The organism is Kitasatospora sp. NPDC002965 (assembly GCF_040611255.1).
Lineage (GTDB): Bacteria > Actinomycetota > Actinomycetes > Streptomycetales > Streptomycetaceae > Kitasatospora.
On record NZ_JBEXNT010000010.1, the window covers coordinates 1 to 57,671 of the forward strand.

Sequence of the window (57,671 nt, forward strand, 5' to 3'; positions counted from 1 at the left end):
GGCGCACGGGTTCGGGTACCGGCGCCGGTCCCGCGCCCCGCGCCCCACGCCCCCACGGGTGCGCCCACCCGTCCGAGTGGTCCGCCGCCGTGTCCCGCGCGCCCGGCGGTGGGGCACGTCGATGCTGACGGTGGCGCGGCCGGACCCGGCCCGCGCCCGAGCAGCGACGAAACGGGTGAGCGCGATGTCCCAGAACCTGTTCCACCGATCCCTCCGGGCCGCCTGCGCGGTGGTGCTCCTGACCGCCGGTCCGGTCGCGGCGGCCACCGTCTACGGCGCCGACCTCGCGGTCACTGTCGCCGATCCCGCGCCCGTCCACGGCGGCGGCTTCACGTTCCTGCACCCCGTGGTGAGGAACACCGGTGGCATCGCCACCACCGAGCCGTTCACCCTGGCCGTCCACCTGCCGCCCGGGGTCGTCGGCACCGGCACGGCCCCCGGCGGCACCTGTTCCACCGGACCGCACGGCCACACCGTGACCTGTACGTTCCCGGCCGGCCTGGACGCCGGTGCCACCGCCGGCGCCGAGGTCCGGATCTCCGTCGCCTCGGGCATGGCCCCGGAGGTCCTCCGGGGAACCGTGGAGGTCGCCCTCCCCGGCGACCCGACCCCGGCCGACAACTCCGCCACGTTCGACATCGAGGTCCTGTAGGCCCGCCCGCCCGGGGCCGCCGCACCGCGGCCCGGGACGGCGTCCGGGGCGTGCACCGCCCGGCGGGAGCCCCGCCCCCGGCGGTGCACGCCGGGGACCGCCGAAAGTAGAGACATCCCCGGGCCCGATTCACTACCGTCGTTCCGACGGGGTTCGGGCGCGCGGCCGTCGGCCCGCGGTCGACGGCCCGCAGGGCGACCTGACGGCAGGTGGCCGGACCACGGTCGGCCCGCGGCCGGCCGGTCTCGGCAGGGGGTGGGAATGGCACAGGCGAAGAGGCGTCTGTCGCGTGCGGAGGCGGTGCGGCAGCGGGCCGGGGCCCAGTTCATCGGCCGACGGGCGCAGTTGGCCCTGTTCGTGGAGAACCTCGGCAAGGATCCCGATCCGGACGCCGGGCCGGACCCGGCGGACTTCCTGTTCCACGTGCGCGGGGTGGGCGGGGTCGGCAAGTCGACACTCCTCGCGCAGTGGCGGGAGGCGGCCCACCGGGCCGGAGCACTGACCGCGCTGGTCGACGACACCGACGTCCACGGCGTCGAGACCACGCTGACCGCACTCGCCCGCCAGCTGGCCGAACAGGCGGGCCCGCTCAGGGAGTTCGACAAGGCGGTCGAGCAGTACCGGCGGGCGCTGCAGGCCTCCGCCGAGCGCGTGCCCGAGCAGTCGCCCGGCGCGGAAGCGGCGTCGCTGCCGGCACGGCTCGTGACACAGGCGGCGTTCGGCGCCGCCTCGGTGCTGCCGGGGGCGGGCGTGGTCGCGGCCATCGCGAGTCCGGAGACCGTCGCGCAGGGTGCGGACCGCCTCGTCGCGGGCGTGCGGCAGCGGCGGCGCGGCGGCGACGGGGACGAGTCGGCACTCAGCCGCGCCTTCGTGGCCGAACTCGGCCGGATCTGCGAGCGCGACCGGGCACGGCGACCGTGGATCGTGCTGTTCCTCGACACCTGGGAGGTGACCGGCCGCTACCTCGACGGTTGGCTGAGGGAGACCATCGACGACGCGTTCGGCGCCCTGCCGCTGGAGGTCGTCTTCGTCCTCGCCGGGCGGGACGAGCTCGCCGAGCGCGAGTGGGCGCCGTGGCGGCCCGTCCTGGTGGACGTGCCGCTGGAGGTGTTCACCGAGCAGGAGGCCCGCGACCTGCTCGCCGCCCGGGGCGTCACCGATCCCGGTGTGGTCGACGCGGTCCTCCGGATGTCGATGCGGCTGCCGCTGCTGGTCGCCCTCCTGGCGCACGCCGACCCCGGCGCGGTCGACGTCGTCGCCGACGTCGGCGCGGACGTGGTCGACCAGGCCGTCGTGCGGTTCCTCCAGTGGATCGCCGAACCCGAGCGCCGCGAGACGGTGGTGGCCGCGGCGCTGCCGCTGCAACTGAACCAGGACCTGTTCGCCTGCGCCGTCCCTGACGCCGAACCGGCCGCCTGGGAATGGCTGTTGGGCCAGCCCTTCGTGGCCGGGCACGGCGACTTCCGGCAGTACCACGCCGTGGTCCGCACCAGCATGCTCCGCCGTCGCCGCACGCAGTCGCCCCGGCTGTGGACGGCCGCCCACTCCCGCCTCGCCGAGTACCACGCCGCCGCCCGGACGTCGGCGGAACAGCACCTCCAGGTGTCCCGGCGGACCGCAGACCCGCGGTGGCGCCGGCACCTGCTCAACGAGACCTACCACCGGCTGTGCGCGGATCCGCTGGCCGGCCTGCCCGCGGCCCTCGAACACACCGCCCGGACCGCCGGTGAGGCCCCGGACGCCCTGGCCGTGTGGGCGGAGATGCTCCACCAGGCCGCCCAGGACAGCGCCGACGCCGACCTCACCCACTGGGCCGACCTGATCAAGTCGGCCGCCGCCGGTGAGCAGCCGGTCCTGGAGACCCTCGGCGTGCTCACCGCCCCGGTCCTGCCCGCCCGCGTCCGGGCCTGGGCCCTCACCCACCGGGGCTACCAGAACTTCATCGAGGACCGCGACGACGACGCGCTCGCCGACCTCGACCTGGCCGTCGCCACCGCGGCCGGTCTCTCCCAGACGCTCGCCTACCGCGGCCGCGTGCACAGTTGGCACGCCCGCTACGAGCAGGCCCTGGCCGATCTCGGTGCCGCGCTGGCCCTCGACCCGGGCAACGCCTGGGCGCTCGCCCGGCGCGGGGAGACCCACCAACTGGCGGGCCGTGCCGAGGAGGCGATGCTCGACTTCACCGCCGCGCTGGCCCTCGACCCCGACGACGCCTGGGCGCTCGGCTCGCGCGGCCAGGCCCACCGCCAGGCCGGCCGACCCGACGAAGCCATCACCGACCTCACCGCCGCCCTCGCCCTCGACCCCGAGTACGCCTGGGCCCGGGTCCAGCGCGGCGAGGCGTACCGGCAGACGGGCCGGTTGGAGGAGGCCGTCGCCGACCTCAGTGCCGTCCTGGCCGTCGACCCCGAGGACATCTGGGCGCTCGGCTCGCGCGGCCAGGCCCACCGCCAGGCCGGCCGACCCGACGAAGCCATCACCGACCTCACCGCCGCCGTCACCCTCAACCCCGAGTACGCCTGGGCGTTCGCCGAACGGGGCGAGGCCCACCGCCAGACCGGCCGGCTGGAGGAAGCCGTCGCCGACTTCACCGCCGCACTCACCCTCGACCCCGCCTATGCCTGGGCCCTCGCCGGGCGCGGCGAGGCGTACCGGCAGGCGGACCTCCCGGAGCAGGCGATCGCCGACCTCACCGCCGCGCTCGCTCTCAGCCCGTCGGACGTCTGGGCGCTCCGCGCCCGCGGCCAGGCCCACCGCCAGGCCGGCCGACCCGACGAAGCCGTCACCGACCTCACCGCCGCCGTCACCCTGAATCCTTCCTACGCCTGGGCGTTCGCACTTCGGGGCGAGGTGCACCGGCTCGCGGGCGACCTGGAGGAGGCGGTGGCCGACTTCGACACGGCGCTCGCGCTCGATCCGGACGACGGCTGGACGCTCGGCTCGCGCGGTCAGGCCCACCGTCAGGCGGGCCACGCGGAACAGGCCGTCGCCGACCTCACCGCAGCGCTCACCCTCAACCCCGAGTACGTCTGGGCCCACGCCGAGCGGGGCCAGGCGCACCGTCAGGCGGGCCGGCCGGCCGAGGCCGTCGCCGACCTCGCTGCCGTCCTCGCCCTCGATCCCGCCGACACCGCGGTGCGGTGCGCCCTCGTCGCGGCGTACCGGCACGACGGACAGCTCACGGCCGCACGGGAGGCCCTGCGCGAGGTGCCGCCGGCGGACGCGGCGACCGCGCCGGTCCTGGCGGAGGAGGCCATGCTGCGGTTGTTCGAGGCGGGGCGGGCGGCCTCGGCCCCCGAGTGGAGCGCCTTCCTCGAAGCCCCGTACGGCGATCCCGAGGACCCCTTCGAGGCGGCGGTGCGGCAGTTCGTCCACGGCCTCGTCCTCGGGGACACCGCTCCGGACGGCCTGGCACGCGCCTTCCTCGCCGTGGCCGGCGCGCGTGCCGTGCTCGCCGACATCCGCCTGTACGTGGCCGAGCTGACCCACGCGGAGCCGCCCGTCTCCGCCCGGGCCGAGGCAGCTCTGCGGCTCCTGGGGTAAGGCGGTAGGGCCGGCGGCGCCGGGCCGGCGGGAGCAGGGCGGGGGCCGCGGGCGGGGCGGCGGGAGCAGGGCGGGGCGGCGGGAGCAGGGCGGGGCAGCGGGAACGGGCCGGCGAACGGGCCGGGCTATCCGACCGGGGCCGGAGCGAGGAGGGCGCCGATTGCGCGGTCCGTCTCGTCCAGCACACGCCCGCCGGCGGCGAGGGAGTCGTGCAGGAGGACCACCGAGGCGTCCGTGATGCCGCAGAACTCCGAGATGCCGGCCTTGAGCAGGCGGGTGACCGTCACGTCCCAGCCCAGCTCGGCGAACTCCGCCGCCGGGTAGCTGCTCAGCCCGAGCCAGAGCATCCGCTTGGCCGCCAGCCCCGGCCGGCTGCGCCCGTAGGCGAAGCCGTAGTTCCAGACCCGGTCGATCCAGCCCTTCAGGACGGCCGGCGGGCCGAACCACCAGAGCGGGAACACGGGGACGATGACGTCGGCGGCCTCGATCCGCCGCATGTGGGCCCGGACGTCGGCGGAGTAGGTCTTGTCCCGGTGCTGCCAGTCGGGCTCGTCCTCGGGCGTCATCCGGGGATCGAAGCCTTCGGCGTGCAGGTCGAGCAGGTCCACCCGGTAGCCGGCGGCGGCGAACCGGTCTGCGGCCCGGGCGGCCACCTGGGCGGTCAGCGAGTCGGACCGCGGATGGGCGAGGACCAGCAGGACCTGCGGTCGGCGGCCCTCCGGCAGGGCGCCCCCGGAGACCTCGCCGCCCTCGCCTGCGCGGCGGGCTGCGGAGTCGGCACGGTGGAGCGCGGGGTCGGTGACGAGGGCGAGGACGGGGTCGGCGACGGGGTGGGTCACGGCTCGGGTCACGGTGCTGCTCCTCGGGAAGTCGGGCGGCCGGGCGGGCGGCCGGGCGGAGGTCCCGCGGGGGGCCTGTCCCGGACGCTGTCGCGCGGGCGGTCGTCCGGCGGGCCCCGGTGGGCTCCGCCGTTCACGGGAATCACCCTGCCGGGCCGCGCGCACGGACCGCTCACGGCCTGCGCACGGGCGGCGCCCCGCCCGCCGTCCGCCACCGGGGCGGCCACCCGCCGTGCACGCCCCGCCCGCCGGTACCGGACCGGTACCGCCTAACGTGGCGTCATGCGCTTCGACCTGCTCGGCCCCCTGCGGATCCGCACCGACGACGGCTCGCCCGTCACCGTCCGCGAACCGAAGGTCCGGGCCCTGCTCGCCGATCTGCTCGCCCACCACGGGCGACCGCTCCCGGCCGACCGGCTGGTGGAGGACCTCTGGGAGGACCGGCCGCCGGGCAACCCGGCCAACACCCTCCAGACGAAGGTGTCGCAGCTGCGCCGCGCCCTGGAGCAGGCCGAACCCGGAGCCCGGTCCCTGGTCGCCCTGACGCCGGCCGGCTACACCCTCCAGGTGGCCGACGAGGCCGTGGACACGGGGCGGTTCGCCGTGCTGACCGCCCTGGCCGAGCAGGCGCACCGGGCGGGGGACCGGACCGGGCGGGCCCGGCTGCTCGGGGAGGCACTCGCCCTGTGGCGCGGCCCGGCACTCGCCGAGTTCCGCGACGCGACGTTCGCCCGGGCCGTGGCGGTCCGCCTGGACGAGCAGTACCTGACCGCCCTGGAGGCGTCCGCCGAGGCCCGCCTCGACCTCGGCCAGCACCGTGAGCTGGCCGACGAGTTGGCCGCCGCGGTGGCCGAACACCCGCTGCGCGAGCGGCTTCGGGGGGCCCACCTGCGCGCGCTGTACCGGGCGGGCCGGCAGAGCGAGGCGCTCGCGGGGTTCGCCGAGATCAAGACGCAGCTGGCCGAGGAACTCGGCCTGGACCCGGGGCCCGAACTCGGCGACCTGCACACCGCCCTGCTGCGGCAGGACCCGTCGCTGGGGGTACCGGCCACCACCGCGGGCAGCGCGCCCGCGCCGTTGGAGCACGGCGAGGCCCACCTGCCGGCCCCGGTCACCGCCCTGGTCGGCCGGGCGGCGGACGCGGCCCGGGTCCACCGGCTGGTGCGGGACGGCCGGCTGGTCACCCTGGTCGGGCCGGGCGGGGTCGGCAAGACCCGGCTCGCCCTGGAGGTGGCCGCCCAGGTGTCCGGCGACCACGCCGACGGCGTCCGGTTCGTCGAACTCACGCCGCTCGCCGGTGACCTGGCCGCGGCCGTCGCCGCCGCACTCGGCCTCCGGGAGGACCACGCCGCCGGATCGGCCGCCGACCGGCTGGCGCGCGCCCTGCGGGCCCGGGACCTCCTGCTCGTGCTGGACGGCTGCGAGCACCTCGTCGACCAGGCCGCCGACCTCACCGCGCACCTGCTCCGGCACGCCCCCGGCCTGCGGGTGCTGGCGACCAGTCAGGAACCTCTCGCCCTGGACGGCGAGTCCCTCCACCTGGTCCGGCCGCTCGCGGAGAGCGACGCGATCGCGCTGTTCACCGCCCGTGCGCGGGCCGCCGCACCGGACTTCGCACTCGGGCCCGCCACCGCCGACGCGGTCGCCGCGATCTGCGCCCGGCTGGACGGGATCCCACTGGCCCTCGAACTGGCCGCCGCCCGGGTGCGCGCGCTCGGCGTGCACAGCATCGCCGCGCGCCTGGACGACCGGTTCCGGCTGCTCACCGCCGGCCGCCGGGACGCCCCGGCCCGCCAGCGCACGCTCCGCGCCGTCATCGACTGGAGCTGGGAGCTGCTCGGCGACGAGGAGCGCACGCTGCTGCGCCGGCTCGCCGTGTTCGCCGGCGGTTGCACGGCCGACGCCGCGCAGGAGGTCTGTGCCACACCCGGCCCGCAGCCGGCCGACCTGCCCGCGTCCGCCGTCCTGGACACGCTCGGCCGGCTGGTCGACCGGTCGTTGGTGTCCGTGAGCGCGGGCCCGGCGGGCCCGGGTTCCGGGGGTGCGGGTTCCTCCGGCCCGGGCGGGGAGGACGGCGGCCCCCGGTACCGGCTGCTGGAGTCCATCGCCGCGTACGGGCTGGAGCGGCTGGAGGAGGCGGACGAGACCGCCGCCGTCCGGCGTCGCCACCGTACGTACTGCACCGAGCTCGCCGAGCACAGCGGCAGGCTGCTCCACGGGCCCGGCCAGCACGCCGCGCTGGACCGCCTCGACCGGGAGAACCCCGACCTGTGCGCCGCCCTCGGCGACGCCGTCGAGCAGCGCGACACCGCACTGGCGACCCGGCTGGTGAACGCGCTCACGTGGTACTGGTTCCTGCGCGGCCGTCCGGCCGAGGCGCACCACCGGCTGACCACCGTGCTGGCCCTCGCCGGGCCCGCCGACGCGGCCCGCGCCGCCGCACTGGCCCGCCGGGAGGCCTTCGCCCTGCTCACCGGTGAGGCCGAGGCCGACCGGGGCCCCGGTCAGGGCGCCGATCGGGGCCTTGCGCCTGACGAGGCTCCGGCGGACGCCGGTGCCGTCGGCACCGACCACGGCGGCGGCACCGGCCACCCGGCCGAGGCCCGGGCCCGCTGGCTGCTGGGATTCGCCCGCTGCGGCTTCGGCCGCTCCGGCACGGGAGGCACCGAGACCGTTCGTCTGCTCGCGGAGTTCCGCCGGACCGGGGACCGCTGGGGCGAGGCGGCCGCCCACGCCACCCTGACGGCGCAGGCCGGCTACCGCGGCGACCTGCCCGCCGTCCGCCACCACGCCACCGAGAGCGCAGCGCTGTTCGCGGAACTCGGCGACGGCTGGGGCCGCCTCCGGGCGACCGAGCACCTCGGTGTGCTCGCCGAGATCGCCGGTGACTACGACCGGGCGCGCCGGCTGCACGAGGAGGGTGTCCGGCTGGCGGAGGAGCTGAGGCTCTGGACCGACCTGTCCTTCCTGCTCTCCCGGGCGGGCCGGATCGCCCTGCTCACGGGGGACCTCGACGCCTCCGCGCGACTGCACGAGCGGGCCCGGACGCTCGCCGTCGAGCAGTCGCACCGGCCCGCCCAGCAGTTCGCCGACATGGGTCTCGCCCTCACCGCCCGTCGCCGGGGCGACCTCGAAGCCGCGGAGGTGCTGCTCCTCCCCTGGCTCGCCTGGAACCGCGAACAGGGCGTGGACGCCGGCACCGCTCTGATCCTGGCGCAGCTCGGCTTCGCCGCCGAGCAGCGGGGGGACGCCGGGCGCGCGACCGGTTTCCACCTGGAGGGACTGCGCACCGCCGAGCGGACCGGGGACGTCCGGGCGGTGGCCCTCGCCCTGGAGGGGCTGGCCGGCGCCCGTTCCCTCGGCGCGCCCTCGGTCGCCGGGTCCGCCACCGGGCAGGACGACCAGGCCGGGCACCGCGAGCACGCCCAGCACGCCCAGTACGCCGAACACGCAGCCGAACTCCTCGGCACCGCCGCCGAACTGCGCCGCTCGGTCGGCTCCCCGCTGCCCGCGGCCGAGCGTTTCGACACCGACCGGATCGGTGCCCGCGCCCTCGGCTCCCTCGGCGCGGAGGGCTTCGCCGCCGCCCACGCCCGGGGCGAACGGACACCGGTGGCCGACCACCCGGTCCGTTTCGCCCCGTTCGACAGCCCGGCGAGCGGCCTCCCGGCCCGGTGAATCGAAATCGGACTTTCGTGCTGTTTCTGCCCCTTCGGGCACAGGTTTTCTGAAAAATTACGAACCAAAACGATCATCTGGATAGATTCATAGTCGACTGCCGAGCCGTCATTCGGGGCACCCGTCTGCCTCCGTCCGACGGGTCGTCACGTCGGCCGTGCCCGTTTTTTTACCCGCTCCACACCCCGAGACAGGACACCCATGCCGAACGCCCGACCCGCCGTCACCCGGCGCACCCTGGTCACCGCGATAGGCGCCACGGCCGCCGCACTCGCCACCGCGAACGCCGCGAACGCCGCCACTGCGAGCACCCCTGCCACCGGTTCCCCGGCCGGCACGCCGGCCGCCCCGGCCTCGAACCCCGCCCGTACGGTCACCACCCCCGCCACCCGGGCCCGGTCCGCAGCCGGCGGGGCAGCCGCCGACGTCCGCGCGGAGTTCCCGATCCGCTACGTCGGTGTCAGCTGGGACGGCCCCCGGCGCGGCGCGGCCATCCGCCTCCACCACGACGGCACCGGGCCCGGCGCCTGGAAGCCGCTGACCGCCGGCTGCGCGGGCGGCCCGGACCCGGTCGGCCACTCGGACCTCGCGACGGCGGCCGCCGCCCCCGCCGCCACCGTGCTCGTCGCCGCCGACGGCGCGGTCGGCTACGAGCTGCGCCTGCCCGACGGCGCCGCCAACCTCCGCTCCGCGGCCGTCGACACCACCCACGGTCCGGTCCGCAGCGCGTCGATCTCCCCGAGCGCTCCCACCACCTTCTGCGGCGTGCAGTACCTGCCGCGCGCCGCGTGGGGCGCCGACGAGTCCAAGCGCTTCAAGAACGGCGCCGAGAACTCCCCCGCCAAGTACTACCCGCTGCAGACCCTGACGGTGCACCACACCGACACCCCGAACGCCGACGCCGACCCGGCGGCCACCGTGCGGGCGATCTACGAGTACCACGCCATCACCCTCGACTGGGGCGACATCGGCTACCACTTCCTGATCGACGAGGCCGGGCGGATCTACGAGGGCCGCTGGTCCGGCGAGGACGGCATCCCCGGGCACGACGCGACCGGCAACGTGGTCACGGCCTTCCACACCGCCGGGTTCAACTCCGGCAACCTCGGCATCGCCCTGCTCGGCACCCTCACCGGCCAGGAGCCCACCGCGCAGGCGCGGCGCTCGCTCACCCTGCTGCTCGCCCTCGCGGCCGGTACGCACGGTCTGAACCCGCAGGCCCACGTCACCTACGTCAACCCGGTCAACGGTGTGACCAAGCCGGTCGACATGATCAGCGGCCACCGCGACTGGCTGGCCACCGAGTGCCCCGGCGGCGTCACGTACGCCACCCTTCCCGCCCTGCGCGCCGACGTCGCCGCCCGTATCGGCTCGGGAAGCTGACCTCCGTCAGGTGACGTCCGACAGCTGATTTCCTGCTGCTGACCTCCGGCTGCCGGTGGCACCGGGTACCCCCCGGGGCCACCGGTGGCCGGGCGGCACACACGCGCGCAAGGACGCCGTTCAGGCGTGCTCGCCGCCGGCCGCACCGCCGAGGCCCAGGAGCCCGACCGCCTGTTCGCGCATCTCCACCTTGCGGACCTTCCCGGTCACGGTCATCGGGAACTCGTCGACCAGGTGCACGTAACGCGGCACCTTGTAGTGCGCGATCCGGTCGGCGCAGTACTCCCGCAGGGCCTCGGCCGTCAGCTCCGGCGCACCGGGGCGCGGCCGGACCCAGGCCATCAGCTCCTCCCCGTACCGGGCGTCGGGCACGCCGATCACCTGGACGTCCAGGATGTCGGGATGGGTGTGCAGGAACTCCTCGACCTCGCGCGGGTAGATGTTCTCGCCGCCCCGGATGACCATGTCCTTGAGCCTGCCGGTGACGGTGAGGTAGCCCTCCTCGTCCATCGCCGCGAGGTCACCGGTGTGCATCCAGCCGTCGGCGTCGATCGCCTCCGCCGTCCGGTCCGGCTCCTCCCAGTAGCCGAGCATCACCGAGTAGCCGCGGGTGCAGAGTTCGCCGGGGGTGCCGCGCAGGACGGTCGTACCGGTGTCCGGGTCGACCACCTTGACCTCCAGGTGCGGGCCCACCCGGCCGACGGTGGAGACGCGCCGCTCCAGCGGGTCCTCCGCGCGGGTCTGGGTGGAGACCGGCGAGGTCTCGGTCATGCCGTAGCAGATGGAGACGTCGCGCATGCCCATCCGGTCGACCACCTGCTTCATGACCTCGGTCGGGCAGGGCGATCCCGCCATGATCCCGGTGCGCAGGCTGGACAGGTCGTGGTCGTCGAAGCCGGGCTCGCCGAGTTCCGCGATGAACATCGTCGGCACGCCGTAGAGCGAGGTGCACCGCTCGGCGGCCACCGCGCGCAGGGTGGCGGCGGCGTCGAAGGCCGGCGCCGGGATCACGACGCAGGAACCGTGGGAGAGGGCCGCCAGGTTGGCCATGACCATCCCGAAGCAGTGGTAGAACGGGACGGGCACACAGATCCGGTCCGTCTCCGAGTAGCCGCACGCCTCCCCGACGAAGTAGCCGTTGTTGAGGATGTTGTGGTGCGAGAGCGTGGCGCCCTTGGGGAAGCCGGTGGTGCCCGAGGTGTACTGGATGTTGATCGGATCGTGCGGTCCGAGCTCCGCGCCGATCGCCGACAGCCGGGCCCGGTCCCCGCGTCCGCCGGCCGCCGACAGCTCGTCCCAGTCCGCCGAGCCGATCAGCAGCACGTCCCTCAGCTCCGGACAGCGCGGGCCCGCCTCCGCCAGCATCGCCGCATAGTCGGAGGTCTTGAAGCGCGGCGCCGCGACGACCGTCCGGATCCCCGACTGGCGCAGCACGTACTCGACCTCGTGCACCCGGTAGCCCGGGTTGACGGTCACCAGGACCGCGCCGATCCGCGCGGTGGCGTACTGCACGAACACCCACTCCGCGCAGTTCGGCGCCCAGATCCCGACCCGGTCGCCCGCCGTCACGCCCAGCCCCACCAGACCGAGCGCGACCCGGTCCACCTCCGCCGACAACTCCCGGTACGTCCACCGCCGTCCGCCCGGCACGTCGACCAGGGCCTCCCGCTCCGGGAAGGCCCGCACGGCGCGGTCGAGGGCGGCACCGATCGTGTGGTCCAGCAGCGGCGTGGAGGCGCTGCCGGCACTGATGCTGGGAGACGGCGAGGTCATGGCGAGGGCTCCTGGACTCGTCCGGGCACAGGGCGACCGAGTCTACGCAGACCGCCCCACCCCGTCACCCGTCCGGACAGCGGTCCTTCGGGCCCGGGACCGGGGCCACCGCCCGGACCCTCACAGGTCTGAGGTGCCGGGGAAGGCCCGGACGGGCCCAGGATGGTCGGCGGGCGAGGGCGGGCTCTCCGGGCGGGGCCGTCCGGCCGTCGTCGTCCGGGCGGGGACACACCTGCCGGCAGCGCACCGGAGAGTCGGGACAGTGGGGAGAGGGACCGTGGAACGAGGGACCGTGGGACGAGGGACCGTGGAGAGAACGACGGGAAGTACGTCGGGGCGAACGGCGTACCGGCGGGGCCTGCCGGGCGTGTTGCTGCCGGTGCTGCTCGCGGTGCTGGCCCTGCTGGGCGGGGCGGTCCCGGCCGGTGCCTCCCCCGCGCGGGGGCGGGCCTCGGCCGACACCAGGCCGGTGTTCCAACTGCCGTTCCCGTGCGGCACCGTGTGGCAGTTGAACACCTGGGGGCACGACCCCGCGCTGGACATGGTGGTCGAGCACAACACCGGCTCCGACGGGCTGCCGGTCCTCGCCTCGGCGGCGGGCACCGTCTCCGCCACGTACTGGAACAACGGCTCGGGCAACACCGTCCAGATCAACCACGGCAACGGCTGGTTCACGGCCTACTACCACCTCAAGGACGGCCCGGCCGCGTACGTGCAGAAGGGCGACCCGGTGACCCCGTCCACCGTGATCGGGCGGATCGGCACCACGGGCAACTCCGGCTGGTCGCACCTGCATTACGAGCAGCGCCACCTGGCCACCGGCGGTGACTTCACCGACGAGAGCCACCGGGTGCCGGCGAGGTTCGACGGCGTCGAGTACGCCGGTGCCGCGCGGGAGTGGCCGAGCGTGACCAGCCGCAACTGCTCCCCCGGCCCGTCCGACCCCTGGCAGGACTGCCCGGCGGGCTGGGTCTGCTTCTACTCCGGCACGGACGGCACCGGCACCGTCTGCCGTACCGACGTCGACGTGCCCTCCAGCACCTGCGGACTGCGCCGGTCGTTCTTCAACAACGGGAATCCGCAGCCGGGTTACGACCACGTGCAGGTGTACTTCCGGGAGGGCGGGAGCCAGTGCCTGCACTTCGGCCCGACCGACGGCCGCGGCAACCTGCCGTCCGGCGGGCGGACCGTCGACCGGATCGAGTGGCGCGGCGAGTGCTGACGACCGCACGGCGGGACCGGCTCCGGCGCGGGCGGCTACGGTCACCCGGAGGGCGGAGCGACCGGGATACTAGCTGATCGAGCGTCAAAAACGGTCGAGAAACGGCACTTTCAACGGCAGTTGGCCCTCTGCACCTACCTTCTCCCGGCTGTCCGGGAGAAGGTACTGTGTCATGCACAGTATCATCGTGGTTCCGACGGCGGCCGACCCGTCCGCCCAGATCCGGCTGGCGCCCGGCGACACGCTCCACTTCGGCCGCAGCGCCCCCGCCGACCACCGCCGGCACCTCCTGCTCCCCCACGCCGGTGTCTCCCGCTCCGCCGGGGAGATCACCTGCGTCGGCACCTTCTGGTCGCTGAGCAACTTCAGCCCCTCCGCCACCTACGTGGTCGAGAACCCCGAGGGCGCAGGTGAGCACATCAAGGTCGCCCCGGGCCGGGTCGAGGCGCCCGTCCCGTTCGAGTTCGCCCGGATCGTCCTGCCGGCCGGGGGCGACCTGCTCGGCCTCGACGTCTGGGCGCCACGCCACGAGTACGTCGAGTTCGGGGCGCCCGACGGCCCCGACGGACCGGACGACGCCGACGGCCAGGGCGACCGCGGCGGTACGCCCACCGTGGTGGCCTTCCCGCTCGACCGCACCAAACGCTACTTCCTCGTCCTCACCGCCCTGTGCGAACCCCGGCTCCGCGGACGGCCACACGCGCCGCTGCCCACCGTCGAACAGGTGGTGACACGGCTGCGGCCGATCTGGCCCGAGGTCAACCGGGCGGCGGTGCAGTGGAACATCGGCTATCTCGCCGTCAAACTCCGCCTGCGCGCCGCACCGGACACGGCCGCCGCCGACCCGGACGGCCCGGGCATCCGGCTGAACGGGAAGAAGGACGCGCTCGTGTCGCTGGCGCTCCGCTTCGACCTGGTCCGCGAGGAGCACCTCGCCGCCCTCACCGCCCCGGTGACGGGCAGGCCCCGCCGATGAGCGGGCCGGAGCAGCACCCGGTACTCGCCCGCTCGGCGTCCTCCGGGTCGCTCACCGTCCCGTCCGGCTACCGGGTCGGCCCCTGGGAGGTCGGCGAGCCGCTGGGCGCGGGCGGATTCGGCAGCGTGTACGCGGGCCGGGGAGCCGACGTCTCCTACGGGGCGGACCACACGACCGGGACGGGGACAGGAACCGGCACGGACGCGACCGGCGCGGGCGTCGCGCTCAAGTTCCTGCCCACCGGCACCCGCACCCCTCGCCAGCTCCGTCATCTGCGCGAGCTGGCCGACCGTGAGATCGCCCTGCTCAGCACCCTGCGAGCACCGCGCCTGATCCGCCTGCACGACGTCCTGACCGTCGACGACCCCGCCCACCCCGAGCTCGACGGCGCCACCGTCCTCGTCCTCGAACGGGCCGAGCGCTCCCTCGACACCCTCCTCGCCGGCGACGGCGCGCCGCCCGGACGGGCCGCCGGCGTACTCACCGACGTCCTGGAGGGGCTCCACCAACTGCACGGCGCCGGCTGGGTGCACGGCGACCTCAAGCCCGCCAACGTCCTGCTGATGGCCGACGGCACGACCCGGCTCGCCGACTTCAACCTCTCCGCGCAACTGGAGGACACGCACGCCTACTCCCCCGCGTTCACCACACCCGACTACACGCCGCCCGAGCTGCTCTGGGCCGACGTCGGGGAGCGCGGCATCCGCACCAGGCCCACCACCGACATCTGGGCCTTCGGCGTGCTGGCCCACCTCGTCCTGACCGGATCGTTGCCGCTCCCCGGCACCACCCCCGCCGCCCGCCGCGACGCCACCGCACGCTACGCCCGCGGCCGGGAGGAACTCCGCCTCTCCCCCCGCCTGCCGGCCGGCTGGCGGCAGATCGTCGCCGACTGCCTCGCACCGACCCACGAGCAGCGCGCCGCGCACGACGCACTCTCGCTGCTCCACCGGGCCCGGACGGCCGGCGACGGGCCGGAGGCGGACGGGCCCGACCCGGCCGCGGGGGGAGACCGGCCGACGGCAGCCGCCCGGCCGGAGCACCGGCCGGGCGGAGCACCGGGCCGGGAACCGGGCCAGGGGGCCCGAAGACGCCGGCGGGCCTCCCGTCGGCTGCTGGCCGGCGCGGCCGTCCTGGCGGCGGTGGGCAGCGGGGCGCTCTGGATCGGCCTGGCCCCCCGGGCCGGGGCCGAGGGCTACGAGCGATGTATCCGCAGCGCCGTCTGCCTCTTCTCGGAGCACGGCGGCCGGGGCGAGATGTGCTCGTGGATCGACGCCGACGACGACTGGCTGGACGACCAGATCGCCTGCCCCTGGATGGCACGGAAGCCGCCCCGCTCGATCTTCAACAACGGGTACGGACCGGACATGGGCGCGCTGAAGAAGGACGTCGAGTACTTCGAACGACCAGGCCTGACGGGCTTCCTGGCCTGTCTCCCCGTCCAGACCCGGACCGACCTCGACCCCTCGGTCCGGCCCCGGTCCCACCGCTGGGTCGCGCAGTGCTGATACGGCGCGCCGGCCGGAGCCGACGCGCCGCACCTCCCGGAGGGATCCGGTCTACCAGGTGTTGTTGCCGCAGGAGGTGACCCAGCGGTGCGAGGCCGCGTTGTCGTGCAGGCTCTGGTTCAGGCCCCGGTTGTCCCCGTTGCGGGTCCAGGTCAGGTAGTAGCCGTTGCCGCGCAGGTTCCAGGACGTCCCGTAGCCGATGCAGGCGTAGGCGCCGTAGCCCTCGGCGGCCGTGCCCCAGTAGATGTTCACCTTGTCCCGGCCGCCCGGCGCACCGTTGTTGCCGACCCAGTCGACCTTGTTCTTGACCGAGCTCGGCCAGTCGTCCGACGGGCCGGACCACTGCACCGTGGCTCCCGTGTCGTCCGCGTAGGCACAGAAGTTGGTCCAGTTGCACCCGCCGTCGGCGTGCGCCGCGGTGGGCACCGCGAGGACCGCCGCTCCCGCGGCGACGAGACCCACCAGGGCCGTGCTGAGCTTCCTCATCCTGCCACTCCTCTTCGTGTGTCGTCGTGCTGTGTGTTCCGTACCGGTGTTCCGCCCCGGGCGTTACGTGCCGGGTGTTACGTGCCGGGAGCCTCCGTACCGGGTGTTTCCGTCCTGCACGCGCCGTGCCTCGTCCGGGGCCGCGTCCGGCGCCGGGTGCCGTCACCGTGTCCGGTGTGTTCTTACGTGTCGCCAGGTCAGCCGCGTGCGGCTACCTCGCGAGCGGTGGGGAGCGCCCCGGTCTGCAGGCGCCACATGGTGTCGAAGACGGCCCGGTGCTCGGCCCGGACGGCGTCGGCGTACCTCCGGTCCAGTCCCGACACGGTGGTGTCCAGACCGGTGGACCGGGCGCACTCGGCCTCGGCGACCGCCACCGGGACGTCCTCCCGTTCCGCCGCCTCGCCCTCCCGCAACAGTTGACGATCCCTCAACTGCCGCGGGTCGTCGGCAGGGTGACCGCGTTCGGCGACGCAGCCGCTCCACACCGCGACCGCGTCCCGGTACGCCGGGTCCTGGGTCACCCGGCCGGCCCGGATACCGAAGAGGTTGTTCACGACCTCGCTGGAGCCGAACCAGGCGCGCGCGTCCCCGTACAGCCGCTGCCAGGCTCCCACCGCGCACCCCTGGTCGCTGTGGGTGAGACGACCGCCCACCGGGTTCGCGACCTCCAGCCCCGTGGGGGACGGGCCGTTGAGGGCGACACCCAGCGCCTGGGCCCGGTCGGGCGGCAGACTCCGGTAGTACGCGGTCCGTGGGGCGACCGCGTCCTCCTCGTCCAGGCGCCGCTCGACGGCCCGCCCGTATCCGTTGGTCCGGGCCCAGTCCACGTCGTCCACCACGTAGGGGAACTCGCGGTAGTCGGCCGACGGGCGGCGCGGCACCGGGAAGTAGGAGAAGCCCTGCTCCTTCATGCAGTCGCGGATCAGCAGCTGCTCCGCGCGCTGCAGGACGTCCAGCTCGTCCTCGGTCGGCCTGCGGACCGGACCGGCCGCCCCGCCCCCGGCCGGCGCCGGGTCGGCCGCACCCCAGAGCCAGCCGCCGACGGCCAGCAGCACCACGGCGGAGGCGAGCGCCGACAGCCGACGTGCGGCCGGGCGGTGACGCCTCGGCGCGACGCGCTCGTCCGCGCCGTCGGGCGACGCGTCCGCCGCCGTCCTCCCCCGTCCACCGAACACGCCCATCGGGCCGTCCCTCCACCGTGCGGTCACTGCTGCCAGCGGCCATACAACCCGGGGCGCGCGGCGGCGTGAACCTGTGAAGAGTGAGGTTGACGGCGGCCCGCCGGTGGGCGGGCACAGGTCTCGGCGAACGGCTCCGCGCAGGCCGCCTCCACGCAGGACGACCGGCGCGGGACGGCCGACCCGGGAGGGACGGCGCACGACGAAGGCCCCGACCCGCCGGTGGGACGGGTCGGGGCCGCGCGCCGGTCAGGCGCGCGCCGCGCCCTCCGCCGCTCCCGCCCGCTCCCCGCCGGCCGCGTCGAGGCCCGGATCGGAGGCCGCCCGTCCGCCCGCGTCGTCGCGCGACACGGGGATGGTCGCGGCCACCGCGGCGGCGCCCAGCGCGACACCGCAGCCGATCAGCAGGCCCACCCGGAAGCCGGCCTCGGACGGCAGCGTGTGCCCGCCCACGCTGGTGTTCAGCTGCGCGAGGACCACGCCCACGACGGCGGCCGAGAGCGAGGTGCCGAGCGAACGCATCAGGGTGTTGAAGCTGTTCGCCGAGGCCGTCTCCGACAGCGGCACCGCGCTCATGATCAGCGCCGGCATCGCGCCGTACGCGAGGCCCACCCCTGCGTTGCAGACCAGCGTGACCACCAGGACGCCCCAGGTGGAGCCGATCAGCACCATCGAGAGGCCGTAGCCGGTGGCGATCGCCAGGGCGCCGGCGACCAGCGTGAACTTCGGACCGCGGGCCGCCGAGAGCCGCCCGCCGAGCGGCGAGACCGCCATCATCATCAGGCCCGAGGGAGCCATCCACAGCCCCATGGCCAGCATCGACCGGCCCAGGCCGTAGCCGGTGGCCTCGGGCAGCTGGAGCAGCTGCGGGATGATCAGTGCCTGCGCGTACATGCCGAAGCCGACCAGGACCGACGCCGCGTTGGTCAGCAGCACGCGCGGGCGGGCCGTCACCCGGAGGTCGACCAGCGGCTCGGCGATGCGCAGCTCCCAGCGGCCCCAGGCGAGGAGCAGGAGGACGGCCGCACCGAACAGGCCCAGCGTGAGCCCGTCGGTCCAGCCCCAGTCACCGCCCTTGGAGACCGGCAGCAGCAGGCAGACCAGCCCGGCCCCCAGGCCGATCGCGCCGACCAGGTCGAAGCGTCCGCCCGCCGGGCGGACGACGGGGGCCGGGACGAGGAACCAGATCATCGCGGTGATCGCCACGGTGAGGGCGGCGGCTCCCCAGAACAGCACCCGCCAGCTCGCGTACTCGGCCACCGCGGCCGAGATCGGCAGCCCGAGACCGCCGCCGATGCCCATGGAGGCGCTGACCAGGGCTATCGCCGAGCCGAGCCGCTCCGGCGGCAGGACCTCGCGGAGCAGGCTGATGCCGAGCGGCACCACGCCCATCCCCACGCCCTGGAGGCCGCGTCCGACGATCATCGGCAGGACGGAGGAGGTGAGCGCGCAGATCACCGAGCCGACGAACAGGGGAACGCAGCAGGCCAGCAGCATCCGCCGCTTGCCGAGCAGGTCACCCAGCCGCCCGCTGACCGGCACGAACACGGCCGCCGACAGCAGGGTCGCCGTGATCACCCAGGTGGCGTTGGACGGGGTGGTGTTCAGCAGCTTGGGCAGCTCGCCGATCAGCGGGGTGACCAGCGTCTGCATGATCGCGGCCACGGTGCCGGTGAGGGCGAGCGTGGCGACCACACCGCCGGTCCGGGTGGTGGCCTGGGGGCCGTCCATGGGGATCTCCTCGGGAGCTCGGTGGGGCGGACACGTGGACGCACACGCCGCGACCTATGCATAGTACACATCATATGTATCGTGCACATTCACCGACCGGTGCACACCCTGCGATACTGGACCGACGCCGCAGGTCAGAGCTGCACGGAGACGGGAGGACGGCATATCATGGGCGGCCCCACGGACGACGTCGCGTTCGAGTACATGGTGCTCAGCCGACACCACTACCTGAGCCCCTCCGGCGCCCGCCCGCAGGGCAGCCGGCTGGACCGGTCCGCGTACATCCTGCTCAGCCGGATCGGCATGCAGGGTCCGATGTCGATCGGCGAGCTCAGCGACGCGTTCGGACTCGACGCCTCCACCCTCAACCGCCAGACCGCCGCGATGACACGCGCGGGGCTGGTCGAACGGATCCCCGACCCCGACGGCGGGATGGCCCGCAAGTTCCGCGTCACCGAGGAGGGCCACCGCCGGCTCGAAGAGGACCGCGCGGCCCACGCACAGGCCCTCGACCTGGTGATGGCCGACTGGTCCGCCGAGGATGTCGCCGCCTTCGCCACCTACCTGCAGCGGTTCAACACCGGCATCGAACGCCTCGACGGCCGCCCCTGGCCCCGCACCCAGGCTCCGTCCGCACGGGACCGGTGAGATCCACCGGAGGGGTGCCACCGGGGCGGAACGGAGTGAGTCCGCCCGCAGAACAGCACCCGCCGGTGATGGCCCGTGAGTGTGCGTCTCGGGTCCGGCGGGCGCTCGTTCGTAGGCTACCGGGACACGGCCGACGGGCCGGGGATTCGTGCCCGCCGCAGGACGAGCGTGTCACCTGCGGCGGGCAGCACTCAGATCTGCCGCTCCGGATCGGAGAAGGTGAGGCCTCCGGCGGCGAGCGAGCGCCGGGCCGGGGCAGGCGCGGGCACGGCCTCGCCGGGCGGCTGGCGGAAGTCCGCGCCCTGCTCGACCGGAAGCAGCCGGCGCCCACCCGGCTGGGCGGGCACGGGAGCATCGGCGGCGGGCTCGGAGAAGGCGGGCAGCCCGAGGCTGCGACGGTCAGGGTTCATGGCCCCCAGTCTCGCAGCCCGTGCGGGTGCCGCAGGCCGGAGCGCTGTCACCGGTGGTAACAGTCTGACCCTCATCGTGAGGACCACGGGGCCGTCCGCGCGTTTCGGCTCCCCCGCGCACCGCCGTCGAGCCCCTGCCACCGCCGCCCGGCCCGGGGACGTACGGCCGCGCCGCGGGTGGCGTGGGAGGCTACCGGGGCACACCGCCACGCCCGACCAGGAGCCGACACCATGGACCGCCCGCAGGCCGCCGCCTTCCGACTCGACGCCACCGCCTCCGGGCACCCGGCCGGCATCCTCGACGCCGCCGAGCAGGCCGAACGGCGGGGCATGGACCGGCTGGTCGTCTCCGAGACCGCCTACGACCCGTTCCTCCAGCTGGCCCGCGCCGCCGACCGCACCAGCACCGTCGAGCTGGCCACCGGCGTCGCCGTCGCCCTCGCCCGGACCCCGATGACGCTCGCCTACCAGGCCTGGGGCCTGCACGCGGCCTCCGGAGGACGGGCCGTCATCGGCCTCGGCTCCCAGGTCAAGCCGCACATCGAGAAGCGCTTCGGCATGCCCTGGGACCGGCCCGCCGCCCGGATGCGGGAGTACGTCCACGCCGTGCGGGCGATCTGGCAGAGCTGGCAGACCGGTGAACGGCTGCGCTTCCGCGGCGACTTCTACCGGCACACGGTGATGACCCCGGTCTTCTCCCCCGATCCGGTCCCGGCGGGGGTGCCCCGGATCCTGCTGGCCGGCGTCGGTCCGCTGATGGTCCGCACCGCCGGGGCCGTCGCCGACGGCTTCCTCAGCCACCCGTTCACCTCGGTCGACTACCTCACCGGGCAGGTGCTGCCCGCCCTCGCCGAGGAGCGCGGCCGGGCCGAGGCCGAGGGGGCGGCCTGGACCGCCCGGCCGTTCGAGGTCGTCGGCAACGTGCTCACCGCGACCGGCCGCACCGAGGAGGAGCTGCGGACCAACCTGGCCGGCGTCCGCGAGCGGCTCGCCTTCTACGCCTCCACGCCCGCCTACCGGCCGGTGCTGGCCCAGCACGGCTGGGAGGACCTCCACGAGGAACTGCACCGGCTGTCGGTGCGCGGACGCTGGCAGGAGATGGCCGGGCTGATCGACGACCGGGTCTTCGACACCTTCGCCGTCGCCGGCGAGGTCGGGCAGGTGGCACGCGAGATCCACCACCGGTACGCGGGACTGGCCACCAGGATCTCGGTCAGCCTGCCGGAGGACGCCGCGCCGGAGCTGGGCCTGGACGTGCTGGACGCCCTGCGCGACCTGGGCTGAGCCGGGCCGGGTGGCACCCGCGGACGCCGTACCGGCCTCGGCTAGGGTGGGCCGCGATCCGTACGGCAGAGCAGGAGGAACAGGCGATGGCGCAGCGGACGGACCATCAGAACGACCGGTACCGGGTCCTGTTGGCCGAGCTCTGGGCGACGTGGGCCGAGCGGGGGGCGGGCCTGGACGCCGAGCAGTGGGGGCGGGCCACCCGGCTTCCGGGCTGGTCGGTGCGCGAGCTGTACGCCCACGTGGCGCCGACACCCGGGCTGTTCACCCGGATGCGGGAGGCCGTGGTCGACCGGCCGGCGGCCGTGGCGCACGGCTCCGCCGTCCTGCGTGCGTACAACCGGCCCGACGGCGTGGCGCACACGGCGGCCGATCTCGTCGCCGAGGACGCGCGGGAGCTGGCGGCGACGGTCGGAACCGGCGCCCTGGTGGCCCGGTTCGCCACGGAGGGGCCGAAAGCACTGGCCGGGATCGCGGACCTGGCTCCGACGACCGTGATCGCCCACCCCCTCCTCGGTACGGCCACGCTGGGCGCCCTCGCCGAGGTCGCGGTGATGGAGGCGACCGTCCACCTGCTCGATCTCACGGCGGCGATCGGCGGCCCGCCGCCGCCGGACGGTGCGCTGCGGGCCACCCGCGTGCTGCTGGCGGAGATCGCCGATCCGGTGGAGTTCATCGAGGCCGCGGCGGGGCGGACCCGTACGGCGGTCCTTCCGGTCATCCGCTGAGCCTCCCGGCCGGCCCGGCCGGCGCACGGCGCCCGGCCCGGCCAGGCCCGGGCGCGGTCAGTGGCCGTAGTGGTACGGCGTCGCCGTGGTCAGGGCCGCGAAACCCAGGCGCTCCAGGATCGGCCGGCTCTGCGGCGAGGCGTCCACCCGCAGGTACGCGTACCCGAGTTCGTCCGCGAGCCGGGCCCGGTGCGCGACCAGCGCGCGGTAGACGCCACGGCCCCGCCACGCCTCGACCGTGCCGCCGCCCCAGAGGCCGGCGAACCCCGTGCCCGGGTGCAGCTCCAACCGCGCCGCGCTCACCGGCACCTCCCGGCCGTCCACCTCGGCGAGGGCGAGGTGGATCCGCAGGGTGTCCGGGGACTCGGCCAGCTGGGCCAGGATGCGGCGGCGCAGGCGCGAGCCGTCCGCGCCGAAGGCCTGTTCGTGGACGGCCACGACCTGATCCACCCCGGCCTCGTCGGTGACCTCGCGCAACGTGATCCCGGCGGCGCCGGGCCGTCCCGCTCCGGCCGGCCCGGCGAGCAGGTCGGGGACCCGCGCGACCATCAGCGTCTCGGGCTCGTCCGGGGTGAACCCGGTGGCGAGCAGCCGGTCCCCGAGGTCGGCCGGGCGGTCGTGCCCGTACAGCGTCCACTCGAAGTCCTGGCCGAGCGCGCTGAAGTGGGCGATCTGGTCGGCGACGGCGCGGTCGACGTGGTCGGCGTGGTCGGCGCGGTCGGCGTCCTCGGCGGTGCCGACACCGGCGCGGGTGCCCAGGTCCGACCAGAGCACGCCGTTCCACACGCTGTCCGGGCCGCTCTGCCGCACCACGGCGCCGACGTGCTCGACGCGTGCCGCCGGGGACTCGGGCCGTGCGCCGCGCCGCATGTGCTCGTCGACCAGGGCAAGAAGTTCTTCATGATCCATAGCGGCACAGCCCATCACTGCCGAGCTTCGGTGGCAATCGAAATAGGGTTCCCGGGCGGCGATGACGCTACGGAGTCGGGCGGAGCGATCAGGGCTTCACGGGAAAACCGGACACGCTGTTTGGTTCTGGTGCCTCGGCGACGTCGGTTGCCGTCTCCTCCGCAGCGGCCGGATCCGCGGCCGCCATCTCCGCGACGACCCGCGCGCCCCGGTCCGCCGCCAGGTCGAGCGAGGCCAGGACGCCCGGTACGGCGATGCTCGGCATCAGGTGCCGGTACAGCGTGGCGACCCGGACGGCGAGGTCCGCGCGTCCGGTGAACCGCTGCGACTGGAGCTGCACCCCCACCCAGGACGCCGTCATCAGCGCGGCCGTGTCGGCCGGCACGACGTGCGGCAGCAGCTCGCCCCGCTCCCCCGCGGCCACCAGCAACCGCTCCAGGCGCGCTATCCACCCGGGGGCCGCGTCGACGCCGAGGCTGCCGTCCGCCCCTTGGTCCACCGAGAGCCTCACACCGGCGCTGAGCATCGGGTCGGTGGGGATCAGGTGGGTGACGACCATCCCCGTGTCCACGAACTCCTGAAGCTTGCAGGCCCGCTCGGGAACGGCCTCGCTGGCGTACTGCGCCTCGATGACGCCCTGGGCCAGCTCCCGTTTCGACGCGAAGTGGAAGTAGACGGCGCCCCGGGTCACACCCGCGCGGGCCACCACCTCGCCGATGGTCGCCCCCTCGTAGCCGGACTCGTCGAACACCGAGGCCGCCGCCTCCAGAATCAGCCGCCGCGTCCGCAGCGCCCGCTCCTGTCGCGCCATCACGACCACTCCCACCCAGGAAACAAAACCAAACAGCCCGTATCTTACCCGGCCGCCGATGCCGCCCACGGGCACGCCACCAGGGCAGCGGGCAGCGGCGCCGCACACTCAGCGTCAGAGAATACCGACCATGCGGTCCGGTATGAACGGTGAGACTCCCTCCTGTCGACCGCAAGGTGAACTCCCCGCCGGGGCGGACCGGGCGGCGGCGGACGACCGGGCCGGACCGGGACCGCCCGCGCCCGTCACCCCAGGACGGCGACCGCCTCGACCTCCACGAGCTGGTCGTGGTACCCGAGGACGGTGACCCCGACCAGGGTGCTCGGCACGTCGTGGTCGCCGAGGTACTCGCGGTAGACCTCCCAGACCGCCACCAGATCGCTCTGCCGGGCCGAGGCGACGTACACCGTGGTGCGGACCAGGTCGGTGAGCGCCGCTCCCTCGTCCTCCAGCACGGTGATCAGGTTCCGCATCACCTGGTGGGTCTGACCGGCGTGGTCGCCCACCGCGACGGTACGGCCCTCGGCGTCGAGCGGGCAGGCCCCGGCCAGCCAGAGCGAGCGGACCGGCGCATCGACCGCCGCCGCGTACGCGTAGTCCACGGCCGGGGTGAGCCGGTGGTTGCGGATCAACTTGACGGCGCTGCTCACGAAGTCCTCCGAAGTGGTCGCGGGTGATGCCGCGCCCATCGTTCGCACGCCGCCCACGGGCCGTCAATCGAATAACGAGGCCGACCCGGAAGGCCGCGGACCCGTGTCCGGAGAATTCACCGTTCCGGGTGATGGCGGGTCGCGGCCTCCGGCCGGGATCCTGGTGGCCCGCCGACGACCGAGGAGGCTCTCGTGCTGTTTCCGCCGCCGACACCGGAATTGGGCCGCCGCCGCGTCCTGGGGCTGGCGCTGGGGGCCGGCGTCGCGCCCGCCCTGGGCGCCGGGACCGCGTCCGCCGCGGCCCCTCCCGCCCGACCCGCCCCCGTCCGGCCCCGTGCCGACTCCCCCGAGCAGGCTCTGGGGCGCCGGGTGGCCACCGTGGCGACCGCGCAGATCGGAGTGCCGTACGCCTGGGGCGGCGGCGACCGGCTGGGGGCGAGCCTCGGCTTCTGCGACGAGGAGAACGGCTACCTCGACGGCCGGTGCCTCGGTGAGAGCACCGTCGGCTTCGACTGCAGCGGCCTGGCGCTGTACTGCTGGTACCGGGCGAGCGGCGGTGCGGTGGAGCTGGCGCACTACACCGTCGCCCAGTACCACCGGTCCGCTCCGGTGGCACGGGCCGACCTGCTCCCCGGAGACCTGCTCTTCTTCTCCCGCCCGGGCGCGCCGCTGCACCACGTCGGCCTCTGGGCCGGCGACGGCGCGATGATCCACGCCGAGCGCACCGGCACGCTGATCGCCCGGGTCGAGGGCGTGCTCGACCTGCCGCGCTGGGCCGGCGAGTTCGCGGGCGCCCGCCGCCCGCTTCCAGCCGGGTAGGGCCGCCCCGCCCGGCCGTCGGGGCGAACGCGGCGACCCGTCGTGAACCCGGCCGAGCAGGGCGCGGCGCACACCGACCGCCCGGGCCGGGGCCCGGGCGCCGAAGCGGGTGCGGGTCCGTCAGCTGCGGAAGAACCGGAGGTCGCAGACGGCGTCGGTGTAGGCCCGTCCGAGGTCGTCCTCGGCGGTGGCGTGGCCGACGACCGCGGCGCAGTACCGCGTGTCCGGGACGGGCAGCGGGCGGTGGACGGCGGGAGCCGCCGGGGCGGCGACGGCCGCGGCCGTGAGGGTCAGGGCGGCGGTGAGGGTGGCGACGGTGAGCCTGGGGGCGAGGCGCATGGGGGTACCTCCCGGTGCACGGGGACGGGGTCGGGGACGTCGGCGGCCCCGGACCCGGGCCGCCGGCCCCCATCGAACGGCGGGCCGGCCGTACGGGCGGGCCGACACACCGCACACCTCTGCTAGTCATATGTGTACGACCGCACCGCGGCCGGCCCGTCCGCCGCTCGCCCGCGCCGGCCGAGACCCCGTCACGGACCGGTACCCGGTACCCCGCCGGGCCTCCGGCGGGGTACCGGGCGCCCGCGGCCTCGTCAGCCGCCCGACTCCCGGCCCGCGGGCTCCTCGTCCCACAGGTCCAGGCTGCACGCGCCCACCAGAGCGCCGATCCGGGACAGCGCCTCGGCGGCCGGCAGCGGATCGAGCCGCCGCCCGTCCCGCAGCCGCAGGGCGACGAGGTCGTCCGCCGCCTCCCGCGGCCCGATGACCGCCAGGTACGGGGCCGGCCTGGCCGCACGGATCCGGGCACCCAGGCTCCCCCGGTCGGGCCCGGCGACCTCGGCGCGCAGCCCGCGGTCCAGACACCGCGCGCGGAGCCGCTCGGCCTGCTGCCGCTCGCCCTCGGAGAGCGGCAGCAGGACCAGCTGGGTCGGGGCCAGCCAGGCCGGGAAGGCCCCGCCGTACAGCTCGATCAGGTGCGCGACCACGCGCTCGACGCTGCCGATCACGCTGCGGTGGACCATCACCGGGCGGTGCCTGGCACCGTCCGGGCCGATGTACCGGAGCCCGAACCGCTCCGGCTGGTGGAAGTCGATCTGCACGGTGGAGAGGGTGGACTCGCGGCCGGCGGCGTCGGCGATCTGGACGTCGATCTTCGGGCCGTAGAACGCGGCCTCGCCCTCCGCCGCCTCGTACGGCACCCCGGAGCGCTCCAGCACCCCGGTCAGCAGCGCGGTGGCCCGCTCCCACAGTGCGGGATCGGCCACGTACTTGCCGCCCGCGCCCGGCAGGGAGAGGCGGTAGCGGACCGGCCGGATCCCGAGCGCCCGGTACGCGTCCCCGATCAGCTCCAGTGCGGCGACCGCCTCGTCGCCCGCCTGCTCGGGGGTGCAGAAGACGTGCGCGTCGTTCAGTTGGATCGCCCGGACCCTGGTCAACCCGCCGAGCACACCGGACGGCTCGGACCGGTACATGCCGCCCAGCTCGGCGATCCGCAGGGGAAGTTCACGGTAACTCCGGGCACGGGAACGGTAGATCAGCGCGTGGTGCGGGCAGAGGCTGGGCCGCAGCACGACCTGCTCGGCTCCCAGGTCCATCGGCGGGAACATGTCCTCGCGGTAGTGCTGCCAGTGACCGGAGATCTCGAAGAGCTCGCGTTTGCCCAGCACCGGCGAGTAGACGTGGCGGTAGCCGGCCCGGCGTTCCCGGGCACGGACGAACTCCTCCAGGGTGTGCCGGATCTCGGCCCCGTCGGGCAGCCAGTACGGCAGTCCGGCCCCGATGAGCGGGTCGGTTCCGAAGAGTTCGAGCTCGCGGCCCAGCCGCCGGTGGTCGTCGGCACGGTCACCGGTCACCGGGCCGCTGCTCGCGGCGTGGGCGTGGTCGGGCACGGAGGTGCGGTTCATGGCGGCGGTCTCCACTCGGATCTGCGGGCGAGTGGACCGGTACGACGAAGCCCCGGGGCACTCGCCCCGGGGCTTCGGACTAGGTCAGCAGTCAGCGCACCGGGACTCTCTCCGGCGTCGTCGTGAGGACGGCAGCAGCGCGCTTCATGTGTTCCACGGTAGCAGGGGCCCCGGACGGCGGCGAGCGGCTTTCCGCCCGCCGCCCCACGCCGGACCTCACCGGAGGACGACGCACCCGCGTTCGGCCAGGGCGCCGAGCACGCGGGCCGCGGGCCCGAGGTCGTTCCACCGCAGGTCGAGCTTCTCCAGGGCAGGCAACTCCGCCAGCCAGTCCGGTAGTTCGGTGATCAGGTTGGCCCGCAGGTCGAGCCTGCGCAGCAACGGCAGGCCGGCCAGCGCCACCGGGACGGCGGTGAGGGCGTTCTCCCGGAGATCGAGTTCACGCAGTTCACCGAGCCCGGCGAAGGACGGCGGCAGGGTGGTCAACGCATTCCCCCGGAGCCAGAGTTCCCGCAGGGCGCGGAGTCCTCCGAGCGAGCCGGGCAGCGAGGTGAGCCGGTTGTGCTGGGCGCGGAGTTCGACCAGGCCGGTCAGCTCTCCGAGGCTGTCCGGCAGCCGGTCGATCCGGTTCTCGCCGACGTTGAGGTAACGCAGTGCGGTGAGCCGGCCGAGTGCCGCGGGGAGGCCGGTGAGCGCGTTGTCGTGCAGGTAGAGGAAGTCCGTGAGCCCCGCGAGGTCGCCGATCTCCTCGGGTACGGCGGTGAGCCGGTTGTGGCCGAGGTCGAGGGTGCGAAGTCTCCCCAACCGTCTTACGGTCGGCGGCAGTTCGGTGATGCCCGTCTCGGCGAGGATCAGGACCGTCAGGTCGGTGCGGTCCCAGACTTCCTCGGGCACGGTGCCGAGGGGCTGTCGCCAGAGGTTGAGGGTGGTGTCGGTCACCCGGTCATTCTCCCGCGCGTCCGGGTGCGGGCGTTCCAGGGGCGGGCGTTCCACGGCCCCGCGGCGATCTCGGCGTCGGCGAGCGTACCGGCCGGCGCGCCGCCGTGGACGACGACCCGTCAGTCCGGCCACGCGCCACGGAGGTCCGACGCTCCCGGGAGGACTCAGGAATCCAGTGAAGTCAAGGCTTTCGTTCGGAGGGGATCCACCGCATAGTGGTGCGCCGGACCGAGAGGAGGACCTGTCTTGTCGCAGGTCAATGACAGCACCGTGCGTGTGGTGGAGGCCGAGCGGGCCGAGGTGTCGGCCGTGTACGGGCTGCTCGACGAACGCCTCGCCGACGCGCGGGCGCGGTTGGCGCAGGTACTCGCGGCGGTGCCCGGCAGCGCGGGCGAGGTGCATGAGCGGGAGCTGGCCGCACACCGGTGGGCCGCCGAGGCGCGCCGGCTGGAAGGCGCGGCGGACGGACTGGTCTTCGGCCGGATCGACGCCGGGGACGGCTTCGCGCTGCGGATCGGACGGATCGGTCTGCACGTGGAGGACGCCGATCTCCCGGTCCTGGTCGACTGGCGGGCGGACGCCGCACGGCCCTTCTACGTGGCGACGGCCGTCCACCCGATGGGCCTGCGGCGCCGCCGCCATCTGCGGACGGCCGACCGCACCGTCGTCGGGGTGAGCGACGAGCTGCTGGACGGGTCCTCGCCCACCGAGGAGGACGTGGTCGGCGACAGCCCGCTGACCGAGGCGTTGCAGGCGCGGCGGACCGGCCGGATGGGCGCGGCGGTCGCCACTCTCCAGGCCGAACAGGACGCGATCGTCCGCTCCGCGCACCGGGGGGTGACGGTGGTGCAGGGCGGACCCGGCACCGGGAAGACGGTCGTCGCCCTGCACCGGGCCGCCTACGTGCTGTACGCGTTCCCGAGGGCCGCGGAGCGCGGTGTGCTGGTGCTCGGGCCGAACACGCGGTTCCTCGACTACATCTCGCAGGTGCTGCCCTCGCTCGGCGAGAACGACGTCGTGCTCGCCACCTGCGCCGACCTCGCCGGGATCCGGCCGGCGACCGCGGACGGTCCGAGCGGCACGGACGCCACGGAGGCCACGGACGTGGCCCGGCTGAAGGGCGGCGCGGAGCTGGCCGACGCGCTGGCGGAGCTGGTGCGCTCCCGGCAGGCCCCGGAGGGCGGCTTCACCGTGCGGTCGGGCCAGGAGTGGGTGGAGCTGACGGAGCAGGAGGTCGCCCGGTGCCGGGAGGTGGCCACCCGCACCGGCCTGGGCCACAACCAGGCCCGACAGGTGTTCAAGGAACAGCTGGTCGACGCCGTCACGGATGCGCTGGAGCGGGGCACCGAGGCGGTGCTGGACCTCATCGACGCCCAGGTCGCCGAGCTCACCGGCATCAACCTCGACCGGACCGCCGCCGCGGACCTGCGCCAGCTCGGCCTCGACGGGCCGCCGGTGGTCGACGCGACCGACGTGTTCGACCCCGACGCCGTCCGGGCCGCCCTGCTGGACGACCTCGGCGTCGAACGCGCGGTGGAGGAGCTCTGGCCCCGTCTCGGGGCCGAGGACGTCGTCCGGGAACTGCTGGACCGGCCCGACGTGACGGCCCGCTACCTGCCACGGCTCACCGCCGAGGAGCGGGGCCTCCTGCGACGGAGGCCGAACGCGCCGTGGACCGCCGCCGACGTGCCGCTGCTGGACGAGGCCGCCTGCCTGCTCGACGGGCCGCCGCAGCGCACCTACGGCCACGTGGTGGTCGACGAGGCCCAGGAGTTCACCGCCATGCAGTGGCGGATGGTGGCCCGTCGGTGCCCGGCGCGGTCGATGACGCTGGTCGGCGACTTCGCGCAGGCGGGCCCGGCGACGACCGCGCGGGGCTGGGAGGAGGCGCTGACCCCGCAGCTCGGCTCGCGGTTCACCCTCAACACCCTGACCGTCAGCTACCGCACCACCGAGGAGATCCTCGCCACCACCCGCGAGCTGCTGGCCCGGATCGCCCCGGGCCAGCAACCGAGCCGGTCGATCCGTCACGGCGAGGCTCCGCGTACGGTCGCCACGGCGCCGGACACGCTGGCCGCCGCGGTCCTCGGGGAGGTCAACGCCCAGGCCCGGGAGCACCCCGGCGACCTGGTCGGGGTGGTCTGCGCCGACGACCGGGTCGCGGAGCTCGCCGCCGTCCTGCCCGGCCCGGTCCAGCTGGTGCCGGCCTCCCAGGCGCGGGGTCTGGAGTTCGACGGTGTCGTGGTCGTCGATCCCACCGGGATCACCGGGGCGCACCCCGGCGGGGAGCGGGACCTCTACGTCGCCCTGACCCGGGCCACCAAGCGCCTCACCACGATCACCACGCTCGCCGCCGGCCCCGCGGCGGCCGACACCGGGACCGCAGGTGTGGAGACCGCAGGCGCCGAAGCCTCCGGCGTCGCCGTGTCGCGGGACTGAGCCCGGGATCCGGGCGGGGCCGCCCCGGGATCAGGCCCCGCCCGGTCGGGCCCCCCGGCGCCCGGGCCCGGGTCTCGTCCCGGATCCGGGACGAGACCCGCAACCGGATCCGGAATCACATGTTGATCATGTGCCCGGCCAGCCCGTGGATCGCCTCCTTGACCGCCTCGCCGAGGGTCGGGTGGGCGTGGACGTTGCGGGCCACCTCGTGCACGGTGAGGTCCCACTGCTGGGCCAGGGTCAGCTCCGGCAGCAGCTCCGTGACCTCGGGCCCGATCAGGTGGGCGCCGAGCAGCTCGCCGTGCTTGCCGTCACTGATGACCTTGACGAAGCCGATCGGGTGGCCGAGGCCGTGGGCCTTGCCGTTGGCGGTGAACGGGAACTTGGCGACCTTGACGTCGTAGCCGAGCTCGCGGGCCTGCACCTCGGTGTAGCCGAAGCTGGCGATCTGCGGCTGGCAGTAGGTGGCGCGCGGGATCATCGCGAAGTCCAGCTCCATGGTCTCCGCACCGGCGATGGTCTCGGCCGCGATGACGGCCATCGCCTCGGCGGCGTGGGCCAGCATCAGCTTGGCGGTGACGTCACCGATGGCGAAGATGTGCTCGACGTTGGTCCGGCCGCGCCCGTCGACGGCGATCGCACCGCGCTCGGTGAGCCTGACGCCGGTGTTCTCCAGGCCGTAGCCGTTGACGCGCGGCGCGAAGCCGATCGCCTGGAGGACCTTGTCGGCCTCCAGGACCTTCTGCTGCCCGTCCTTGGCGGTGACGGTGACGCGGACCTTGGCCGCCGGGTCCTTGTCGTCGATCGAGTCGACGCGGGTGGAGGTGAGCACCTCGATGCCGAGCTTGCGGTACTGCTTGGCGAGCTCGGCGGAGACCTCGGCGTCCTCCAGCGGCACCATCCGGTCGAGGAACTCGACGATGGTGACCTTCACGCCGTAGTTGTGGAGCACGTAGGCGAACTCGACGCCGATCGCGCCCGCGCCCGCGATGACGATGCTGCCGGGCAGGTCCTCGGTGAGGATCTGCTCCTCGTAGGTGACCACGCGGTCGCTGAGGCCGGTGCCGGGGAGCAGCCGGGTGGAGGCACCGGCGGCGATGATGCAGTGGTCGAAGGTGACGATCTCGAAGCCGCCGCCGTTCAGCGCGACCTGGAGGGTGCGGTCGTCGACGAAGGTGCCGCGGCCGTCGTACTCGGTGATGCCGTTCTTCTTCATCAGGTAGTGGACGCCCTTGACGCGGCCGTCGGCGACGGTGCGGCTGCGCTTGAAGGCCTCGCTGTAGTCGAAGGTGACCTGGCCCTCGATCCTGATACCGAAGGTCTTGGCCTCCTTGGTGACGATGTGCGCGAGCTCGGCGTTGCGCAGCAGTGCCTTGGAGGGGATGCAACCGACGTTGAGACAGACCCCGCCCCAGTACTTCGACTCGATGACGGCGGCCTTCAGGCCGAGCTGGGTCGCGCGGACGGCCGCGGTGTAGCCGCCGGGGCCCGCGCCGAGGACGACGACGTCGTAGTGCGTGCTGCTCATGGTGCTGACTCCTCCGAGGGTGTCACGGTGACGTGATCTCCGTGCCATGGTGTCAGGCGCCCCGGCGTCGCACCCATCGGGCCCCGACCGGCGCCCCGGGCGGTGGGGCGCCCGCGGCCGGGGCGCCCACGACTCCGGCCCGGCCCCCCGTCCGCACGGGGCGGGAGGGGGGACCGGGCCGGGTCGGGCGCGGAGGCGGGCGGGGCCTCGGCCCCCTCGGGCAGCAGCCCTCCGGGGCCGGGGCCGGGCCCCGGGTTCCACCGGTGCGGTCAGGCCTCGACCTCGTGGGCGTGGCCCTCCTGGAGGCCGCCGCCGCTGCCGGCCTGGCCGTCGGTGTGCTGCGGCGCGACCGGCGCGTACAGCGAGGAGAGGTCCCACGCGTAGGTGCCGACGGCGTTCGCGATCACGGCGATGTTGACGTCGAAGGCGGCGAGGTCGAGGTTCTCCAGGTCGTCGCAGGCCTTGTGGTAGCACTTGTCGAAGGCCACCCCGGCGGTGCCGCCGTAGCGTGCGGCCTGCTCGGCGGTCTTGATCACCTCGGCGCCCGTGTCGGTGCCGCCGGCCGGGATGCCCGCCTCGATGAACGGTCCGTAGTCGGAGCGGCCGGTGAAGTCGGTGCCCTCGTGCGGGACGTCCCAGTCGTCGAGGAAGTCGGTGATGTGGCGTTCGAGCTGCGCGGAGCCGGCCGGGCCGGGGCCCGAGCCGACGTGGTCGGAGTCGTCGCCGTCGTAGACGAACTGGGCGGAGTTGGGCGAGGCGATCATGTCGAAGTTCAGGTAGAGCTTGATCTTCTTCTTCTCGGCCTCGGACAGCGACGTCACGTAGGCCTCGGAGCCCTTGAGGCCGAACTCCTCGGCGGACCACCAGGCGAACTTCACCTTGTTCTTCACCGGCCGGGTGCCGAGGTTCTTCGCGACCTCCAGGATGCCGGCCGAGCCCGAGCCGTTGTCGTTGATGCCGGGCCCGGTCACCACGGAGTCGAGGTGGGAGCCGACGACCACGGTGTTGTCCTCGTCGCCGCCGCGGGTCTCCGCGAAGACGTTCCAGGTCTTGCGCTTCTCCATGAACGTGCGGATGTCCAGGGCGACGGTCACCGGGCCGGCCGCGGCCTTGGCGGCGAGGGCCTCACCGGCGGCCTGGGAGATGCCGCCGGTCGGGATCCGGCCGGCGGCCGGGTCGCCGAGGGTGCCGTTGAGGTCGCCCGCGGTGTTGTTGTAGACGATCGCCCCGGCCGCGCCGGCGTCGGCCGCCGCGGCCGCCTTGACGGCGAAGCTGCACCCGCCGCGGCGGATCAGGGCGACCTTGCCGGTGACCGTGCCGGCGGCGTAGTCGGTGGCCTCGCAGCCGGTCGTGGCATCCACCGGAACGACCGCGAGCCCGGTGGTCAGGCCGCCCGCAGGGCCGCTCACCGAGTAGGTCATGGTCCGCACCGTCAGCTCCTCGGCCTGCGGGGAGACCACGGCGAACCGCTCGGACAGGGCCTGGAAGAAGGTGTACTCGAACTCCTGCTTCGACACCTTCAGGCCGGCCCGGCGGGCCTGCTCGTAGACGTAGCCGGCGGACTGCTCGTGGCCGCGCGCGCCGGCCACCCGGTTGCCGCCGTTGCGGTCGGCGAAGCGCTGGAACGCCTCCAGGGTCTCGAAGGCCTCGTCCGCGCTGCTGTCGTCGACCAGCCGCGCGGCCAGCTTGGCCCCCTTGCGGGCCGGGTCCGAGTCTGCGGTGGCGGTGCCGGTGCCGACCAGCAGCAGCGGGGTCACCAGCGTCGCGACGGCCAGCGCGGCGCCCGCCGTGCGGCGGGCGGTGGCGGCCCGGGGGCGGGGCGTGGCGGCCTGGCGACCGGTCCGAACGTTCAAGGCGAGTCCTTCCGACGGTCCGTGGGACTCCCGATTTGACATGTTCCTCGCCGCCTTGCCAACCCCGGCGCGCAAGCTGACCGGATGCGGACACTCCGGTGCGCGGTGATGCTGGAGGGAGTGGGGCCGTCTCATCCAGGAGTGTGACCACATGTCCATGATGGACAAGCTCAAGCAGATGCTGAAAGGCCACGAGAGCCAGGCCGAGAAGGCCGTCGACAAGGGCGGTGACATGGTCGACGACCGGACGCAGGGCAAGTACAGCGGCCACGTCGACACGGCCCAGGAGAAGGTGAAGGACCAGCTGCGCGACCAGCCGCCCCAGTAGGGCCGCCGTTCCGGCGGTCCCGTCCCGACCGGCGGACCGCTTCCCGGCAGGCCGTCTCCCCCGGTTCGAGGTGTCGTTTTCGGCCCCTCGGACCGGGGTGTCATTTTCGGACTTTACATACTCATTACTATTGATCCGGTTGCGCGTTCGCGTGTCACACGCGGTCAGGCGCCGGCGTTCCTCTGTGCTCCGGCGCGCCCGCGCCACACGCAGCCCCGCGGAGCACCCTGACGAGAGGACAGCCGCCGTGTCGATCCCCCGTGTCCGGACCACCCCGCTGCCCGGTGTCGGCGTCCAGTACGACCTCACCACCCGAGAACAACGGCACCTGTCCGTGATCGCCCACCGGGACGGTGCGCGCAGTCTGAACGTCTACCGCTCGGACGACCCGGACGCCTGCTCCCAGGCGTTCCGGCTCACCGCCGAGGAGTCCGCCGCCCTGGTCGACGCCCTGACGCCCGCTCACCACAGCCCGGGCCTGCTGCACACCACCGACCTCGGCCTGGTCGCCGAGCGGCTCCCGGTCGAGGGCGCCTCGTACTGGAACGGGCGGCTGCTCGGCGAGACCCGGATGCGCACCGAGACCGGTGCCTCGATCGTCGCCGTCCTGCGGCGCACCGGCGCCGTGCCCTCCCCCACACCCGACTTCCGGCTGGCCGGCGGCGACATCCTGATCGTCATCGGCACCCGCGAGGGCGTCGACACGGCGGCCGCGATCCTGGATCGGGAGTGATCGGATGCACACCGCCACCGTCTTCATCGAGCTCGGCTCCGTCATCCTCGTCCTCGGCCTGCTCGGGCGGATCGCCGGACGCTACGGCTTCTCCCCGATCCCGCTCTACCTGCTCGGCGGGCTGGCGTTCGGCAAGGGCGGGCTGCTGCCGCTGAGCGCCAGCGAGGAGTTCGTGGCCACCGGCGCCGAGATCGGCGTCGTCCTGCTGCTGCTGATGCTGGGCCTGGAGTACACGGCCGCCGATCTGGTGACCAACCTCAAGGCCCAGTACCCGGCCGGCGCCGTGGACTTCCTGTTCAACGCGACACCCGGGGCGGTGGCCGCGCTGCTGCTCGGCTGGGGCCCGGTGGCGGCGGTGGTGCTGGCCGGGGTGACCTGGATATCGTCCTCGGGAGTCATCGCCAAGGTGCTCGGCGACCTCGGACGGCTCGGCAACCGGGAGACCCCGGTGATCCTCAGCATCCTGGTGCTGGAGGACCTGGCGATGGCGGTCTACCTGCCGATCCTGACCGCGCTGCTGGCCGGCGCGGGCCTGCTCGCGGGCTCCGTCACACTGGCCATCGCCCTGGCCACGGCCGGCGCGGTGCTCTTCGTCGCCCTCCGCTACGGGCGCCTGATCTCGCGGTTCGTCTCGCACGACGACCCGGAGAAGCTGCTGCTGGTGGTCCTCGGGCTGACCCTGCTGGTCGCGGGCATCGCCCAGCAGCTCCAGGTGTCGGCCGCGGTCGGCGCCTTCCTGGTCGGCATCGCCCTGTCCGGCGAGGCCGCGGAGGGCGCGCACATCCTGCTCAGCCCGCTGCGGGACCTCTTCGCCGCGGTGTTCTTCGTGTTCTTCGGTCTCAGCACCGACCCGACCAGCATTCCGCCGGTCCTGCTGCCGGCCCTGCTGCTGGCCGTGGTCACCGCGCTCACCAAGGTCGCGACCGGCTACTGGGCGGCGCGGCGCGCGGGAATCGCCACGCGGGGCCGGTGGCGGGCCGGCGGGGCACTGGTGTCACGCGGGGAGTTCTCGATCGTCATCGCCGGCCTGGCCGTCACCGCGGGCATCGAGCCCGGCCTCGGCCCGCTGGCGACCGCGTACGTGCTGATCCTGGTGGTCACCGGGCCGCTGGCCGCACGCTACACGCAACCGGCCGTCGAACGGCTCGGCACGGTGCTGGGACGTCAGCGGTGGGTACCGACCCGCGCGCCCGGCTCGGGGCCCGCGCACCTCCCCGGGCAGGGCGGGGCACCGGCCCAGGAGGCCGGGCCGACGGTTCCGGACGCCGAGCAGATCCCGCCCGGCACGCCGACGCCGGGCTCCACGGCGGCCGATTCGGGCCAGACGCTCGACGGGCTGTCGCGCTGACGCCCCGCTCGTTCCCACGTCCGTTCCCGGGGCGGGTCACCGACGGTGACCCGCCCCGGGGCGTTCCCCGTCCGGCGCGGTGTCCGTGACGCCGTCCGTTCCTCCGTCCGTCCGTGCGTCCGCACCGGCGCGCGCGCCGGGATCCGCGCCGCCGACCGGCCCGGCGCCGGTGCCGCAGTGTTCACAGGGCCCCGGTCCGGGACGCTCCCGCAGGCGCCCGCACTCCTCGCACACCCGGTCCAGCCAGCAGGCCGGCTCGCCGCCTTCGTCCATGCCGCCGATTCTGCCCGCCGACCCGCTCCGACCGCGAGTAGACAATGTCTACTCGATCTTGGTAGACAGTGTCCATGACCGATCAGGACTCCACCACCGGCCTGCGCGGGCGCCTGGTGACGGCCGGCGTCGAGCTGGTGACCCGCGAGGGCGTGCACGCCCTCACCCTGCGCGAGATCGCCCGCCAGGCCGGCGTCTCGCACGGCGCCCCCCGCCGCTACTTCGCCACCCACGTCGAACTGCTCGCGGCCATCGCCCGGCGCGGCTTCGACGACCTGGCCGCCTCGCTCGGCCTCGCCGGGCCGGCCGCGGACCCGGACCCGGTCGGAGCAGGCGGCCCCGCCGCCGCCCGGGCGGCGCTCGGCCGGCTGGCCCGCGGCTACCTCGACTTCGCGGCCGCCCAGCCCGGCATGTTCGAGCTGATGTTCCGCCACGACGTGCTGGAGGGCAGCGGCTCCGACCTGCGGCGGACCACCCTGCCGCTCTTCGAGGTCATCGCCCGCCTGGTCGCCGAGGCCCGCCCGGACACCGCGGGCCGCACCGGCGGGCCCGGGCCGTACGCCGCCACCCCGCCCGGCGTCCCGGACCCGGCCGGCGTGCCCGACCCCGTCACCGCCGCGGCGGCGTTCTGGGCCAACCTCCACGGCCTCGCCCAGCTCCGCGCCTGGGGCACCCTGCGGCTCGTCACCGGAACCGACACCCTCGAACCGCTGCTGCGCGCCGCCCTCGACGCCCACCTCGGCCCGGAGCCCCGGTGAACGCGGCCACCCGGCAGCGCCTCACCCTGGCCGGCAGCATCACCGGGGCCGCCGTCGTGGCCCTCGACGGGACGGTGCTCACCGTCGCCCAGCCCAGCCTCCGACGCGACCTCGACGCCTCCCTCTCCGACGTGCAGTGGACCAGCACCGCGTACCTCATCACCGTGGCCAGCCTGCTGGTCTTCGCCGGGCGGCTCGGCGACCGCTACGGACACCAGCGGGTCTTCGCCGTCGGCGTGCTCGGGTTCGCCGCCAGTTCCGCGGGGATCGCCCTGGCGCCCGACATCGGCTGGGTGATCGCCCTGCGGGTCGCCCAGGGAGTGGCCGGCGCACTGCTCCAGCCCGCCACCCTCGGACTGCTGCGGGCCGCCTACCCCGCCGACCGGCTCGGCACGCCGATCGCGCTGCGCACCAGCGCGATCGGCCTGGCGGCCGCCGCCGGCCCGGTCGTCGGCGGTGCGCTGACCACCCACTTCGGCTGGCGGTCCGTCTTCGTCCTCACCGTCCCGCCCGCCCTCGCGGCCGGCGCCGCCGCCCTGTTCGTCCGGCTCCCGCACGCGCCCGGCGACCGCACCGCCGGGCTGGACCTCCCCGGCGCCGCGCTGCTGGGGGCGACGCTGTCCTGCCTGGCCTTCGCCCTGACCGGGATCCCCGACCGGGGCTGGACGGCCGGCACCTGGCTCGGCCTCGCCGCGGCCGCCGCGCTGGGAGCCGCCTTCCTCCGGCACGAGCGGCGCACCGCGCGCCCGCTGCTGCCACCGGCCGTGATCGGCTCGACCACGGTGACGGCGGCCCTCGGCGTGCTGTCGACCGCCTCGGCCGCGCTCTTCGGCACGATCTTCCTCGGCACCTACTTCCTCCAGGACGTCCTCGCCCTCGACCCGCTCGCGAGCGCGGTGCGGTCCCTGCCACTGGCGGTGGCGATGGTGGCGTCCGCGCCGGCCTCCGCCGTGCTGGCCCGCCGGTACGGTCCGCGCCGTACGGTCGTGGCGGGGATGTCGGCGATCGTGGCCGGGGCCCTGGGGGTCGCCGGGTTCGGACCGGCCACCGGCGTGCTCGCGATCGGTGGGGCCTTCCTGCTGCTGGGCGCCGGGTTCGGGACGGTGATGGTCACCGCGACGGCGGCGATCGTCCGTGCCGCCTCGCCGGCCGACGCCGGGGTGGCGGGCGGGCTGCAGCAGACCGCGATGAACATCGGTCCGGCCGTCGGTGTGGCCACCGCGGCCACCCTGACCGCGGGCCATCCGCTGGTCACCGCCCTGGGCCCGGCGCTCTGGGCCCTGGCCGCCACCGCCGCCGCGGGCGCCCTGCTCGCCACCCGCCTGCCGCACGGTCGCACCGCCTGAGGCCCGCCCCGGCGCCGGGGGGGGCGCGCGGGGGGGGACCCCCGCGCGGCCCCCCCCGGCGCCCCCGCGGCGCGGCCGGGGGGCCCCCCCGGGGGGCCCCCCGCGGGCCCCCCCCCGGGGGCGGCCCGGCGGACTCCACGGACCCCTCCGGCGGCCCGGCCGGCCGGCGGCGGACCGTCAGGACGTGGAGCAGCGCCAGCTGGACGAGCGCGCCGACCGCCGTCCCGGCCCACAGGCCGGCCACCCCGAACGGGCCCGACAGCGCGATGCCGGAGGCGAGTTGCGCCGTGAGGCCGAGCAGCACGGACACCATCAGCGGGCGCCCGGCGCCGACCGCCTGATGGACCCCGCCGAGGGCGACCACCAGCGCGTACGGCAGCAGGTAGAGCCCGGCCGTCCGCAGGAATCCGACCGCTTCGCCGGCCACCGCCGGGTCGTCCGTGAAGAGCCGGGCCAGCGGCACCGCCGTGACCGCGCAGAGGACGGCCGCACCGCCGCCGAGCGCGCCGGCCAGCCGGGCGGTGTCGCGGCCGAGGGCGCGCACGGCACCGGCGGCGGCACCGGCCCCGACCAGCCGGGCGGCCTCGATCGCGGCGGCCTGCCGGACGGCGTAGAAGGCCATGGTGACGATCAGCAGCACCCGGTAGCCGACCCCGTACCCGGCCACGGCGGGCACGCCGAAGGAGGCCACCAGCCCGAGCTGGACCGTCCCGACGCCCATCCGGGCGGTGAAGTCGAGACCGAACGGCGCACCGGCGGCCGCGATCCGGCGTGCCGTCCGCAGCAGCCCGTCCGGGTGGGCGGGCAGCCGGTGGCGGCGCCGGAGGAGCACGGTGACCGCGAGGGTCACGGCCCGGGAGGCGGTCAGGGCGAGGGCCGCGCCGGTGACGCCGAGGGCCGGCAAGGGGCCCGGACCGAGGATCAGCAGCGGGTCCAGGACCAGCAGCAGCGCGTTCGAGAGCAGGGCCGTCCGCATCGGCGTCCGGGTGTCGCCGGTGCCCTTGAACAGCTCGTCGGCGATCCGCTGGCCGAAGAACAGCACGAAGGCGGGGAACGCGACCGTGAGGTAGTCGGCCGCGAGCCCGGCGGCCTCGCCGTCCAAGAAGGCGTCGGCCAGCGGTGCGCGGAACAGGAAGCCGGGGACGGCGATCGCGACGCTGCCGACGGCGCAGAGCCGCCAGGCGGCACCTGCGACCCGGCCGGCCTCGGCCCGGTCGCCCGCGCCGTGGGCCCGCGAGAGCCGCAGGGTCGTCCCCGAGACGACCACTAGGACCAGGCCGAGCAACAGGTTCTCCACGGTGCCGGCGAGCGTGACTGCGGCGACGGCCGGCCCGCCCAGCCCGGCCACCCAGAAGGTGCCGACGACGGAGGCGACCACCCCGGACAGCAGTTCCCCGTAGACCGGTCCCGCCAGCGCGACCAGTCGTGGCAGGTGCCCCCGCATGATGTCTCCCCGTGCTCCGCCGCGCCCCGGCGGGCGCTTGCCTCGAATAGAGATACATCGAATCGATGCATCCCGGCAAGGGATACCATGACGCCCGTTCAGAGCCCGTACGAGCGGGTGTCCGGCCCGACCGGACGTCACGACGGCGGAAGGACGTGCGACGGTGCTGACCCTCGCGATCCTCGGATTCCTGCACGAGGAGCCGCTGCACGGCTACGAGCTGAAGTCCCGGATCCGCAGCCTGACCGGCCACGTCCGACCGGTCAGCGACGGCGCCCTCTACCCCGCGATCACCCGCCTGGAGAAGGCCGGGATGCTGCTGCGCCACAGCAGGCCGGGCAGCGGAGCCGTCCCCCGGCAGGTCCTGGAGCTCACCCCCGGGGGGCGGGAGGAACTGGAGCGGCGGCTGGCCGAACCGGAGGAGGCCGAGATCTCCGACCAGATCCGCTTCTTCACCGTCGCCGCCTTCCTCCACCGCCTCCCCGACCCGGCCCGCCAGGCCGCCGTGCTCCGTCGGCGACTGGCGTTCCTGGACGCGCCGAGCAGCTTCTTCTACGACGCGGACGGCCGACCGGTCGCCGCCGAACAGGAGGGCAACCCGTTCCGGCGCGGCATGCTGCTGGTCGCCCGGGCCTCCGGCGCGGCGGAACGGGCCTGGCTCGCGGAGACGATCACCCGGCTGGAGGGCTCCGGTCCGGCGAGGTAGCCGGGCGGCGCCCGCCCGGCGACGCGTGGACGCCGGGACGACCCCCGGGGGTGTCCGCACCGTGACGCGAGGATGAACACGGGGCCCGACCGGCGCGTGCGGAAAGTCCTTCCGCACGGCTCCCCGCGGCGCCCGCCCGTCGCTATGATGACGCCCTCGCAGCACGGCCGGTCCGCCCCCGGGACCAGGGCACTGCCGCGCGTGAACCGCTCGCCGGGCCCCGCCCGCGCACGCTCCGCCCCGTCCGCAGGGAGACCGCCGTGCCCAGTGCCGACACCGCCACCGGCCCCGCCGCCACGACCGCGACCGCGACCGCGACCACGGCGGCACCCCGCCCGGCCCCGAGCCGGGACGCCATCCCCGGCTGGTTCTTCCGGCTCGACCAGGAGGCCTTCCGCCACCTGCTCGCCGCCCAGAGCACGGCCGGACGCACCGGCGACATCCTCGAACTCGGGACCTACCTCGGCCGCAGCGCCGTCCTCCTCGGCGACCACCTGCGGCCGGGCGAGCGGCTGACGGTCTGCGACCTCTTCGACTCCGAGGCCGGCGACGCCGACAACGCCGCCGAGATGACGATGTCGTACCGGACCTCGCTCACCAGGGCCGCGTTCGAGGCGAACTACCTGGCCTTCCACCCGCGGCTGCCCGAGATCGTCCAGGCGCCGACGTCGGTGCTGGCCGACGGCCGGATCCCGGCCGACAGCTGCCGCTTCGTCCACGTCGACGCCTCCCACCTGTACGAGCACGTGGCCGGGGACATCGAGGTGGCGCGGGCGGCACTCGCCGAGGACGGCCTGGTGGTCCTGGACGACTACCGCTCGGAGCACACCCCCGGCGTCTCGGCGGCGGTCTGGCAGGCGGTGTTCACGGGCGGGCTGCGGCCGGTGCTGCTCACGCCGATGAAGTTCTACGGGACGTGGGGCGACGCCGAGGCGGTCCGTCGGATCCTGCTGGCCCGGGACTGGCGGGCCGAGGGCTTCACCGTGGACGAGGACACCATCGCCGGGGTACCGGTCGTCCGGCTGAACAACGCCGTACGGTCGGGCGCGGCGCCGCGGTCGACCCCCCGACGACTGCTGCTCGACCTCCTCCCGCCGGTGGCCACCCGGACGGTTCGACGGGCGCTCCGGGCGCTGCGCGACCGCCGCGCGGGCGGCCGGGCGCGCTGACCTCACGGGCGCGGTCGGCGCCGGCCCTCACCCGGCCGACCGCGCGGGCCCGGTTCCCCGCGCCCGGACACCCCGCGCCCGGACACCCCGCCGGTCGATAGGGTCACCCGGTCGCCCCGCTCGGACGGCCGAGCGGGCCGCGCACCGAGGAGGAACCGTGGAGCAGTACCTGCCGGCGGACGAGGAACTGGCGGACGCGCTGCTGGAACTGGCCGTCCCGTTCGACGCGGTGAACGGAGTGCTGGCCGCGCGGTCGCGGCTGGCCCGGGACCGCGGCCTGCGGACCGTCTTCGAGGAGATGCTGCACCTCCAGACCGCGGCGGTCGGAACGCTCGGGCGGCCGTCCGGGCTCACCCCCGACTGGCCGGCCGGCACCGACGGCGGCGGGTTGCTCTCCACCCTGCTGTTCGTCGCCCTGGCACCGCACACCCGGGCGTACCACCGGACGCTGGGAGTCGCGCCGGAGGTGACCCGGACCACCCTGGCCGATCTCGGCCGGCAGCTCGCGGTGAGCCGGTGGCGCGGACGGCCCACCGGGCTGGGCAGCCCCTCCTGGCTGACACTGCACTTCCGCGGCGAGCTGTTCCAGCTCGGCCGGCTCCAGTTCCAGCGCAGGAGCACGACCGGCGACGGCGGACCGGACGCCCGGGTCGCCGAGGCCGCACGGGCGGCGGGCCTCGGCGAGTGGATCCTCCAGCTGCACGTCCCCGACAGTTCCGGCCCGCTCTCCCCCGCGGCCTGCGACCGCTCGCTGGAGCGGGCCCGGGCGTTCTTCCCCGCCCACTTCCCCGCCGAGCCGTACCGGGCGGCCTGCATCTTCTCCTGGCTGCTGGACCCCCAGCTCGGGCACTACCTGCCCGACGACTCGAACATCGTGCGGTTCCAGCGGCGGTTCGTCCCGCTGTGCCGCCCCGGCGGCCCCCCGGAGCCCGAGGACACCAATCCGCTCCGCTACGTCTTCGGCGACGCCGGGCAGCCCCTCGCCTCGCTCCCCCGCGACACCGCCGTCCAGCGCGCACTCGTCGACCACCTGGGCGCGGGCGGTCACTGGTACGTGATCGGCGGCCGGCTCGCGCTCTGAGCGCCGTCCGCGCCCCATTCTCGGCGAATTCCTCGGATCAATATGACTGCATATCACTCTCGCGAGGGAACTTCCCTTAAAGATTTGCCCACGGAACATTAAAGAGAGCATAGTGATGTTGCCTCAGTTGGCCCTAGGAATGGCCAATTTATGGCAAAGTCCCGTGCGTCCCGCGTGCGGGTCCCGCAAGTGAGGAGATGGCGTTGCGACACGAGAACCTTCACGAGAGCGGCATCGCGGCCGCAAGTCACGGACAGCGGCTGCGCGAGCGGATCGCCACCCCGGGAACGACCCCGCTCATCGGCGTCTACGACATGTACTCCGCATCGATCGCAGCCGAACACTACGACGGAATGTTCGTCTCCGGTTTTGGATTCGCGGCGTCCTACTACGGCCTGCCCGACATCGGATTCATCGCCTGGCCGGACATGGTCGCCTTCGTGGAGCGGCTGCGCGGCGCCTTTCCGCAGCACCACCTGCTGGTCGACATCGACGACGGCTACGTCGATCCCGAGGTGGCCTGCCACGTGGTGCGGCGGCTGGAGCGGATCGGCGCGTCCGGTGTGATCCTGGAGGACCAGAAGCGGCCCCGGCGGTGCGGCCACGCCGACGGCAAGCAGGTCCTCCCGCTCGACGAGTACCTGGAGAAACTGCACCAGGTGCTCGCCACCCGCACCGACCTCGTGGTGGTCGCCCGGACGGACGCCACCGAGGAGTCCGACATCCTCCGGCGGGCGGAGGCGCTCGCCGCCACGGACGCGGACGTCGTCCTCGTCGACGGCGTCCGCAGCGAGGAGTGGATCCGACGGATCCGGCAGGTCGTGGGCGACAAACCGCTGCTCTTCAACCAGATCGCCGGCGGCAAGTCACCGCGGCTCTCCCTCTCGGAGCTCGGCGATCTGGGGGTCGACGTCGCGATCTACAGCACCCCCTGCCTGTTCGCCGCCCATCAGGCGATGGACGAGGCACTGGCCGGCCTCAAGGGGGCGGACGGCCGGCTCCCGGCCCCGGTCGGGCAGCGGCGCGAGATCGGTGTCCGCGAGTCCACGGAACTGCTGGAGCGAAACATCGCACGGCCGCACGTCCGCGAGGAGGTGGGCGTGTGAAGGGCCTTGGCCCGGGCCGGCCCGCCCGGCCGCGCCGGGGGCGGCGGCACGTGGCCGCCGCCGGACTGGCCGGTGCCTGGGCGGTGCTCGGCTGCGCCGTCCCGGCGGCGGCGGAGCGGAGCCTGATCACCGTGATCGACAACCCCAGGATCGACTCGATCGTCGAGGTGGACCGGACGGCCAACCTCCAGACCGGTCGGGGCTCGGCCGGCAGCGACCACGACGGCGGCGTCGTCCTGGCGACCGGTCTGCTGGGAGTGCCCGCGACGGGCCCGGAGGCGGAGGGGGAGACGTGAACGCGGCCCGTCGGCACCGGGCACCGCCACCGGACGCGCGGGGCCGCCCGGCACCCGGCGGCGCGGGCCCACCACGGCCCTGGTGGCGCGCCCTCGATCCCTACGTGGCGGCCTTGGCCGGGGCGGTGCTGCTCGCCGCACTGCTGCCCGCCACCGGACGCGCCGCGCGCGGCGCCGACCTGGCCTGCGACCTCGCGGTCGGCCTTCTCTTCTTCCTCTACGGCGCCCGGCTGTCGGCCCGCGAGACGGTCGCCGGACTCCGGCACCTGCGGTTGCACGGGCTCGTACTCGTCTGCACCTTCGTCGTGTTCCCGCTGTTCGGGGTCGCCACGGCGATCCTGACGCCCGTCCCGCTCACCGAGCAGGTGCGGGCCGGGGTGCTGTTCCTCTGCCTGGTCCCGTCGACGGTCCAGTCCTCGGTCGCGCTCACCGGCGCCGCGCGGGGCAACGTACCCGCCGCGATCTGTGCCGGGACGTATTCGAGCCTGGCCGGTCTGGTACTGACCCCGTTGCTGGCGGCCTGGTTGCTCGGCGCCCGCGCCGCCCTGTCGGCGGACGGCCTGGTGCGGATCTGTGCCCAGTTGCTCGCGCCGTTCGTCGTCGGGCAGCTGCTGCGCCCGTGGATCGGCGCCTTCCTGAGCCGCCACCGGCGGGTGCTCACCCCGGTCGACCGGGGCTCGATCCTGCTGGTCGTCTACACGGCGTTCAGCAGCGCGGTGGAACAGGGCATCTGGCACACGGTCACACCCACCGTCCTGCTCGGCCTGGCGGCGGTCCTGCTGCTCCTGCTCGCCACCACCCTCGCCTGCGCCGCGCTGGGCGTCCGGCTCCTGGGGCTGGACCGGGGCTCGGGCATCGCGGCGGTACTCTGCGGTTCGCAGAAGAGCCTGGCCGGCGGGCTGCCGATGGCCACCGTGCTGTTCGGCCCGCAGGCCGGCCTCCTGGTGCTGCCACTGATGATGTACCACCAGCTGCAGCTCGTGGTGGGCACGCTGCTCGCGGGCCGCTGGGCCCGGTCGGCGACGGACGGCCCCACGGCCCCCGCCGTCGAGGAGGAGGCGGTGGGCACCGCTCGGGCCTCACCTGAGCCGGCCTGAGCCGAACGGCCGGCCTGTTCCTGTGGACGCCCGCACGCCTCCGTTCCCGCACCCCGGTACCCAGCGCCCCTGCGCGCCTGCCGGTGCGCCCTCCGTCCGGGCACGCCGGCAGGCGACGGGCGAGGTCCGGACCGTACGCCCGGCCCGGACCTCAGGGCAGGTAGTAGGCGCGGTGGTGGGCGGCCACCGGGGCCGACTGGTACGTCCACACCCCCGCGGCGGGCGCCTCGCCCACCAGCCGCGCGAGGTCTCCGACGGCCTCCGCCGTCCGGTCGCCGAGCGTGAGCCGGATCCGTCCGGCGGTGCGGTCGTCGAGCGGGTGGAAACGGTACGGCTGGTGCACCATGAGCGGCCCGGCCAGCAGCCTGCCCTCCTGGTCGGTGCCGTACCCGGTGATCGGGGTGTTCACGACCGGCTCGCCGTCAAGTCCGGCGAGGTCGGCCTCGACCGCGAGGAGTTCCTCGTCGTACCGCCGGAGGCGGCGCGGTGCGTCGGCACCGTCCCGTCCGTCCTGTCCGCCCGGCCCGTCGTGTCCGTCCGCGGCGTCCGTCCGGACCGGTTCCAGGGCCGCCCGGCGGCAGGAGAAGGACCAGCGGTCGTGGACGGCGGCCGCGTTGAGCGAGGGCAGCACCGTCACGAACCAGCCGGGGTACTTGGGTTCGGCGTAGAGCCGGGTGCCGGCGTCGATGGCGAGCGGGTTGTCGCAGAGCACGTGGAGGCGGGCGATGCCGAGCAGACCGGTCCGGTCGTAGCCGCGGGCGTACTCGCCGTAGCCGACGGCCGGGAGCCGGTCGGCGGCGTTCCGGGGGTAGGCGATGACGTTGATCTCCACCTCCTCGGTGATGCCGCCGCCGGTGGGGTACTGCGCGAAGTAGAGCTGGTAGTTGAGCGAGACACACGCCCGGTCCCCGAACTCGGCGGCGGCCAGCGCGGGGTGGCGCTTCGCGAGCAGTTCGCGAACGGGCCCCGGCTCGACCAGGTAGTCCACGCCGATGTTGTGCAGGGCGCCGTAGTGGAACGGCAGGTGGTAGGGCTCCGGTACGGGTGGGAGAGGCAGACCGGTCACAGGGACTCCCGGAGAGGTGCGGCCGACGGACGGGCCGAAGGGACGACGGCGGACGGAGAAACGGCAGGAACGGCAGCGGGAATGCCAGGGACAGCGGGCTGCGGTCCGGTCGGCGACGGTGCGGCGAGTGGCGCACCGTCAACGGTCGGTGCCGCAGGCGGCACGGCGGTCGACGGCGCCGAGAGCGTGGCCCGGTCCCGCAGCGCCAGCAGGTCCTGGTGGATCCGGTCGGCGCTGCGCAGCGCGAGCGCGGCCATGGTGAGCGAGGGGTTGGACGTGCCGAGGGAGGGCATGGAGCCGCACCCGACGGCGTAGAGATTGGGGTGTTCCCAGCAGCGTTGCCACTGGTCGACCACGGACGTGGCCGGCGAGTCGCCCATGACGTGGGTGCCGCCGGCGTGGCCGGCGCCGCGGTAGGCGTAGCTGCGGCCCTCGTGCTCCAGCCGGCCGGGCCAGCCCGGGCCCGCCTCGTAGCGGGTGTGGTCCTCGGCACCGAGCAGCGCGAAGAGCTGGTCGGAGACCGCGCGGGCGGAGGCCATGCCGGCCCGGACGTACGGGGAGAGGTCGTAGCGGATCGCCGGGCGCGGCAGGCCCAGGCGGTCCCGGCGGTCGAGGTCGAGGGTGACCCGGTTCGCCGGGTCGGCCGGCTGCTCCAGTTCGAACTGGAGGGAGAACTGACGGCCGAGCCGGTCACCCAGCCGATGCCGCAGCTCCTTCCCGCGCAGACCCGCACGGAGCAGCCCCTCGACCTCGACCTGGGGCGGTCCGACGGCCCAGGACCAGCCCCAGTTGCCGATCTCGACCCGGTACGGCGCCCGGCGCGTGCGGGCCGGACCGAAGCGGAAGGACTCCAGCCCACTGGTCGACCCGGGCCCCCGGTAGGGGCCGACGGGCTCGGGCATGAGGCCCCAGGTGAGCAGCGCCGGGTGGTCCATCAGGTTTCGGCCGACCTGGCCGCTTCGTTCGGCGAGGCCGGAGAGGAGCAGGAGCCGGGCGTTCTCGACGGCGTGGGCGGCGAGGACGACGAGGTCGGCCTCCGCGGTGTGGACGGCGCCGTCGGCGAGGTACTCGACACCGGTGGCGCGGCCGGTGCCGTCGACGAGGACCCGGCTCACCACCGCGTCGGTGCGCAGTCGGACCGTGGCCGCCCAGCGGGCCTGGGTGCGCAGCGGCGTGTACTTCGCCCCCGTCGGACAGACCGGGACGCAGCCGGCGCTGCCCCGGCAGAGCGGGCCGTGCCGGTCCCCCGGACCGGACGTGCCATCCGGCCGGGCGGTCGTCCGGCCGTTGCGGGCGTGCGGGGTGGCGGTGACGGCGAGCCGGGCGTCCTCGGTCATCGCCGGATCGCGGACGGTCCGGCCGTCGAGGGCGCGGGCGACGGTCCGGTCGAGGTGGCTCGCGGGGATGGCCCGCATCGGGAACGCGTAGTCCTCGGGGAGGGGGAGTCCGACCGCGTGGCGCTGTTGCCCGGCGTCGGCGGCGACGCCGAGTTCCTGCTCGGCCTCGCGGTAGTACGGTTCGAGGTCGTGGTAGCCGATCGGCCAGTTACGGCCGTGTCCGAGGTCGGCGGTGCGGAAGTCCTCGGGGTGCATGCGCGGGGTGAGGCCGGTCCAGAGCAGTCCGGTGCCGCCGTTGGCGCGCAGGTAGCCGCTGGCGTAGGGCAGCGGGCCGTGCTGGACGAGGTGTCCGGTCGCGGTGAAGCCGCCGCCGGGAAGGCCGACGAGGTCGGTGACGTCGGGAGAGGGGGCGTCCTCGCTCAGGGGGTACGGGGAGGTGGGGGCGCCGCCGCCGGCCGCGCGGTACGCGGTGGTGGTCGCGACCGCGTCCGGGACGGGGCGGCCTGCCTCCAGGACGAGGACCCGGTGGCCCTGCGCGCCGAGTCGGTGGGCGACCAGCGAGCCGGCGAACCCTGCGCCGACCACGATGACGTCCTGGTCCCGGCCTGCCGGTCGGCGGTTCACCGGTCACCGCCGCCGTTCGGGGCTTCGGACCAACTGCCGTGTCCGGGGGCGGTGGAGCCGGGCGGGGCGCCGTGGAAGGTCCGCCACATCAGTCCCTGGTCGTAGGCGCGGGGCGAGGAGGGCGGTTCGTCCGGCCAGGCTCCGACGTACCAGAGGCGGAGGAGGGCGTGTTCGTCGCGGGCCCGGTGCGCGAGGAGCGTGCGGTGATGCTCGTCGGCCATACCGGTCGCGCGCAGCTCGGCCTCGTCGAAGCCGGTCAGCTCGGCGGAGACCCGGAGGAAGGCGTCGAAGTCCGCGAGGTCGGCGGGGCCGCCCCCGTCGGAGAGGTGGTCGTGGTCGTCGATCGCTGGCAAACCGGAACCCCCGCGGCGGGCACTGTACGTCCTGGACATGACAGAGCACCCGGCCGGGACGGCCCCGCGCTGTCACGTCGATGCTGCCGCGCGACTCCTCGACCCCGAACCGGCTGTTCGAAACCGGCCGCAGACGTTCGTTCTCCTGCTGTCGAAGACCGCTGTCCGACCGATCCGTCACCCTGTCGCACAGGAATATGACCGTTTCACCGACCGCGCCGTCCCCCGGGCGGCGCAGTACAGCGCGCGGGGGCGGCGGGCTGCTGCGATCTTCGGAGCACGCGGCGGGTTGGCCGCGCACGCCTGGCGTCGAGACCTGGAGGCACGGATGTGGCAGGCACCCCCCACCCCCGCCCCCCATCCGAGCGAGTGGCTGCCGGCCCTGGACATTCCGGCGCCGGGACCGCAGAACCGGCTCACCGTGCTGGTGCGTGTCCTGCTGCTGATCCCGCAGTTCATCGTGGTCTGGGTGCTGTCGGTGGTGGCGTTCCTGGTCGCGGTGGTCGGCTGGTTCGGCGCGCTGGTCCTGGGCCGGCTGCCGGTCTTCGCCGCCGACTACCTCTCCTCGTACGTGCCGTACGAGACCCGGGTGAACGCCTACCTGCTACTGACGGTCGACCGCTATCCGCCGTTCGCTTTCCGGACCCCGGACTACCCCGTCCAGGTGGAGCTGCGGCCCGGTGAGCTCAACCGTCTCGCGGTGTTCTTCCGGCTGATCCTGGTGATCCCGGCGGCGATCGTCCAGGGCCTGCTCTACGCCGGGTGGTGGGTGGTCGGGTGGATCAGCTGGCTGGTGGTGCTGATCCTGGGGCGGATGCCCCAGCCGCTGTTCGAGGCGACGGCCGCGATCCTGCGCTACCGGATGCGCTACATGGCCTACCTGCTGATGCTCACCTCGGCCTACCCGAAGGGGCTGTTCGGTGACGAGCCCGACGGGCCGGTCCCGGTCCCGGTGGTACCGGCGTCGGGCGCCTCGGCACCGGGCGTCAAGGAGCCGGGCACACCGCTGTCCGCACAGGGCGCCTTCGGCCGGGCGCCCGGCGCCCGGGTCTCGGCGACCCGCCCCCTGGTGATGAGCGGCGGCGGGCGGGCGCTGCTGGTGGTCTTCCTCCTGCTCGGCCTGATCTCCGGGGTGACCAGTTCCGTCACCACGAGCTTCACCTCGGACGACGACGACGCCACGTGGTACTCCGGCCCGCCGGCGCCCGGGCCCGCGCTGTCCGGGCCGGTGGCACCCGGACCCGCGACGCCCTGATCCGACGGGGCGCCGGGCCGCCCGACGTCCGGGCCCGGCCGGCGCCGCCCCGCCCCGACGACCTGCGCTCCGCCGCCCGGGAGGCGGCGGAGCGCAGGCGACGGCAGAGGTGCGGAAGGGCTAGAAGGTGAGGTTCCAGGCGTCGATCGTGCCGACGTCGCCCGAGGCGCCGTCCTTCACCCGCAACTTCCAGGTACCGGCCGCGAGACTCGCGGAGGCGTTCACCGTGTACGTCTTGACGACGTTGTCGGCGCTGTCGTTGTTCGCGAAGTCCTCCAGCAGGTACACCGTGCCGTCCGGGGCGACCAGGGAGACGACCAGGTCACCGCGGTAGGTGTGCTTGACGTCCACGCCGACCTTGAGGGTGGCGGGGGCGTTGCCGGCGACCCCGGTGACGGCGATCGGGCTCTCCGCGGTCGCGTTGTCGGCGACCGCGACGTCCGTCAGGTTCTCGAAGTACTTCCCGGTCGGCGGGGTGCCGCCGCCGACCGCCTTCAGCGCGTCGACCTGGCCCTCGCCGAAGAAGGCGTTGTTGGGGGTGGTCCCGGTGCAACGGCTGTCGGAGGCCGGGCAGGCCACGTCGTTGGCCTGGGTGGCGAGCCGGGACCGGATGTCGGCCGGGGTGAACGTCGGGTTGGCACCGGCGATCAGCGCCGCCACGCCGGCGACGTGCGGGGAGGCCATCGAGGTACCGCTCTTGCTGCCGTACTTGCCGCCCGGCAGCGTGGAGTAGACGCCGGTGGCGCCGTCCCCGCCCGGCGCGGCGACGTCGATGACGCCCCTGCCGAAGTTGGAGTAGGACGCCTTGCCGGTGCCGCTGGCCATCGCGGCGACGGTCACCACGCCGGGCAGCTCGGTCGGGATGTCGATGCAGGCGTTGGTGATGGTCCGGGTGACCTTGGTCGAGTCGTTGGGGCTCTCGCTGTCGGTCGTCTTGTTGGCCAGGTCGTAGTTGGAGTTGCCCGCGGCGGCGACCTGGAGGGAGCCCTTGCCCTCGGCGTACTCCTGGGCGCGCCGGACGCCCTCGATGATGGCCGCCTGGTCCACGTTGTCCGGGCAGTTGAACTGCCACGGGTCGGTGTAGTAGCTGTTGTTGGTCACCTTGAAGCCGTGGTCACCGGCCCAGACGAAGCCGCAGACGGTGTTCTCGGCGAAGAACAGCGTGCTGGTCGGCTCGGCTATCCGGACCGAGGCGATCTTGACGCCGGGGGCCACGCCGATGACGCCCTTGCCGTTCTTCGCCGCGGCTATGGTGCCGGCGACGTGCGTGCCGTGGGTGTCGACGTCGCGCCAGGCACCGGTACGGGTGTCGGCCTTGCCGTACGCGCAGGAGGCGGAGTCGGCGGCGTCGAAGTTGGGCGCGAGGTCCTGGTGCTGGTCGTCCACGCCGGTGTCCAGCACGCCGACCTTGACCGCGGACGAGCCCGTGGAGACGGCCCAGGCCTGGTCGGCCTTGATCTGGGTCATGTCCCAGCGGTTGCTCTCGGTGAGCGTGGTCGCGGACTGGCCGGGGTTGGCGGGAAGCGCCGGGCTGTAGGCGTCGGCGGGGACGTCCGAGGTCCGGGTCGCACCGACCTGCTGGATTCCGGCCACCCCGCGCAGGGTCGCGGCGAAGGTGCCGGAGGTCGAGTGCGCGACGACGACGCCGATCGCGTCGTAACTCGCGAAGACCGTGCCGCCGTTGGCGGTGACCGCGGTCCTGGCGGCGGCGGTGTCGGCGGGGGCGCTGATGACCAGGTAGGCGCGGGTCCCGGCGGCCCAGCCCGCGGCGATCTGCGGCGCGGTCGCGGCGGCGGGGGCCGCGAGGACGGTCGTGGTGCCCGGCGCCCCGGCCGGACCGGTGGCCGACTCGGCGGCGAACTTCGCGGAGACGGCGGGGGCGGCGGAAGCGGCCGGTGCCGCGGCGACCAGGGTGGCGGGTGCGGCCAGGATCGCGGCGGCGAGCAGGGCGAGCGCGACGGCGGGGCGGCCTGCGCTCCGGGATATCAGGGGTGACACGTGCATCCTCCGATCGACCCGTGCGTGAGGGGATCACACGGGGTTTGAACGCAACATGCCAGAACCGTGAGCATTTGGGGAAGGCTTTACGCATGACTCGTTGTCACAAACGTGTCAACTTTTGATGTCCCACCGATTGCCCCCGTCCGGCACCCGCCCGAAAACGACCACACGCCCGCCGGACGGAGGAGGGAGGAAGCCCGGAGGAAGGGCGGAGGAGACGCCTCGGGGATGGCGGAGGAGGCGGGCAAGGGAGCGGCGGCCGAGCCCCTCGCCCCGACGGCCCCACCCCCGCCGCGGCGTGGCGATTTGACTGATATCTTCGAAAAGGCCCCAATTCTGCGATTGGCCGGAGACACCTCCCGTCCCCCGGCACGACAGGAGCAGGAATGACCGGTGGACCAGAGCCCATCAGCGAGGTCGCCCGCGAGGCACTCCGGCAGGACCTCGCCGACCTGCACATCGAACGCGAGAAGGTCGCCGCCACCCTGCGGAGCGGGGACGAGGTGGGTGATCCGGCGGACCAGGCCGACGAGTTGCAGCGCGCCACGGAGCTCGACCGCCTGGACCGCCGGATCGCCGAGATCGACGAACGGCTCCACGGGGCAGCCGTCGCGGGCCGGCCCAGCACCGACGCGGTCGGCGTGGGCAGCACCGTCACGGTCCGGTTCGAGGACGGCACGGAGATGACCGTCCAGGTCGGCGAGGTCGCCGAGGCGCTGGACGAGACGCTGGTCACGGTCGACAGCCCGCTCGGCCACGCGCTGCTCGGCCACCGGGCCGGCGACACCGTCGACTACGAGACGCCCAGAGGGCGGACGGCCGCGGTCGTCCTGTCGATCGGCGCCGAGGACGGCGGGGTGTGACCTGCGGGGCCGAAGGGTCCCCGCACGGCGGAAGGGTGGAGAGCTGTGAGCACCGACAAGGACGAACAGGCCCCCCGGGACTCCGTGGGGCCCGACGGTCCCACGGAGTCCCGGGTCGGGCCCGTGCCGGAGGGGGAGCCGGAGTTCCGTCCCTACCACCACCCCGCCGCCGCCTGGGGCGCGGCCAAGAGCGTGAGCCGCTTCCTGGTCCGCAAGGGATCGCCGGTCGACAGCCCACGGGCCATCATGCGGATGAACCACGAGAACGGCGGATTCGACTGTCCCGGGTGTGCATGGCCGGACGACACCAAGGGCCTGCACCTGGACATCTGCGAGAACGGGATCAAGCACGTCACCTGGGAGATGACCCGCAAGCGGGTCGGCCGCGAGTTCTTCGCCGCGCACTCGGTGACCGAACTCTCCGGGTGGAGCGACTACGACCTGGAGAACCAGGGCCGGCTGACCGAACCGATGGTCTACGACCCCGCCTCGGACCACTACGTCCCGATCGCCTGGAAGGACGCGTTCGAGCTGGTCGGCCGTACCCTGCGGGAGCTGGACGACCCGGACCGGGCCGCGTTCTACACCTCCGGCCGGCTCGGCAACGAGGCGACGTTCCTCTACCAGTTGATGGCCCGCGAGCTGGGCACCAACAACCTGCCGGACTGCTCCAACATGTGCCACGAGGCCAGCGGCCGCGCGCTGCAGGCCTCGCTCGGCACCGGGAAGGGAACCGTCGACCTCCAGGACTGGGAGGCCGCCGACGCGCTGTTCATCCTGGGGGTCAACGCCGCCTCCAACGCGCCCCGCATGCTCACCGCCCTCGCCGCGGCGTACCACCGCGGGGCCCGGATCGTGCACGTCAACCCGCTGGTCGAGGCGGCGGCCACCCGCACCATCGTCCCCCACGACTTCCTCGACATGGGCCTCTACCGCACGACCCTCACCAGCACCCTGAACCTGCAGCCCCGCATCGGCGGCGACATGGCCCTGCTGCGCGGCATGGCCAAGGCCGTCCTGGAACAGTCCGCCACCGACCCCCGGGCGCTGGACCGGGAGTTCATCGACCGCCACACCGCGGGCTTCGAGGAGTACCGCGCACTGTGCGAGGCCACGGCCTGGGAGGAGATCGAGCGGCAGTCCGGGCTGGTCCGCGCCGACATCCTGGAGGCGGCGCGCGTGTACGGCGAGGCCGACCGCAGCATCGTCAGCTGGTGCCTGGGGCTCACCCAGCACGAGCACGGCGTCGACACCGTCCGGGAGGTCGTCAACCTCCTCCTGCTCCGCGGCAACGTGGGCCGCGAGGGTGCGGGTCCCTCCCCCGTCCGCGGGCACAGCAACGTCCAGGGGAACCGCACCTGCGGCATCGACCACCGCCCCACCGACGAGTTCCTGGACCGCCTCGGCGAGGTCTGCGGGATCCGGCCGCCCCGGAAGCACGGCCTGGACACCGTCGGCACCATCAAGGCGATGCACGGCGGTGGGATCTCGGTGTTCGTCGGCATGGGCGGCAACTTCGCCCTCGCCGCGCCCGACACCCCGTACACCTTCGAGGCGCTGCGGGCCTGTGACCTGACCGTCCAGGTCAGCACCAAGCTGAACCGCAGCCACCTCGTGCACGGTCGCCTGGCCCTCGTCCTGCCGTGCCTGGGCCGGACCGAGAAGGACCATCAGCGCCGCGGCGTGCAGAGCACCTCCGTCGAGGACTCGATGAGCATGGTCCACCTGTCGGTCGGCATGAAGCGGCCCGCGTCCCCGCACCTGCTCTCCGAGCCGGCCATCGTCGCGGGCATGGCCCGTGCCGCCCTGCCCGACAGCGCCACGCCCTGGGAGTGGTACGTCGAGGACTACGACCGGATCCGCGACACGATGTCCCGGGCGCTCGACGGCTTCGAGGACTTCAACCGCCGGGTGCGCCTGCCCCTCGGCTTCCGCATCCGGCAGCCCGCCCGCGAGCTGGTCTTCCTGACGCCGTCCGGGCGCGCGGAGTTCTCCGCCGCCGCCCTGCCCGACGTCGTGCCCGCGCCCGGCACCCTGGCCCTGGGCACCATGCGCTCCCACGACCAGTGGAACACCACCATCTACTCCGACAACGACCGCTACCGGGGCGTCAAGAACCTGCGCACGCTCGTCTTCATGAACCGCGCCGACATGCGCGACCGCGGAATCGCCGACCTCGGTCCCGTCGACATCACCAGCACCGCCAAGGACGGCAGCCGGCGTTCCCTCCACGGCTACCTCGCGATCCCGTACGACATCCCCCGCGGGTGCGCGGCCGGCTACATGCCCGAGATGAACGTGCTCTGCGCGCTCGGCGACTACAGCACCCAGAGCGACCAGCCGATCATGAAGCACGTGAAGGTCACCATCGACCCCGCTTCCTGAGCGGGGCCTCGCAGGGGAGTTCCGAAGGGCCGGAGCGGATCGGACGACCGGTCGGCCGGGTGATCCGCTGATCGGGTGATCGGGGCGGCCCCGGACGGACATGATGGCGGTGACACCCCCGTGGCACCACCGGACGCGCAGCGAGGCACAGATGACCGACGCACCCGACGCACCCAGGACACCCGGGGCACCCGACGTGGCCGGCCCCTTCCGGCTCCACCCCGGATCGCCCGACTCCCCCGTGATCCTCCACGTCCCGCACTCCGCCCGAACGGTACCCGCCGACGTCCGCTCCGGAATCGTGCTGGACGACCGGGAGCTCGCCCTCGAACTGGACCACATCACCGACGCGCACACGGCGGAGATCGCCCACCGGGCCGCGCAGGCCGCCGGGTCGACGCCCTGGCGCTTCGTCAACCGGCTCTCCCGGCTGGTCGTCGACCCCGAGCGGTTCCCCGACGAGCGCGAGGAGATGCTCGCGGCCGGCATGGGGGCGGTCTACACCCGGACCACCCACCGCGAGGACCTCCGCCCGGCCGGCTTCGACGGAGGGCCGCTGCTCGACCGCTACTTCCACCCGTACGCGGAGGCGATGACGGCCGCGGTCGCCGGACGCCTCGCGGCGGTCGGCCGCGCGGTGGTCGTCGACGTCCACTCGTACCCGACGAAGGCCCTGCCGTACGAGCTCCACGGCGACGGCCCCCGGCCGCCGATCTGCCTGGGCACCGACGCCCGCCACACGCCCGCCCCGCTGCTCGACGCGGCGCAGCGGGCGTTCGCGGGGTTCGGCGGTACCGGCCTCGACAGCCCTTTCGCGGGGACGTACGTGCCGCTGCGGTACTACGGCGGGACGGCGGACGTCAGCGCGCTCATGGTGGAGATCCGCCGCGACCTCTACATGGACGAGCCCGGCGGGGCGGCCGGGCCGGGCCTGGACGCGCTCGCGGCAGCCCTGGCCCGACTCGTCGACCTGGTCTCCGTCTGACGCCGGGGTCAGCCCCGCAGACGGGCGGTCAGGACCTCCACCACGGCGGCGCGCTGGTCGGCGAGGTAGAAGTGGCCGCCGGGGAACACGTTCAGGTCGAAGCCGCCGGTGGTGTGGGCCGCCCAGCCGCGGACCTGGTCGAGCGTCGCGCGCGGGTCGGCGTCGCCGGTCAGTGCGGTCACCGGCAGGGAGACCGTCGCGTCCGGCGCGGCGCAGTACGTCTCGATGGCCGTGTAGTCGCCGCGCAGTGACGGCAGGATCAGTTCCCGCAGCTCGGGGTCGGCCAGGACGCGCCCGTCGGTGCCGCCGAGCCTGCCGACCTCGGCGAGCAGGCCGTCGTCGTCCAGCAGGTGGACCGCCGAGTCCCGGGGCACGGAGGGCGCGCGGCTGCCGGAGACGCAGAGCCGCACTGGTCCGGCCACCCCGTCGCGCTCGAAGCGGCGCGCCACCTCGAAGGCGACGGACGCGCCCATGCTGTGCCCGAAGAGGGTGAGCGGGCGGTCCGCCCAGCCCAGCAGCGCCTGGTAGGCCCGGTCCGCGAGGACGGCCAGCGAGTCGACCGCAGGCTCCCCGAACCGGTTCTGCCGGCCCGGGTACTGGACGGCGAGCACGTCCGCGTAGGGCGAGAGGGCCGCCGACCACTCCAGGAAGTAGCCGGCCGACCCGCCCGCGTGCGGGAAGATCACGACCCGTGCGGGCGCCGCGTCGACGGGGTGGAAGCGGCGGAACCAGAGGCTCTCGGCGACGGCGGTGTGGCCGGGCATGCGGGGGCTCCCTCTCGGCGGACGGATCGGTTGGTGATCTCTCTCCCCAGTCTCCCCACCCGACCACCCCCGCCACCAGATCATCAGCCGGAGCGGCGCCGTGACGGCCACCACTTCCGAGCGCCGCCGGATCCCCGGCGGGCCGGCGCCCGGCCGCCGAGCCCCGCCCGTCCGCGCCGAAGCCCCACCGAGGACGGGGCGAGGACGGGGCGAGACAGCGCGGGACGAGCCGGGACGGGGCGGCCCGTTCAGGCTCCGGGCGTCGTGCCCGACGGCCCCGGTCCGAACCGTGCCCGCACCGCCCGTGAGCGGGAGGCCGCGTCCAGCAGGAGCACCGACGCGGCCTCCGGCGTGGGCGTCGCGCCGTCGCCGCGGGCGTGCCGGGTGAGCGAGGCGACGAGGCGGTCGAGGCCGCGTCGATGGCGGGCGAAGGCTCGGCGGGGCGCCCACCGGCCGCGGGCC

At 74.5% G+C, this 57,671-nt stretch carries 48 protein-coding genes (1 of these 48 running past the window's edge); 27 read left to right on the plus strand and 21 right to left on the minus strand.

All coding sequences use genetic code 11. The features are described 5' to 3' along the window. The first annotated feature begins 184 nt into the window (after positions 1 to 184). Together ABZY91_RS06645 and ABZY91_RS06650 are read left to right on the plus strand one after the other, a co-directional pair. A complete protein-coding gene (locus tag ABZY91_RS06645; protein WP_355400283.1) occupies positions 185 to 652 on the plus strand; it encodes a hypothetical protein in 468 nt (155 codons plus the stop codon). A 261-nt stretch (positions 653 to 913) separates the two neighbouring features. Beyond that, complete coding sequence (locus ABZY91_RS06650) at positions 914 to 4,195, plus strand: tetratricopeptide repeat protein (protein ID WP_355400285.1); 3,282 nt, start codon at positions 914 to 916, stop codon at positions 4,193 to 4,195. 125 nt (positions 4,196 to 4,320) lie between these two features. Here ABZY91_RS06650 and ABZY91_RS06655 read toward each other — a convergent pair whose 3' ends face one another. Next, entirely contained in the window at positions 4,321 to 4,920 is a 600-nt protein-coding gene (locus tag ABZY91_RS06655) for an NAD(P)H oxidoreductase (protein WP_355400432.1), read from the minus strand. Between the two features lie 396 nt (positions 4,921 to 5,316). Between ABZY91_RS06655 and ABZY91_RS06660 the strand changes: the two genes are divergently transcribed. Together ABZY91_RS06660 and ABZY91_RS06665 are read left to right on the plus strand one after the other, a co-directional pair. After that, a complete protein-coding gene (locus tag ABZY91_RS06660) occupies positions 5,317 to 8,712 on the plus strand; it encodes a BTAD domain-containing putative transcriptional regulator (RefSeq protein WP_355400287.1) in 3,396 nt (1,131 codons plus the stop codon). Between the two features lie 201 nt (positions 8,713 to 8,913). After that, positions 8,914 to 10,095 carry an N-acetylmuramoyl-L-alanine amidase gene (locus tag ABZY91_RS06665; protein WP_355400289.1) on the plus strand — a complete coding sequence of 394 codons (1,182 nt, stop codon included), beginning with the start codon at positions 8,914 to 8,916 and terminating at the stop codon, positions 10,093 to 10,095. A gap of 120 nt (positions 10,096 to 10,215) precedes the next feature. Here ABZY91_RS06665 and ABZY91_RS06670 read toward each other — a convergent pair whose 3' ends face one another. After that, positions 10,216 to 11,868 (minus strand): AMP-binding protein, encoded by a 1,653-nt coding sequence (locus ABZY91_RS06670; RefSeq protein WP_355400291.1) that lies wholly within the window; start codon positions 11,866 to 11,868, stop codon positions 10,216 to 10,218. 367 nt (positions 11,869 to 12,235) lie between these two features. Here ABZY91_RS06670 and ABZY91_RS06675 point away from each other — a divergent pair, with 367 nt between their 5' ends. From ABZY91_RS06675 to ABZY91_RS06685, 3 genes are all read left to right on the plus strand, one after another. Continuing rightward, entirely contained in the window at positions 12,236 to 13,090 is an 855-nt protein-coding gene (locus tag ABZY91_RS06675) for a peptidoglycan DD-metalloendopeptidase family protein (RefSeq protein WP_355400293.1), read from the plus strand. Positions 13,091 to 13,262: 172 nt separating this feature from the next. Continuing rightward, positions 13,263 to 14,066, plus strand: a complete 804-nt coding sequence (locus tag ABZY91_RS06680; RefSeq protein ID WP_355400295.1) for an FHA domain-containing protein — start codon at positions 13,263 to 13,265, stop codon at positions 14,064 to 14,066. Then, a complete protein-coding gene (locus ABZY91_RS06685; RefSeq protein WP_355400297.1) occupies positions 14,063 to 15,574 on the plus strand; it encodes a serine/threonine-protein kinase in 1,512 nt (503 codons plus the stop codon). Before ABZY91_RS06680 ends, ABZY91_RS06685 begins: the two co-directional genes overlap by 4 nt. Positions 15,575 to 15,625: 51 nt before the next feature. Here ABZY91_RS06685 and ABZY91_RS06690 read toward each other — a convergent pair whose 3' ends face one another. From ABZY91_RS06690 to ABZY91_RS06700, 3 genes are all read right to left on the minus strand, one after another. Next, positions 15,626 to 16,060 (minus strand): hypothetical protein, encoded by a 435-nt coding sequence (locus ABZY91_RS06690; protein ID WP_355400299.1) that lies wholly within the window; start codon positions 16,058 to 16,060, stop codon positions 15,626 to 15,628. A gap of 197 nt (positions 16,061 to 16,257) precedes the next feature. After that, on the minus strand, positions 16,258 to 17,241 hold the full coding sequence (locus ABZY91_RS06695) for a hypothetical protein (RefSeq protein WP_355400301.1): 984 nt from the start codon (positions 17,239 to 17,241) through the stop codon (positions 16,258 to 16,260). Between the two features lie 246 nt (positions 17,242 to 17,487). Continuing rightward, positions 17,488 to 18,969 (minus strand): MDR family MFS transporter, encoded by a 1,482-nt coding sequence (locus ABZY91_RS06700; RefSeq protein WP_355400303.1) that lies wholly within the window; start codon positions 18,967 to 18,969, stop codon positions 17,488 to 17,490. 168 nt (positions 18,970 to 19,137) lie between these two features. Between ABZY91_RS06700 and ABZY91_RS06705 the strand changes: the two genes are divergently transcribed. Then, entirely contained in the window at positions 19,138 to 19,617 is a 480-nt protein-coding gene (locus tag ABZY91_RS06705; RefSeq protein WP_355400305.1) for a MarR family transcriptional regulator, read from the plus strand. A gap of 191 nt (positions 19,618 to 19,808) precedes the next feature. Here the strand turns inward: ABZY91_RS06705 and ABZY91_RS06710 are convergent, their stop codons facing one another. Continuing rightward, on the minus strand, positions 19,809 to 20,027 hold the full coding sequence (locus ABZY91_RS06710) for a hypothetical protein (protein WP_329875798.1): 219 nt from the start codon (positions 20,025 to 20,027) through the stop codon (positions 19,809 to 19,811). A 231-nt stretch (positions 20,028 to 20,258) separates the two neighbouring features. Between ABZY91_RS06710 and ABZY91_RS06715 the strand changes: the two genes are divergently transcribed. Beyond that, a complete protein-coding gene (locus tag ABZY91_RS06715) occupies positions 20,259 to 21,311 on the plus strand; it encodes a TIGR03617 family F420-dependent LLM class oxidoreductase (RefSeq protein ID WP_355400307.1) in 1,053 nt (350 codons plus the stop codon). An 86-nt stretch (positions 21,312 to 21,397) separates the two neighbouring features. After that, positions 21,398 to 22,039 carry a maleylpyruvate isomerase N-terminal domain-containing protein gene (locus tag ABZY91_RS06720; protein ID WP_355400309.1) on the plus strand — a complete coding sequence of 214 codons (642 nt, stop codon included), beginning with the start codon at positions 21,398 to 21,400 and terminating at the stop codon, positions 22,037 to 22,039. A gap of 57 nt (positions 22,040 to 22,096) precedes the next feature. Here the strand turns inward: ABZY91_RS06720 and ABZY91_RS06725 are convergent, their stop codons facing one another. The 3 genes from ABZY91_RS06725 to ABZY91_RS06735 all read right to left on the minus strand — a co-directional run bounded on the left by ABZY91_RS06725 (position 22,097) and on the right by ABZY91_RS06735 (position 24,409). After that, a complete protein-coding gene (locus tag ABZY91_RS06725) occupies positions 22,097 to 22,948 on the minus strand; it encodes a GNAT family N-acetyltransferase (protein WP_355400311.1) in 852 nt (283 codons plus the stop codon). 88 nt (positions 22,949 to 23,036) lie between these two features. Then, positions 23,037 to 23,759 carry a ScbR family autoregulator-binding transcription factor gene (locus ABZY91_RS06730; RefSeq protein WP_329875790.1) on the minus strand — a complete coding sequence of 241 codons (723 nt, stop codon included), beginning with the start codon at positions 23,757 to 23,759 and terminating at the stop codon, positions 23,037 to 23,039. Between the two features lie 245 nt (positions 23,760 to 24,004). Then, positions 24,005 to 24,409, minus strand: a complete 405-nt coding sequence (locus ABZY91_RS06735) for a RidA family protein (protein ID WP_329875788.1) — start codon at positions 24,407 to 24,409, stop codon at positions 24,005 to 24,007. 192 nt (positions 24,410 to 24,601) lie between these two features. On the opposite strand from ABZY91_RS06735, the gene ABZY91_RS06740 reads away from it, so the two are divergent. Continuing rightward, entirely contained in the window at positions 24,602 to 25,228 is a 627-nt protein-coding gene (locus ABZY91_RS06740) for an NlpC/P60 family protein (protein WP_355400314.1), read from the plus strand. A 120-nt stretch (positions 25,229 to 25,348) separates the two neighbouring features. Here ABZY91_RS06740 and ABZY91_RS06745 read toward each other — a convergent pair whose 3' ends face one another. The 3 genes from ABZY91_RS06745 to ABZY91_RS06755 all read right to left on the minus strand — a co-directional run bounded on the left by ABZY91_RS06745 (position 25,349) and on the right by ABZY91_RS06755 (position 28,071). Beyond that, positions 25,349 to 25,567, minus strand: coding sequence for a hypothetical protein (locus ABZY91_RS06745; RefSeq protein ID WP_329875784.1), 219 nt, complete (start codon positions 25,565 to 25,567; stop codon positions 25,349 to 25,351). Positions 25,568 to 25,821: 254 nt separating this feature from the next. After that, complete coding sequence (thrS, locus tag ABZY91_RS06750) at positions 25,822 to 27,132, minus strand: threonine--tRNA ligase (protein WP_355400316.1); 1,311 nt, start codon at positions 27,130 to 27,132, stop codon at positions 25,822 to 25,824. Between the two features lie 216 nt (positions 27,133 to 27,348). Further along, positions 27,349 to 28,071, minus strand: coding sequence for a leucine-rich repeat domain-containing protein (locus ABZY91_RS06755; RefSeq protein ID WP_355400318.1), 723 nt, complete (start codon positions 28,069 to 28,071; stop codon positions 27,349 to 27,351). Between the two features lie 246 nt (positions 28,072 to 28,317). Between ABZY91_RS06755 and ABZY91_RS06760 the strand changes: the two genes are divergently transcribed. Further along, the gene (locus ABZY91_RS06760) at positions 28,318 to 30,510 is read left to right on the plus strand and encodes an ATP-binding domain-containing protein (RefSeq protein ID WP_355400320.1); all 2,193 of its coding nucleotides are present in this window, start codon (positions 28,318 to 28,320) and stop codon (positions 30,508 to 30,510) included. Positions 30,511 to 30,625: 115 nt separating this feature from the next. On the opposite strand, the gene lpdA is transcribed toward ABZY91_RS06760, so the two are convergent. Both lpdA and ABZY91_RS06770 read right to left on the minus strand, forming a co-directional pair. Beyond that, a complete protein-coding gene (gene lpdA / locus ABZY91_RS06765; RefSeq protein ID WP_329950570.1) occupies positions 30,626 to 32,038 on the minus strand; it encodes a dihydrolipoyl dehydrogenase in 1,413 nt (470 codons plus the stop codon). Positions 32,039 to 32,307: 269 nt separating this feature from the next. Then, positions 32,308 to 33,891: a M28 family peptidase gene (locus ABZY91_RS06770; protein WP_355400322.1), complete on the minus strand. Its 1,584-nt coding sequence runs from the start codon at positions 33,889 to 33,891 to the stop codon at positions 32,308 to 32,310. Between the two features lie 151 nt (positions 33,892 to 34,042). Here ABZY91_RS06770 and ABZY91_RS06775 point away from each other — a divergent pair, with 151 nt between their 5' ends. The 5 genes from ABZY91_RS06775 (at position 34,043) to ABZY91_RS06795 (ending at position 38,677) form a co-directional block, all read left to right on the plus strand. Further along, the gene (locus ABZY91_RS06775) at positions 34,043 to 34,219 is read left to right on the plus strand and encodes an antitoxin (RefSeq protein WP_355400324.1); all 177 of its coding nucleotides are present in this window, start codon (positions 34,043 to 34,045) and stop codon (positions 34,217 to 34,219) included. Positions 34,220 to 34,466: 247 nt separating this feature from the next. Continuing rightward, positions 34,467 to 34,952: a TrkA C-terminal domain-containing protein gene (locus ABZY91_RS06780; protein WP_329950568.1), complete on the plus strand. Its 486-nt coding sequence runs from the start codon at positions 34,467 to 34,469 to the stop codon at positions 34,950 to 34,952. Positions 34,953 to 34,956: 4 nt separating this feature from the next. Further along, on the plus strand, positions 34,957 to 36,300 hold the full coding sequence (locus ABZY91_RS06785; RefSeq protein WP_329875770.1) for a cation:proton antiporter: 1,344 nt from the start codon (positions 34,957 to 34,959) through the stop codon (positions 36,298 to 36,300). Positions 36,301 to 36,647: 347 nt separating this feature from the next. Then, complete coding sequence (locus ABZY91_RS06790) at positions 36,648 to 37,331, plus strand: TetR/AcrR family transcriptional regulator (RefSeq protein ID WP_355400327.1); 684 nt, start codon at positions 36,648 to 36,650, stop codon at positions 37,329 to 37,331. Continuing rightward, a complete protein-coding gene (locus ABZY91_RS06795) occupies positions 37,328 to 38,677 on the plus strand; it encodes an MFS transporter (protein WP_355400329.1) in 1,350 nt (449 codons plus the stop codon). Before ABZY91_RS06790 ends, ABZY91_RS06795 begins: the two co-directional genes overlap by 4 nt. Here ABZY91_RS06795 and ABZY91_RS06800 read toward each other — a convergent pair. Further along, positions 38,583 to 40,121 (minus strand): MATE family efflux transporter, encoded by a 1,539-nt coding sequence (locus ABZY91_RS06800; protein WP_355400331.1) that lies wholly within the window; start codon positions 40,119 to 40,121, stop codon positions 38,583 to 38,585. The genes ABZY91_RS06795 and ABZY91_RS06800 overlap by 95 nt on opposite strands. A 163-nt stretch (positions 40,122 to 40,284) precedes the next feature. Between ABZY91_RS06800 and ABZY91_RS06805 the strand changes: the two genes are divergently transcribed. From ABZY91_RS06805 to ABZY91_RS06830, 6 genes are all read left to right on the plus strand, one after another. Further along, positions 40,285 to 40,827 (plus strand): PadR family transcriptional regulator, encoded by a 543-nt coding sequence (locus ABZY91_RS06805; RefSeq protein WP_355400333.1) that lies wholly within the window; start codon positions 40,285 to 40,287, stop codon positions 40,825 to 40,827. A 260-nt stretch (positions 40,828 to 41,087) separates the two neighbouring features. Then, positions 41,088 to 41,996, plus strand: a complete 909-nt coding sequence (locus ABZY91_RS06810) for a class I SAM-dependent methyltransferase (RefSeq protein WP_355400335.1) — start codon at positions 41,088 to 41,090, stop codon at positions 41,994 to 41,996. A 157-nt stretch (positions 41,997 to 42,153) separates the two neighbouring features. Next, a complete protein-coding gene (locus ABZY91_RS06815; protein WP_355400337.1) occupies positions 42,154 to 43,077 on the plus strand; it encodes an acyltransferase domain-containing protein in 924 nt (307 codons plus the stop codon). A 203-nt stretch (positions 43,078 to 43,280) separates the two neighbouring features. Then, positions 43,281 to 44,183, plus strand: a complete 903-nt coding sequence (locus ABZY91_RS06820) for an isocitrate lyase/PEP mutase family protein (protein ID WP_355400339.1) — start codon at positions 43,281 to 43,283, stop codon at positions 44,181 to 44,183. Further along, a complete protein-coding gene (locus ABZY91_RS06825; protein WP_355400341.1) occupies positions 44,180 to 44,479 on the plus strand; it encodes a hypothetical protein in 300 nt (99 codons plus the stop codon). Before ABZY91_RS06820 ends, ABZY91_RS06825 begins: the two co-directional genes overlap by 4 nt. Positions 44,480 to 44,583: 104 nt before the next feature. Next, positions 44,584 to 45,576 (plus strand): bile acid:sodium symporter family protein, encoded by a 993-nt coding sequence (locus ABZY91_RS06830; protein ID WP_355400343.1) that lies wholly within the window; start codon positions 44,584 to 44,586, stop codon positions 45,574 to 45,576. Positions 45,577 to 45,727: 151 nt separating this feature from the next. Here ABZY91_RS06830 and ABZY91_RS06835 read toward each other — a convergent pair whose 3' ends face one another. From ABZY91_RS06835 to ABZY91_RS06845, 3 genes are read right to left on the minus strand one after another with little or no spacing between them, the layout of a single operon-like run. Continuing rightward, positions 45,728 to 46,642 carry a hypothetical protein gene (locus ABZY91_RS06835; protein WP_355400345.1) on the minus strand — a complete coding sequence of 305 codons (915 nt, stop codon included), beginning with the start codon at positions 46,640 to 46,642 and terminating at the stop codon, positions 45,728 to 45,730. Further along, the gene (locus ABZY91_RS06840; protein ID WP_355400347.1) at positions 46,639 to 48,603 is read right to left on the minus strand and encodes an FAD-dependent oxidoreductase; all 1,965 of its coding nucleotides are present in this window, start codon (positions 48,601 to 48,603) and stop codon (positions 46,639 to 46,641) included. Before ABZY91_RS06840 ends, ABZY91_RS06835 begins: the two co-directional genes overlap by 4 nt. Then, positions 48,600 to 48,956 carry a hypothetical protein gene (locus tag ABZY91_RS06845; RefSeq protein WP_329950559.1) on the minus strand — a complete coding sequence of 119 codons (357 nt, stop codon included), beginning with the start codon at positions 48,954 to 48,956 and terminating at the stop codon, positions 48,600 to 48,602. Before ABZY91_RS06845 ends, ABZY91_RS06840 begins: the two co-directional genes overlap by 4 nt. Before the next feature lie 328 nt (positions 48,957 to 49,284). Here ABZY91_RS06845 and ABZY91_RS06850 point away from each other — a divergent pair, with 328 nt between their 5' ends. Further along, positions 49,285 to 50,211, plus strand: coding sequence for a DUF4389 domain-containing protein (locus ABZY91_RS06850; RefSeq protein ID WP_355400349.1), 927 nt, complete (start codon positions 49,285 to 49,287; stop codon positions 50,209 to 50,211). Positions 50,212 to 50,331: 120 nt separating this feature from the next. Here ABZY91_RS06850 and ABZY91_RS06855 read toward each other — a convergent pair whose 3' ends face one another. Next, positions 50,332 to 52,143, minus strand: coding sequence for a S8 family serine peptidase (locus tag ABZY91_RS06855; protein ID WP_355400434.1), 1,812 nt, complete (start codon positions 52,141 to 52,143; stop codon positions 50,332 to 50,334). Positions 52,144 to 52,598: 455 nt separating this feature from the next. On the opposite strand from ABZY91_RS06855, the gene ABZY91_RS06860 reads away from it, so the two are divergent. From ABZY91_RS06860 to ABZY91_RS06870, 3 genes are all read left to right on the plus strand, one after another. Beyond that, the gene (locus ABZY91_RS06860) at positions 52,599 to 53,075 is read left to right on the plus strand and encodes a GreA/GreB family elongation factor (protein WP_329875747.1); all 477 of its coding nucleotides are present in this window, start codon (positions 52,599 to 52,601) and stop codon (positions 53,073 to 53,075) included. A gap of 84 nt (positions 53,076 to 53,159) precedes the next feature. Beyond that, positions 53,160 to 55,460: an FdhF/YdeP family oxidoreductase gene (locus tag ABZY91_RS06865; protein ID WP_355400436.1), complete on the plus strand. Its 2,301-nt coding sequence runs from the start codon at positions 53,160 to 53,162 to the stop codon at positions 55,458 to 55,460. Between the two features lie 151 nt (positions 55,461 to 55,611). Next, positions 55,612 to 56,445 (plus strand): N-formylglutamate amidohydrolase, encoded by an 834-nt coding sequence (locus ABZY91_RS06870; RefSeq protein WP_355400351.1) that lies wholly within the window; start codon positions 55,612 to 55,614, stop codon positions 56,443 to 56,445. An 8-nt stretch (positions 56,446 to 56,453) separates the two neighbouring features. Here ABZY91_RS06870 and ABZY91_RS06875 read toward each other — a convergent pair whose 3' ends face one another. Next, positions 56,454 to 57,209, minus strand: coding sequence for an alpha/beta fold hydrolase (locus ABZY91_RS06875; RefSeq protein WP_355400353.1), 756 nt, complete (start codon positions 57,207 to 57,209; stop codon positions 56,454 to 56,456). Positions 57,210 to 57,457: 248 nt separating this feature from the next. Further along, a protein-coding gene (locus tag ABZY91_RS06880; RefSeq protein WP_355400355.1) for an AAA family ATPase crosses the window boundary here: on the minus strand, positions 57,458 to 57,671 show its end. The gene runs 533 nt beyond the window's last position; the window shows 214 of its 747 coding nt (coding positions 534–747); the start codon falls outside the window, past its right edge; it ends in the stop codon at positions 57,458 to 57,460.

Bases quoted from the DNA above. Each gene is read 5' to 3' on its own strand.
- ABZY91_RS06645 (WP_355400283.1), top strand. From the start codon at position 185: ATGTCCCAGAACCTGTTCCACCGATCCCTCCGGGCCGCCTGCGCGGTG.
- ABZY91_RS06650 (WP_355400285.1), top strand. From the start codon at position 914: ATGGCACAGGCGAAGAGGCGTCTGTCGCGTGCGGAGGCGGTGCGGCAG.
- ABZY91_RS06660 (WP_355400287.1), top strand. From the start codon at position 5,317: ATGCGCTTCGACCTGCTCGGCCCCCTGCGGATCCGCACCGACGACGGC.
- ABZY91_RS06665 (WP_355400289.1), top strand. From the start codon at position 8,914: ATGCCGAACGCCCGACCCGCCGTCACCCGGCGCACCCTGGTCACCGCG.
- ABZY91_RS06670 (WP_355400291.1), bottom strand. From the start codon at position 11,868: ATGACCTCGCCGTCTCCCAGCATCAGTGCCGGCAGCGCCTCCACGCCG.
- ABZY91_RS06680 (WP_355400295.1), top strand. From the start codon at position 13,263: ATGCACAGTATCATCGTGGTTCCGACGGCGGCCGACCCGTCCGCCCAG.
- ABZY91_RS06685 (WP_355400297.1), top strand. From the start codon at position 14,063: ATGAGCGGGCCGGAGCAGCACCCGGTACTCGCCCGCTCGGCGTCCTCC.
- ABZY91_RS06690 (WP_355400299.1), bottom strand. From the start codon at position 16,060: ATGAGGAAGCTCAGCACGGCCCTGGTGGGTCTCGTCGCCGCGGGAGCG.
- ABZY91_RS06695 (WP_355400301.1), bottom strand. From the start codon at position 17,241: ATGGGCGTGTTCGGTGGACGGGGGAGGACGGCGGCGGACGCGTCGCCC.
- ABZY91_RS06700 (WP_355400303.1), bottom strand. From the start codon at position 18,969: ATGGACGGCCCCCAGGCCACCACCCGGACCGGCGGTGTGGTCGCCACG.
- ABZY91_RS06705 (WP_355400305.1), top strand. From the start codon at position 19,138: ATGGGCGGCCCCACGGACGACGTCGCGTTCGAGTACATGGTGCTCAGC.
- ABZY91_RS06710 (WP_329875798.1), bottom strand. From the start codon at position 20,027: ATGAACCCTGACCGTCGCAGCCTCGGGCTGCCCGCCTTCTCCGAGCCC.
- ABZY91_RS06715 (WP_355400307.1), top strand. From the start codon at position 20,259: ATGGACCGCCCGCAGGCCGCCGCCTTCCGACTCGACGCCACCGCCTCC.
- ABZY91_RS06720 (WP_355400309.1), top strand. From the start codon at position 21,398: ATGGCGCAGCGGACGGACCATCAGAACGACCGGTACCGGGTCCTGTTG.
- ABZY91_RS06725 (WP_355400311.1), bottom strand. From the start codon at position 22,948: ATGGATCATGAAGAACTTCTTGCCCTGGTCGACGAGCACATGCGGCGC.
- ABZY91_RS06730 (WP_329875790.1), bottom strand. From the start codon at position 23,759: ATGGCGCGACAGGAGCGGGCGCTGCGGACGCGGCGGCTGATTCTGGAG.
- ABZY91_RS06745 (WP_329875784.1), bottom strand. From the start codon at position 25,567: ATGCGCCTCGCCCCCAGGCTCACCGTCGCCACCCTCACCGCCGCCCTG.
- thrS (WP_355400316.1), bottom strand. From the start codon at position 27,132: ATGAACCGCACCTCCGTGCCCGACCACGCCCACGCCGCGAGCAGCGGC.
- lpdA (WP_329950570.1), bottom strand. From the start codon at position 32,038: ATGAGCAGCACGCACTACGACGTCGTCGTCCTCGGCGCGGGCCCCGGC.
- ABZY91_RS06775 (WP_355400324.1), top strand. From the start codon at position 34,043: ATGTCCATGATGGACAAGCTCAAGCAGATGCTGAAAGGCCACGAGAGC.
- ABZY91_RS06785 (WP_329875770.1), top strand. From the start codon at position 34,957: ATGCACACCGCCACCGTCTTCATCGAGCTCGGCTCCGTCATCCTCGTC.
- ABZY91_RS06790 (WP_355400327.1), top strand. From the start codon at position 36,648: ATGACCGATCAGGACTCCACCACCGGCCTGCGCGGGCGCCTGGTGACG.
- ABZY91_RS06800 (WP_355400331.1), bottom strand. From the start codon at position 40,121: ATGCGGGGGCACCTGCCACGACTGGTCGCGCTGGCGGGACCGGTCTAC.
- ABZY91_RS06850 (WP_355400349.1), top strand. From the start codon at position 49,285: ATGTGGCAGGCACCCCCCACCCCCGCCCCCCATCCGAGCGAGTGGCTG.
- ABZY91_RS06860 (WP_329875747.1), top strand. From the start codon at position 52,599: ATGACCGGTGGACCAGAGCCCATCAGCGAGGTCGCCCGCGAGGCACTC.
- ABZY91_RS06870 (WP_355400351.1), top strand. From the start codon at position 55,612: ATGACCGACGCACCCGACGCACCCAGGACACCCGGGGCACCCGACGTG.
- ABZY91_RS06875 (WP_355400353.1), bottom strand. From the start codon at position 57,209: ATGCCCGGCCACACCGCCGTCGCCGAGAGCCTCTGGTTCCGCCGCTTC.